The organism is Paenibacillus amylolyticus (assembly GCF_047302515.1).
GTDB classification, from domain to species: domain Bacteria; phylum Bacillota; class Bacilli; order Paenibacillales; family Paenibacillaceae; genus Paenibacillus; species Paenibacillus amylolyticus_G.
Window position 1 is genome coordinate 1,326,439 of the sequence record NZ_CP168019.1, and the last position, 57,671, is coordinate 1,384,109.

At 44.7% G+C, this 57,671-nt stretch carries 53 protein-coding genes (2 of these 53 only partly in view); 37 read left to right on the forward strand and 16 right to left on the reverse strand.

Annotated elements, in window-relative coordinates; genetic code table 11:
• Positions 1–164: the 3' end of a hypothetical protein gene (locus ACDJ59_RS05800; RefSeq protein ID WP_413407949.1), read on the forward strand. 325 nt of this gene lie to the left of the window's left edge; 164 of the gene's 489 nt are visible here — the last part of the coding sequence; its start codon lies beyond the left edge, outside the window; it ends in the stop codon at positions 162–164.
• Between the two features lie 356 nt (positions 165–520).
• Here ACDJ59_RS05800 and ACDJ59_RS05805 read toward each other — a convergent pair whose 3' ends face one another.
• Positions 521–1,036: a GNAT family N-acetyltransferase gene (locus ACDJ59_RS05805; protein WP_413407950.1), complete on the reverse strand. Its 516-nt coding sequence runs from the start codon at positions 1,034–1,036 to the stop codon at positions 521–523.
• 191 nt (positions 1,037–1,227) lie between these two features.
• Between ACDJ59_RS05805 and ACDJ59_RS05810 the strand changes: the two genes are divergently transcribed.
• Together ACDJ59_RS05810 and ACDJ59_RS05815 are read left to right on the forward strand one after the other, a co-directional pair.
• Complete coding sequence (locus ACDJ59_RS05810) at positions 1,228–1,590, forward strand: hypothetical protein (protein ID WP_340398802.1); 363 nt, start codon at positions 1,228–1,230, stop codon at positions 1,588–1,590.
• Positions 1,591–1,713: 123 nt separating this feature from the next.
• Positions 1,714–1,962: a hypothetical protein gene (locus tag ACDJ59_RS05815; RefSeq protein WP_413407951.1), complete on the forward strand. Its 249-nt coding sequence runs from the start codon at positions 1,714–1,716 to the stop codon at positions 1,960–1,962.
• A gap of 44 nt (positions 1,963–2,006) precedes the next feature.
• Here ACDJ59_RS05815 and ACDJ59_RS05820 read toward each other — a convergent pair whose 3' ends face one another.
• The gene (locus tag ACDJ59_RS05820) at positions 2,007–3,779 is read right to left on the reverse strand and encodes an ATP-dependent nuclease (protein WP_413407952.1); all 1,773 of its coding nucleotides are present in this window, start codon (positions 3,777–3,779) and stop codon (positions 2,007–2,009) included.
• A gap of 295 nt (positions 3,780–4,074) precedes the next feature.
• Here ACDJ59_RS05820 and ACDJ59_RS05825 point away from each other — a divergent pair, with 295 nt between their 5' ends.
• The gene (locus tag ACDJ59_RS05825; RefSeq protein WP_340398799.1) at positions 4,075–4,338 is read left to right on the forward strand and encodes a hypothetical protein; all 264 of its coding nucleotides are present in this window, start codon (positions 4,075–4,077) and stop codon (positions 4,336–4,338) included.
• On the opposite strand, the gene ACDJ59_RS05830 is transcribed toward ACDJ59_RS05825, so the two are convergent.
• Positions 4,310–4,558 carry a hypothetical protein gene (locus ACDJ59_RS05830; protein ID WP_340398798.1) on the reverse strand — a complete coding sequence of 83 codons (249 nt, stop codon included), beginning with the start codon at positions 4,556–4,558 and terminating at the stop codon, positions 4,310–4,312. The genes ACDJ59_RS05825 and ACDJ59_RS05830 overlap by 29 nt on opposite strands.
• 531 nt (positions 4,559–5,089) lie before the next feature.
• On the opposite strand from ACDJ59_RS05830, the gene ACDJ59_RS05835 reads away from it, so the two are divergent.
• The 3 genes from ACDJ59_RS05835 (at position 5,090) to ACDJ59_RS05845 (ending at position 6,994) form a co-directional block, all read left to right on the forward strand.
• On the forward strand, positions 5,090–5,557 hold the full coding sequence (locus ACDJ59_RS05835; RefSeq protein ID WP_340398797.1) for a hypothetical protein: 468 nt from the start codon (positions 5,090–5,092) through the stop codon (positions 5,555–5,557).
• Positions 5,558–5,803: 246 nt separating this feature from the next.
• A complete protein-coding gene (locus tag ACDJ59_RS05840; RefSeq protein ID WP_413407953.1) occupies positions 5,804–6,040 on the forward strand; it encodes a hypothetical protein in 237 nt (78 codons plus the stop codon).
• A gap of 114 nt (positions 6,041–6,154) precedes the next feature.
• Positions 6,155–6,994, forward strand: a complete 840-nt coding sequence (locus tag ACDJ59_RS05845; protein WP_340398795.1) for a putative phage abortive infection protein — start codon at positions 6,155–6,157, stop codon at positions 6,992–6,994.
• Positions 6,995–7,213: 219 nt separating this feature from the next.
• Here the strand turns inward: ACDJ59_RS05845 and ACDJ59_RS05850 are convergent, their stop codons facing one another.
• Positions 7,214–7,804, reverse strand: coding sequence for a hypothetical protein (locus ACDJ59_RS05850; protein ID WP_413407954.1), 591 nt, complete (start codon positions 7,802–7,804; stop codon positions 7,214–7,216).
• A 99-nt stretch (positions 7,805–7,903) separates the two neighbouring features.
• On the opposite strand from ACDJ59_RS05850, the gene ACDJ59_RS05855 reads away from it, so the two are divergent.
• On the forward strand, positions 7,904–8,173 hold the full coding sequence (locus ACDJ59_RS05855) for a hypothetical protein (protein ID WP_340398793.1): 270 nt from the start codon (positions 7,904–7,906) through the stop codon (positions 8,171–8,173).
• 187 nt (positions 8,174–8,360) lie between these two features.
• Positions 8,361–8,699 carry a hypothetical protein gene (locus tag ACDJ59_RS05860; protein WP_405117949.1) on the forward strand — a complete coding sequence of 113 codons (339 nt, stop codon included), beginning with the start codon at positions 8,361–8,363 and terminating at the stop codon, positions 8,697–8,699.
• A 431-nt stretch (positions 8,700–9,130) separates the two neighbouring features.
• On the opposite strand, the gene ACDJ59_RS05865 is transcribed toward ACDJ59_RS05860, so the two are convergent.
• Positions 9,131–9,349 carry a helix-turn-helix transcriptional regulator gene (locus tag ACDJ59_RS05865; protein WP_315372765.1) on the reverse strand — a complete coding sequence of 73 codons (219 nt, stop codon included), beginning with the start codon at positions 9,347–9,349 and terminating at the stop codon, positions 9,131–9,133.
• Positions 9,350–9,462: 113 nt separating this feature from the next.
• Here ACDJ59_RS05865 and ACDJ59_RS05870 point away from each other — a divergent pair, with 113 nt between their 5' ends.
• Entirely contained in the window at positions 9,463–9,732 is a 270-nt protein-coding gene (locus ACDJ59_RS05870) for a DUF6809 family protein (protein ID WP_413407955.1), read from the forward strand.
• A 137-nt stretch (positions 9,733–9,869) separates the two neighbouring features.
• Here the strand turns inward: ACDJ59_RS05870 and ACDJ59_RS05875 are convergent, their stop codons facing one another.
• Positions 9,870–11,246: a right-handed parallel beta-helix repeat-containing protein gene (locus tag ACDJ59_RS05875; protein ID WP_413407956.1), complete on the reverse strand. Its 1,377-nt coding sequence runs from the start codon at positions 11,244–11,246 to the stop codon at positions 9,870–9,872.
• A gap of 556 nt (positions 11,247–11,802) precedes the next feature.
• On the reverse strand, positions 11,803–13,395 hold the full coding sequence (locus ACDJ59_RS05880) for a catalase (protein ID WP_413407957.1): 1,593 nt from the start codon (positions 13,393–13,395) through the stop codon (positions 11,803–11,805).
• Positions 13,396–13,582: 187 nt separating this feature from the next.
• On the opposite strand from ACDJ59_RS05880, the gene ACDJ59_RS05885 reads away from it, so the two are divergent.
• Positions 13,583–15,565, forward strand: a complete 1,983-nt coding sequence (locus ACDJ59_RS05885; protein ID WP_413407958.1) for an ATP-dependent DNA helicase — start codon at positions 13,583–13,585, stop codon at positions 15,563–15,565.
• Between the two features lie 490 nt (positions 15,566–16,055).
• Here the strand turns inward: ACDJ59_RS05885 and cysK are convergent, their stop codons facing one another.
• From cysK to ACDJ59_RS05905, 4 genes are all read right to left on the reverse strand, one after another.
• Complete coding sequence (gene cysK / locus ACDJ59_RS05890; RefSeq protein ID WP_413407959.1) at positions 16,056–17,012, reverse strand: cysteine synthase A; 957 nt, start codon at positions 17,010–17,012, stop codon at positions 16,056–16,058.
• 163 nt (positions 17,013–17,175) lie between these two features.
• Positions 17,176–17,559: a hypothetical protein gene (locus ACDJ59_RS05895; RefSeq protein ID WP_413407960.1), complete on the reverse strand. Its 384-nt coding sequence runs from the start codon at positions 17,557–17,559 to the stop codon at positions 17,176–17,178.
• Between the two features lie 468 nt (positions 17,560–18,027).
• Positions 18,028–18,261: a hypothetical protein gene (locus ACDJ59_RS05900; protein ID WP_017687536.1), complete on the reverse strand. Its 234-nt coding sequence runs from the start codon at positions 18,259–18,261 to the stop codon at positions 18,028–18,030.
• Entirely contained in the window at positions 18,258–19,295 is a 1,038-nt protein-coding gene (locus ACDJ59_RS05905; protein WP_413407961.1) for a nucleotide-binding protein, read from the reverse strand. Before ACDJ59_RS05905 ends, ACDJ59_RS05900 begins: the two co-directional genes overlap by 4 nt.
• A gap of 950 nt (positions 19,296–20,245) precedes the next feature.
• On the opposite strand from ACDJ59_RS05905, the gene ACDJ59_RS05910 reads away from it, so the two are divergent.
• Positions 20,246–20,980, forward strand: coding sequence for a YitT family protein (locus ACDJ59_RS05910; RefSeq protein WP_338587800.1), 735 nt, complete (start codon positions 20,246–20,248; stop codon positions 20,978–20,980).
• Between the two features lie 125 nt (positions 20,981–21,105).
• Here the strand turns inward: ACDJ59_RS05910 and ACDJ59_RS05915 are convergent, their stop codons facing one another.
• Positions 21,106–21,576, reverse strand: coding sequence for a DUF2188 domain-containing protein (locus ACDJ59_RS05915; RefSeq protein WP_413407962.1), 471 nt, complete (start codon positions 21,574–21,576; stop codon positions 21,106–21,108).
• Positions 21,577–21,967: 391 nt separating this feature from the next.
• Here ACDJ59_RS05915 and ACDJ59_RS05920 point away from each other — a divergent pair, with 391 nt between their 5' ends.
• The 3 genes from ACDJ59_RS05920 to ACDJ59_RS05930 all read left to right on the forward strand — a co-directional run bounded on the left by ACDJ59_RS05920 (position 21,968) and on the right by ACDJ59_RS05930 (position 24,829).
• Positions 21,968–22,768, forward strand: coding sequence for a lipid II flippase Amj family protein (locus ACDJ59_RS05920; protein ID WP_413407963.1), 801 nt, complete (start codon positions 21,968–21,970; stop codon positions 22,766–22,768).
• Between the two features lie 136 nt (positions 22,769–22,904).
• Positions 22,905–23,513 (forward strand): TetR family transcriptional regulator C-terminal domain-containing protein, encoded by a 609-nt coding sequence (locus tag ACDJ59_RS05925; protein WP_413407964.1) that lies wholly within the window; start codon positions 22,905–22,907, stop codon positions 23,511–23,513.
• Between the two features lie 80 nt (positions 23,514–23,593).
• Positions 23,594–24,829, forward strand: a complete 1,236-nt coding sequence (locus ACDJ59_RS05930) for an MFS transporter (RefSeq protein ID WP_413407965.1) — start codon at positions 23,594–23,596, stop codon at positions 24,827–24,829.
• Positions 24,830–24,932: 103 nt separating this feature from the next.
• Here the strand turns inward: ACDJ59_RS05930 and msrA are convergent, their stop codons facing one another.
• Both msrA and ACDJ59_RS05940 read right to left on the reverse strand, forming a co-directional pair.
• Positions 24,933–25,895, reverse strand: coding sequence for a peptide-methionine (S)-S-oxide reductase MsrA (msrA, locus tag ACDJ59_RS05935; RefSeq protein WP_036614455.1), 963 nt, complete (start codon positions 25,893–25,895; stop codon positions 24,933–24,935).
• Positions 25,896–26,076: 181 nt separating this feature from the next.
• Positions 26,077–26,688 (reverse strand): TVP38/TMEM64 family protein, encoded by a 612-nt coding sequence (locus ACDJ59_RS05940; protein ID WP_413407966.1) that lies wholly within the window; start codon positions 26,686–26,688, stop codon positions 26,077–26,079.
• A gap of 199 nt (positions 26,689–26,887) precedes the next feature.
• Between ACDJ59_RS05940 and ACDJ59_RS05945 the strand changes: the two genes are divergently transcribed.
• Both ACDJ59_RS05945 and ACDJ59_RS05950 read left to right on the forward strand, forming a co-directional pair.
• Positions 26,888–27,826, forward strand: coding sequence for a Gfo/Idh/MocA family protein (locus ACDJ59_RS05945; RefSeq protein WP_413407967.1), 939 nt, complete (start codon positions 26,888–26,890; stop codon positions 27,824–27,826).
• A gap of 32 nt (positions 27,827–27,858) precedes the next feature.
• On the forward strand, positions 27,859–28,173 hold the full coding sequence (locus ACDJ59_RS05950) for a hypothetical protein (RefSeq protein ID WP_127545610.1): 315 nt from the start codon (positions 27,859–27,861) through the stop codon (positions 28,171–28,173).
• 25 nt (positions 28,174–28,198) lie between these two features.
• Here the strand turns inward: ACDJ59_RS05950 and ACDJ59_RS05955 are convergent, their stop codons facing one another.
• Positions 28,199–29,017 (reverse strand): AraC family transcriptional regulator, encoded by an 819-nt coding sequence (locus ACDJ59_RS05955; protein ID WP_017687546.1) that lies wholly within the window; start codon positions 29,015–29,017, stop codon positions 28,199–28,201.
• 189 nt (positions 29,018–29,206) lie between these two features.
• Here ACDJ59_RS05955 and ACDJ59_RS05960 point away from each other — a divergent pair, with 189 nt between their 5' ends.
• The 6 genes from ACDJ59_RS05960 (at position 29,207) to ACDJ59_RS05985 (ending at position 34,699) form a co-directional block, all read left to right on the forward strand.
• Entirely contained in the window at positions 29,207–30,319 is a 1,113-nt protein-coding gene (locus ACDJ59_RS05960) for a Gfo/Idh/MocA family protein (RefSeq protein WP_413409731.1), read from the forward strand.
• A 201-nt stretch (positions 30,320–30,520) separates the two neighbouring features.
• Positions 30,521–31,489 (forward strand): sugar phosphate isomerase/epimerase family protein, encoded by a 969-nt coding sequence (locus ACDJ59_RS05965; protein WP_413407970.1) that lies wholly within the window; start codon positions 30,521–30,523, stop codon positions 31,487–31,489.
• Between the two features lie 24 nt (positions 31,490–31,513).
• Positions 31,514–32,242 carry a ThuA domain-containing protein gene (locus ACDJ59_RS05970; protein ID WP_017687549.1) on the forward strand — a complete coding sequence of 243 codons (729 nt, stop codon included), beginning with the start codon at positions 31,514–31,516 and terminating at the stop codon, positions 32,240–32,242.
• Between the two features lie 326 nt (positions 32,243–32,568).
• Complete coding sequence (locus ACDJ59_RS05975) at positions 32,569–32,865, forward strand: winged helix-turn-helix transcriptional regulator (RefSeq protein ID WP_074096966.1); 297 nt, start codon at positions 32,569–32,571, stop codon at positions 32,863–32,865.
• Positions 32,866–33,056: 191 nt separating this feature from the next.
• Complete coding sequence (locus tag ACDJ59_RS05980; RefSeq protein ID WP_413407971.1) at positions 33,057–33,788, forward strand: hypothetical protein; 732 nt, start codon at positions 33,057–33,059, stop codon at positions 33,786–33,788.
• A gap of 197 nt (positions 33,789–33,985) precedes the next feature.
• Positions 33,986–34,699 carry a hypothetical protein gene (locus tag ACDJ59_RS05985; protein ID WP_017687552.1) on the forward strand — a complete coding sequence of 238 codons (714 nt, stop codon included), beginning with the start codon at positions 33,986–33,988 and terminating at the stop codon, positions 34,697–34,699.
• Between the two features lie 87 nt (positions 34,700–34,786).
• On the opposite strand, the gene ACDJ59_RS05990 is transcribed toward ACDJ59_RS05985, so the two are convergent.
• The gene (locus ACDJ59_RS05990; RefSeq protein WP_413407972.1) at positions 34,787–35,503 is read right to left on the reverse strand and encodes a Crp/Fnr family transcriptional regulator; all 717 of its coding nucleotides are present in this window, start codon (positions 35,501–35,503) and stop codon (positions 34,787–34,789) included.
• Between the two features lie 430 nt (positions 35,504–35,933).
• On the opposite strand from ACDJ59_RS05990, the gene adhE reads away from it, so the two are divergent.
• The 14 genes from adhE to ACDJ59_RS06060 all read left to right on the forward strand — a co-directional run.
• The gene (adhE, locus tag ACDJ59_RS05995) at positions 35,934–38,546 is read left to right on the forward strand and encodes a bifunctional acetaldehyde-CoA/alcohol dehydrogenase (RefSeq protein ID WP_211085307.1); all 2,613 of its coding nucleotides are present in this window, start codon (positions 35,934–35,936) and stop codon (positions 38,544–38,546) included.
• 1,098 nt (positions 38,547–39,644) lie between these two features.
• Complete coding sequence (pflB, locus tag ACDJ59_RS06000; RefSeq protein WP_413407973.1) at positions 39,645–41,903, forward strand: formate C-acetyltransferase; 2,259 nt, start codon at positions 39,645–39,647, stop codon at positions 41,901–41,903.
• Between the two features lie 89 nt (positions 41,904–41,992).
• Entirely contained in the window at positions 41,993–42,745 is a 753-nt protein-coding gene (pflA, locus tag ACDJ59_RS06005) for a pyruvate formate-lyase-activating protein (protein ID WP_036614436.1), read from the forward strand.
• A gap of 221 nt (positions 42,746–42,966) precedes the next feature.
• Positions 42,967–44,334, forward strand: a complete 1,368-nt coding sequence (locus ACDJ59_RS06010) for an ABC transporter substrate-binding protein (RefSeq protein WP_413407974.1) — start codon at positions 42,967–42,969, stop codon at positions 44,332–44,334.
• Between the two features lie 51 nt (positions 44,335–44,385).
• Entirely contained in the window at positions 44,386–45,270 is an 885-nt protein-coding gene (locus ACDJ59_RS06015; RefSeq protein WP_127551294.1) for a carbohydrate ABC transporter permease, read from the forward strand.
• The gene (locus tag ACDJ59_RS06020; RefSeq protein WP_413407975.1) at positions 45,270–46,100 is read left to right on the forward strand and encodes a carbohydrate ABC transporter permease; all 831 of its coding nucleotides are present in this window, start codon (positions 45,270–45,272) and stop codon (positions 46,098–46,100) included. The genes ACDJ59_RS06015 and ACDJ59_RS06020 overlap by 1 nt, the downstream gene beginning before the upstream one ends.
• Before the next feature lie 32 nt (positions 46,101–46,132).
• Positions 46,133–47,968 carry a cache domain-containing sensor histidine kinase gene (locus ACDJ59_RS06025; RefSeq protein WP_413407976.1) on the forward strand — a complete coding sequence of 612 codons (1,836 nt, stop codon included), beginning with the start codon at positions 46,133–46,135 and terminating at the stop codon, positions 47,966–47,968.
• A complete protein-coding gene (locus ACDJ59_RS06030; protein ID WP_413407977.1) occupies positions 47,965–49,596 on the forward strand; it encodes a response regulator transcription factor in 1,632 nt (543 codons plus the stop codon). The genes ACDJ59_RS06025 and ACDJ59_RS06030 overlap by 4 nt, the downstream gene beginning before the upstream one ends.
• Before the next feature lie 28 nt (positions 49,597–49,624).
• Positions 49,625–51,262 (forward strand): beta-N-acetylhexosaminidase, encoded by a 1,638-nt coding sequence (gene nagZ, locus ACDJ59_RS06035; protein ID WP_413407978.1) that lies wholly within the window; start codon positions 49,625–49,627, stop codon positions 51,260–51,262.
• Positions 51,263–51,536: 274 nt separating this feature from the next.
• Positions 51,537–53,789, forward strand: coding sequence for a stalk domain-containing protein (locus ACDJ59_RS06040; protein ID WP_413407979.1), 2,253 nt, complete (start codon positions 51,537–51,539; stop codon positions 53,787–53,789).
• Positions 53,790–54,127: 338 nt separating this feature from the next.
• Positions 54,128–54,592: a Fur family transcriptional regulator gene (locus ACDJ59_RS06045; protein WP_074095707.1), complete on the forward strand. Its 465-nt coding sequence runs from the start codon at positions 54,128–54,130 to the stop codon at positions 54,590–54,592.
• 2 nt (positions 54,593–54,594) lie between these two features.
• The gene (yidD, locus tag ACDJ59_RS06050; RefSeq protein ID WP_413407980.1) at positions 54,595–54,846 is read left to right on the forward strand and encodes a membrane protein insertion efficiency factor YidD; all 252 of its coding nucleotides are present in this window, start codon (positions 54,595–54,597) and stop codon (positions 54,844–54,846) included.
• 500 nt (positions 54,847–55,346) lie between these two features.
• On the forward strand, positions 55,347–57,371 hold the full coding sequence (gene metG, locus ACDJ59_RS06055; RefSeq protein ID WP_413407981.1) for a methionine--tRNA ligase: 2,025 nt from the start codon (positions 55,347–55,349) through the stop codon (positions 57,369–57,371).
• A 243-nt stretch (positions 57,372–57,614) separates the two neighbouring features.
• On the forward strand, positions 57,615–57,671 hold the 5' end (the start) of the coding sequence (locus tag ACDJ59_RS06060; protein ID WP_413407982.1) for a metal ABC transporter solute-binding protein, Zn/Mn family. Its footprint extends 1,002 nt past the window's final position; the window shows 57 of its 1,059 coding nt (coding positions 1–57); the start codon lies at positions 57,615–57,617; its stop codon lies off the right edge, out of view.

Sequence of the window (57,671 nt, forward strand, 5' to 3'; positions counted from 1 at the left end):
TATTGTTATGGGCAAAAGAGAACTTTCAGTATAAAAGCCAGCGAGGCGTTATCTTGAAAGAAGAAGGGCAAGTAGCATTAGAGTGGTTAAACGAAAAATATATTGAAGTTTTAGTTTTGGGTCAAAAGATCGAGCGTATCAACAATTTGAAATTGATTGAATGAATGGTATGAACAATAGATCTGTAATATTTTGCGGAGAAAAGTGAAACTTTTCATTGCTCAAAAGTTACTGCAGTATAGCGAATTCGGAAAAACGTGTGCGAGTCAACGGTTAATACTATATCAAGTAAGTAATTAATAGATCCATTACATATACCTAGTTTGTTTCACTCAATGCGCGTAAGAACCAATTCATCTGCAATACTCAATGAGTTTCCCAATGGAATAACATCAAGAACGCGAAATTCACAATATAAGGAATATTAAAAGACAAAAAAGCCTAACCCCTCAGTATCTTGAACGAGGAATTTGGCTTATGATCTTCAGCTTAAACAGCCGCGTCCGAATAGTGATTAAAGTTATGATTTATTTGTCCATGTATAAGTAATGAATTTTAACACTTGCCCATTCATTTCAAATTCATTATCACTAGTTTCTGTATGATCGAATCCGTTTTGCTCTAAAACTTTTTGAGATGCTACATTGTTGGTAGTTGTTTTTGCCTTAACTTCTTTAATATCTAAATCAACTATTGTATTGAGTAATAATTTTAATGCTTTTTTAGCAACACCTTTTCCAGTGTGGATTTGTCCCACTCTATAGCCGAGAAATCCTATTTTATCTGAATCATCAATATCAACTAAATTTATTCTTCCAAGAATCGAGTTATTTTCGTCTTTTATTAAATAAAAAAAGGAGAGTCCTTTGACTTGTTCATCAAGCAGAGATTCATTCCTTACTTTAAAAACCTCAGATATGTAATAATCATCTCCTCGAGACGGTACCATTTCCTCGAAAAAAATTCTGTTTTCAATTTCGAATTCATACAAGTCTTCAATATCTGTATCTTTTAACTTCTCAATTATTATATTCATGAACCCTTTCCTCCAATCAACTTGAATGCTAAATACTACGAATCTGCTTATGTAAACTATAATTTGTACTACGATAGTTTGTTCTAGTTCCGTATTTTGGATATGTTGAATAAATACTGAATTTATTGCAATTAAGTTTTTGTACAGCAAGTATAACATCCTATTTCGTTATTCAACATTATGGGCGATTAATGGATATTCAAATCCCTAGTAAATTTGAGCAATCTTTAGATGAACATTATGGAAACTTAGGCTCGAAGATGTGGGCGTATATTATGGGGCTTTTTGAACACATGAGCAATTATATGAACAATGACCCTGCGGTCTTACAATTACCCGATGACGATGTACTTACTTCCCAATTGACCGCAAGAAAATGGTCAATGACCAGTAAGGGGAAGATCCTCCTTGAAAGTAAGAAGGACATGAAGAAGCGTGGATTAAAGTCACCTGACCGAGCTGACGCATATGTTCTCACATTCGGTGAATATTTGATGGGAACCCCTCAGTCTATTATGCTTCCAACAATAGGAGGTGTATCAATAAAAAGATAACAAGAAACTTTGAAATCATATTAAGAGGGAGGGTGATTATAAAGTAACTTGAATCTTCAATAAAACTGATCTGCTGCGGGCAAGACGGCAAACGCTACGATTCTTATAGAGAAACAGCGCTGGGTGTACAAAAGATATGACTTCTATACACACCAGTTGGAAAGGGCGCAGCGGCTAATCAAAGACGAAGAAGCCCGTAAAGCCGTTGATTACAGATACATTCAAGGTTATTCACGCAAAGAAACGATACTCTTCTTCCGGCGCGCTCTCAGTGATAGTACAATCAAGCGCAAGATCGATGAGGGGCTGGAGAGTGTCGCAAATACCTTGAAGCTAATCGGCTTTTTTGAGCAAGATGATGCAGAATACTAAAAGAGAAGCTGACGATTAATCGTCAGCTTCTCTTTTTTGCACTGTTATCCTTTAATGAAATCTTGCAGTTCGCTCTTAAAGAATTCCAATTTTTCTGGAGTGTTGTTTAACACTAATTCAGTCAGTTCCATTCCATGAACTATTTTATTGTAGTGTAAAGAGTAGCTTTCAAATAAGCGTTCTAACACTTCACTTCCAACGACATCTTTTAATACATTTGTAGAACCTTTTTTAGGGAATAATTTATTGTCATCGATTGATAATAATAAATGGTCGATTTTGCTCTTTATTAGATCTGGATCTGCAGCAGCTATTGATGAATTTCGATTAATGATTTCAGAAAGCTCATGATAACAGTCTAAAAAGTAGTTCTCGTACTCTCGTCGTCCCAAGATAATTATACTATCTCCATAGCTTTCTCTTAATGTGAGAAGTTTTTCGTCGGTTTTGTTATCTGCATCAATAATTATTTTATAAGGTATTGGACTCTCTGATATGCCACTTAGAATTAAGTCAAGTTTGCCTTTATACGCTCGCATAGAAGAATTCTTATTAAAATAATTACCAGTTCCCTTCATATTTAATATTCTGTAATTATAACCAATCTGTTTTAAGCCGAAATGAGTGAGGATCATCGGAATTACAAGTTCCTCAGTTTGTCCTTCTACAAATATTACTTTATCAGATAAAGCAAAGTCACTATTACTAACACCTATATCAGACAACACTTCTTGAATATGTTCTAACTGTGTGAAGGAACTTATCCCATTCAACTTACTTACATGAATTAAATATTTATCAGATGGATAATTAATTAAAATAGGGGAATGCGTAGTGAATACAAACTGGTGTTCATTGCTATCGCTTACTAAATCATAGATGGCCTTCTCGGCAGAAGGATGTAAGAATACTTGTGGCTCATCAAATAGAACTATACTGTTTTCTTTTGTATAGAGTACACACAATAGTAATAAAACGTGAGTATAGCCACTTCCGCAATCTGATAAGGGAATTGGCGTATCTAAGCCTTCGAAGGATACACTTATAAAAGTCTGGTTACCTTCATCAATAGGAGTCCTAATAGTTATAACGTCAGTAAATATTTGTTTAAACGTTTCCACAATTTTATCAAAAGTTTCTTCTTCATTATTGTGCATAGAGTAAAGAAACCCATTAAGATTTGTCCCATCAATTTTTAAGTAATTGTTTAAAGTTGAAGTCTCAGTCGAAGGTACATGTCTAGAACCAGTTATATAAACAATTTTCTTGTTTAAAAGGTTCATGAAATTAGAAATAAATGTACTATTGGGGACTAATACGCTGTCTTCTTGATCGGGTATCACGAACATATATTTTGGAGCTACTCCAACTTTATGATAATTACTGTTAATGTAAACATCTTGAAAATGATCGTTGTAGTATCCTTGTACTTTATTAAAAACTGTCACATTATGACTATTGAAATATCTTAAAAAAAGTCTGAACTTTTCCGAATACTGGATTGTAAATCCTGGAGGTACATTATCATTTAGATAATTTACTTCTTCGTCTGACAAGGATAATTCTAATTCAATTTCGGTTGATTGAGTATCTAAGGCCGGGGAGTTTAGCATACCTTGTAGAACTTTATACAACGCTTCAATGAAAGCTGATTTACCTGTATTATTTTTACCTGCTAAAACATTCATTTTATTATGTAATTTAATCTCTCCTGAATCATCGATACTTTTGTGATTTTTAATACGAACGTTAAGAATTATCATTATCTCTACCTCTATTCTTTTTCTATTAAACACAACAATACCATTATAGTCCATCTTAGTATGTAATTAAGAGAGGGAATTATTGACCCAAATGAGAACCCTACATGACCTCGTTTAGAGATCATGTTGAACCCCACATGACTATTTTCCCGTGATACATTAGGAACATAGAAAAAGGCGCGAATGAAATGCACAGCCGCACATACGGCATATGACTGGGACGTTCCTATTCTCGCCTTTTCTATTTTCAGGATTATCATTCCGTGAGCTTCAACGATATGATCATGTCGAGGTAATGCTCGGTATGATATGTAGCAAGAAGATGTTCCATTGAGAGAGGAGAAAGATAATGGATTCAACTATTAATGAGGAATTACAAGAAACAGCAATTGCATTTCTAAAGTGGGCTAGAAACACGCTTGAGAATGAGCCAGCTAATTTCGAAACAATGAATTTGGTCCCTCAAGTTTCAGAAGTAGCTTGCACTATAATTACTCGCTTAAGAGATCAGGGAGCTGGAGAGAGCCCTGAACATTATGTTCAAAAGCTCCAGCAACCACAAATAAAAGAATTAATATGTAAGACTATTTCTGAGTCTCTAAATAAGCTGTAAGTTCTTTGTGATATTGTTTTAGAACTTTGTTTGTCAATGAAGCTGATGCAGCTAATGTAATAGACGAAAGCATAATTAGTTCGGCGCGATCACCTACAAGTGATTGTAAATTTGCATAATTAGGTCCTTTTATCGCTTCGTTAAGATTGTCTACAATAGCATCAGTTAATTCGGAAACCAATTCCTTTGTAACTCTATCAAAATCAAATTCAAAACTCATGTTTAATCTCTCCTTAAATAAAGTGTTGTGTGCAAATTACATTTTAGCAGAAAGAGGAAATAGCATGTTGGACTAATTACGAATTAGCAAGCAATCCGTAGTAAATGACGGGTTTGTTCCAGCTCATCGGGACTCACCCGTTTTCTGTTCCTTGACCTGCATTTGGTAGCTTCAGTAAAATGGTCTTGTTCTTCCTCTAAAGTTACATAGTACGTATGCATTTAAAGCAAAGAGCGTAGCGTTTTTGCGGCGACCGTTTCGGGCGCATGCTTTTAAGACGTATCACCAACATAATACATATCATTTTAAAGTCGTTCCTTATGGATCGGCTTTTTTTATTGGAGGAATTGAAGTGATCAGCAGCAGAAGACGGAAGAAGCAACGCATCCGTCTCAACAAGTAGCCTGAGAAATGTAAAGGTTGTGTTTGGGGTAGATGGGATGAAGTGCAGCAGTTTTGTAGTAGACCTAAATGCACTAAGGAGGGAAAACCTTCTTAATTGTCGAATGATGTTGACAGGAGGGGGAGGACATGAATTATATAGATTTAGCTTCAAATATTTCGATTGGATTAGTAACAGGACTTGTTTCAGGTTTATTCGTAACAATATATTTTCGCAGAAGGGACAAGGCACAAGAAGCAAGGAGACTGATTAGAGAAGAAAAACAAGCAATGAGTACTTATATCACTACAATTAGGTTTGAATTAAAAGAAATCCGGGAAAATTCAGATAGTTATACGGCGGGAGATATTCGTGAATTGAGAAAATCCTTAAATTTAATCCCAAAGTTCTATTCCTATGATTTTTTTGAATCAGTTCCAGAAGAGACGAGTAAGTATACTTCAAAAATTTATAATCTTAACAGGGAGTTAGAATTGTATTTAGAAAGCGAAGAGATAGACTCGCATAAAATACTCCTTTTTAGTTCCGAATTAATGAGAGCCCAGTTCGATCTGCTAAAATATTTTAGATTTAGTTCAATGGGGAAACTGAAGTAGTTTCAAGTAAGCACCTTCTATGGTGCTTTTTCTTTTGCCTTCGTATAACTAAATGTGAGCCATTCTAAGCTTGTTTGTATGAGAACGTCGTTTGCAGGGATCAATCCATTGAAGAGCGGAGAACAGCATCTGAGTGAGCCTACGAATGTATATGATGGTCCCCAAACATTGAAACCAACTCAACACAATTCCCTTTTGTTTAACTTCCAGAATTTGAGTATGATAGTTCTGGGAGGAGGTGGCAGGATGCAGCCTATGAATAATAAAACATTGAAGTTGGAAGGTAGTGACCTTCAAGAAATACAAGATTATTTAAAAACAAGCAATTTTGATTACTTTCAAGCATTGAGCACTTTAGCACATGTAACCTATGGAGGATCTGTGCAAGAGTTCGTAAATATTGAAACGGATGAAGTAACCAAAGGACAGTACAGTGATTTAATAGAACGCTTAGAAGATGCACTAAGAAGACACAATAGCTAAATACAATCAACGAGGACGAGCTAGGACGCTTGTCCTTTTTTATATCTTGACCGACCTTATTTATTGTCTGATACTGGAAGATGTTGTATCAGATATAGAATAGGAGTGGTCGTAATGAATAAAAAACATATCGCACTCATTGTGTGTGGGGTTTTTGTAGTGTGGGCCGGTTCTGGAATTGCTATAAACGGATTGATTAATGCCAGTTATCGGGGAACATTCGGTGATATGTTTGGAGCGGTGAACGCGTTGTTCTCTGGTCTTGCATTTGGGGGATTAATATACACAATTTTTCTGCAAATGGCAGAGAACAGACGCCAACAACAAGAAGCTAAAGATATGAATGAGAAGATGATGGAGCAGGTTAGACTCTCAAATGTTCAGCGTTTTGAAAGTACGCTTTTCTTAACCGTTCAAATGCATCACGATATAGTGAAGAACATTAATATCAAAGGTACGTCAGGAAGAGGTGCCTTTTTTACTTTCTATAATTTGTTAATAAAAGAATATATGTTAGTTCTAGATGAGGAATATGGTATTAAAACAATCGATTTTCCGGCAGACATCAATAGAGAGTTGGACGATGATTATATTAAAGAATCTATTCTTCACGAACAGAAGGTTAACTATAGCTTAACGCATGCAATTCAAAGAGCTATTTTATTAAATGAACAGGCGTTAGGAACGTATGTTAGAAACTTAACAAATATTTATAGAATGATTGACGCAAATGCCTCTCTTAGTACAGATGAAAGAAATGAATATATAAAGCTGGTTAATGCTCAATTGTCTCTATACGAATATATAATGCTTTTTTACTACTGTTTCTTACTTACTTCCAGAGAGTTTAAAAGTTACGCTGACAAATATCATATATTTGACGTTGGCAACATGAATCCAGGTTATTTAATTAATATTAAGCATTGGTTTATGTATGACAAGTTAAGATGGTAACTATTATTATCAAGACTATTGATTTTAACTTTCGAGCAGAATTATTCTGCTCTTTTTTGTGGAGGCAGAGAACATGAACATCATAATCGTGCCGATCGATCAGATTAATGCAGCAGCCTGCAGGTTCGTGACCCACAGGCTGGAAATATAAAGATGCAGACCGTTCAGGATCTGGAACGTCTCATCGAATTGGATATCAAGCTTCAGCAGGACGAGTTGTTATGATGATGATGCGATTCCTGCGTTGTCTTGATTAAGATTTTCAGGAGTAATATCATTTATAACTAACTCTGAATCTGATGTTATTTCGTCAGAAGCTACAATATGAATGTTGATTAACTCTGTAGATCGATTTGTAGAAAATTTGAATATGTAAGAAATAAATATCACACTACTAACGATGAGCATCAACAAAAGTACTATTTCGGATATAGGTTTTATAATAGATAACAGTTCAATAGTTTCTTTGGGGATTTTCAGAGTTGTTGTGATCATTAATCCAACAAGCGTTATAAAGATGGTGATTAGTTTAATAATATCCTCAAAGGGGCTATTATCAGATTGTTTTTCTTTTAGAATCTTCAGATGAATGCGCGCTACTTTTAACTTCTGACTATCATTAGTTTGTAGTGTTCTATAAGCTCTTAGTAACAATTTAATATCTTCTTGTGAAACAACGTTGGATTTCAAGGCCCCACTTGGTAAATTTTTCTCAATATTTAATTTTAAAACTTTAAATCTTTGGATTTCAACTAGAATAGTAATAACAATCAGCAAAATCAAAACCCCTATTATAAGAAATGAATTCATCTAACTACCTCCAAATTCTGTTTTAAGATATATCGGAAGTATTTAGATAATTATTAATTTTGAGTAATATCGAAGATATAATAACGATGGAGGGATGAAATGTCCGTTAAAAGCTATCAGAAGATCATTCCGGCTACGGCCATTCAGTTCGAGGGAAACAGCTCGACACATGCAGATGAGACCTTCGTTTTTGTTCAGGTGCCAATCTCGATTGACCTTGCGGGTAGCACTGTAAAGCTTCGAGTGATCGTCGATCCATTGAATCCATTGGTGGTACCTGTCGGGGATTACATTGTTAAGGACGCAACCGGGACACTGAAACATATGAAGCAGGCTGAATTCGAAGCTGAATACACTGTAGTGAAATAGGGGCTGTGACGAGTGTCTGTCACGGTCCTTCTTTGTTGGGGGTGGTGATGAATGTATGGTATTGCTGAATAAATCCGTAGTAACGCTATAGTAACTCGATGATATTATAAATCCATAGAAGTATTAAGAAATGTAGAAGGTAAGGAAACTTTTCCTGCCTTCTATTTTTATGTCTGGAGGTGAAACATTGAAATGGTATCATAAAGCCATTTTTTCATTTGCGAATTCGGTTCTTCCGGCTGCTGTAAAGCGACAGATGATGGGTTTTGGCAGGATGACATCACCAAGATCATCAAACGGATGGGATATATTCAATTGGCTCCCGAAAAAGTACCAGAGTGTTCATAATATTGATCTGACCAAACTACAGAATCATACAGCAGAAGAATTGCTTGAGATTCTTGTGTCTGTTCATCCCGATATTTCGCATGCGCTCTACAATTTTTTACGTATGGGTGACACTCCACTTACATTTACAGCTAAGAAGCAGAGTGGTAGTGACGTCAAGAACGGGCAGCATCGTTAGATGCAATCAAGAACTTACTGGACCCTCCACTTCCGTCACCTGGTTATCAGCATGGAAGGTACAAGCTTGATACGATTCAGCGGATGATGATCATGGTACGTGTGGTTTGTTCTGGTGAAATAGTTCTGAATCAGCGTTATAACATCTGTTTGATATCGTGCCTGTTTGGTTCAGGAGAGAAGAGGATATGAATCGACTTGTTCCTTGGAAATACATCAAAAAATCCACGTCCCCGTGCTTTTAAGGAATGGTTGGTCAATAGAAAAAGATTAATACGCCGATATTCATCTATAGAGAGTTCGATCTTATGGTTGATGATCCTTACGGACGAACGCCCATAGCAAGTTTGAAAGGGTGAATACATTACCAGGGTACTAGTTTGGCGTTGCTTTCAACATGAGAGGACTTATTTATGTAAAACTCAAGCCGAATCACTTTGATGGATATGGTCTTCTTACATCCGTCCGATTCAAAAGATAATCTGTACTGGTCTGGTGATAGTCGGCCAGTTTTATCAATATAGCGGTTGGAATGTCCAACTCGCCACGTTCATAGTTGCTATAAACACGTTGGCTACAGCCAAGATAGGTGGCCATCTGTGTTTGGGATAAGTCTTTGTCTTCACGCAAATTGCGTATACGAGCGTACATTATCATCACCTCACCAATATCATACTTTAGCGTGTTATCCGCTATTGATTTTTAGCGGAAAATCCGCTAAAGTATAGTGAGAATAGTTGGTAAAAAGACTAGGTGGGGATAACATGTCAAACCTGATCGAAGATTTGTTTCACGGGAACCTGGGGTTGGACGAGTCGATTCATCCTGAGCAGGCCGAGTATCAGGAGATCAATCGCCAGATATCGGACCTGATGCAGGACTACAAAACACAGCTTACCGAGAACGAATACGATGCTCTGGAACAACTGATAGACTTGATCGGACAGTCCACGTCCATGTATGTGGAAGCGGCGTTTGAGCAAGGTTTTCGCACAGGCGGCAGGCTCATGATTGAGGTTTTAGCCAAACCTTGAATATCTATATACCTTATAAGGTAGCGGCAGACAATACAAAGCAATTTAAAAATCCCCTCCTCCATAACCACCTATCAGGCTGGCATGGGGGAGGGGATTTTGCTTTTAAATTATTCTTTTATTTTATTACCTACCACTTACCGCGCACCAATATTCTTACCCGCTGGTGTACCCGAGCCAATCAGATCACTACCACCCGCAAGCTTGAGGAAATTGCCCAGGACAGGCGTTCCGTCTGCGCTACGTGTTACCGAAGGCACGAGGGAGACAAAGTCGGCTGCGCTGGCGAGCAGGCCTTTGGCGTTCTCGCTTTTTTTGTTCTTCCACCAGACGTTAGTGCTGCTGACGTCGGTTCCGCTTGTTTTGTCACTGGCGCCGCCTTGGAAGGACAGGTTGTTGGTGAAGATGTGGGTGCCAACATCAAAGGCAAAGTTGCTTTGCCCATTGTTCCAGGAGGTGTTATTTTTCATCTGGATCGAACCGGGATTGCTGTTGTAGGTGAAGCCGTGCTTTTTATTGTTAAACGCAATGCTGTTCTCAACGATATGATTCACTGCAATCTTCTCGCCGCCGAGCTTGAAGCCGTTGCCATCACTGTTGGAGGTAGAAGTACCGTCTGATGTTGCACCGTTCGCGTAGGCGATGCTGTTGCGGATCGTAACCGCGCCGATGGCGCCTGTGTCCGTTTTGCTATACAGATCCCAGCCATCGTCCACGTTATAGGCGGCAATACAACCGTCGAAGACATTACCTGGGCCAACGGTCAGTTTGGCCGCAAAACCGTCTGCATCCTCGCCGTCATCCGGGTCATAGTTGTTGTGGGAGTAGGAACGAATCACTTCATTATATGCAGGCCATTCACTCTTGGCGGCTGTGGAAGCATAACGTCCCATTTGAATACCCGTATCCCGGTTGTGATGAGCTTCGATCTGCTCCAGACGGTTGTAACTGCCTCCGATGAAGATGCCGTTGTCGCCCGCACCCTTCACCTCAAGCCCTTTGACGAACCAGTAGTCTCCGAACATTTGCAGTCCACGATTGGTGGAAGCGAAGGCCTGGGCTGAGAAATCAAAGACCGGTTTTTCCGATCCATACGCCACCAGGTTTTTACGTTGGCTCGATGTGCCGCTGTTGCCACGTTCAATGGTAATGGTCTGGGAGAAGGTGTAGTTGCCGCCGCGTAGATAGATGGTCTTGCCTGGGGCGATCTGGGTCAATGCGTTAGCCAGTGACGTTGGACTGTTCAGTGTTCCCGGATTGCTGGCTGAGCCGCCAGGAGACACATACAGATCACCAGCAGCAAGTGCGATATTCGAAGTCGCCACCGATTCAGAGGGATTTTGCAAGCTGCTCTCGATCAGTTCCTCAGCACCGGCCGATCCACCACCAATTAATAATAGAGGGAACGCGGCACTCAGACAGATATGGGCCATTTTGGATTTGAGGGAGCGTTCCTTCAGAGAACGTGCAGATCGTGCAGATACATGAGTGGATGTGGATGGGAATAATTTCATTACGCAAACCTCCTTGGTTAATTGGGAATAGAATGAAGAGCATGTGGTAGCCGTGTACCAGGCCGTTACCTATGAGATAGATCATGCCGGCTGGTGGTTAGATGTAATCTCTAGGACACAGCTTTATGGTAAATGTTGTAAGCGTTATCATCAATAATCATCTGATCAGATGGAGGTACATGCAGGCAGGTCAGGCCTGCAAGCTTCCAATGCCTGTAATATCACGTGAATTATGTAATCTTTCCATTGGGTGATAGCTCTCATTTAACGAAGGATCATCTGAAATGAACGTAGAGAAGTACGCTTTTCCATCCCCCGAGCACAAGTCTTACCTTCGATCCACTCATATGAACTTCATTTAATTTAAAATACATAGCTGCATGTATCCTGAAGTGGAGATTACACTCCAGCTAGTCATGAAAAAGCCCTGATAGCAGCTGCAACTGGCAACTTGACGATCAGGGCTATGTTTAATTCAGAACGTAATCTGCTTACTCAAAATACTCGAATGTACTAAGAGTGTCAGACTTATCAGTCTAAAAGCTGTTCAGCTGCTTTAATATCCGTCCGTCTCGCGACTGCGTTTCTCTGCTTGCTCGACACTTGGTTCATGTTTCGGTTGGACCGTTGCACTATCATCGGTTGGCACAGAGGCCAACCCTTCAGAGACGCGACGACCGTAATCCGCATCCGCTTGGGTGAAATAAGAGATCATGCGATCCCGGATATCCGGTTTGCATTGTGCCAATGCGCCGACCATATTGCTGATCAGTTCATCCCTCTCCCAATCCTCGAATGCCCGGTACGTATCTCCTGCCTGACCAAAGTCATTTGTACGCTCAATCTTCTCACGAACAAGTCGGCCTTCCACCAGTGGTTCATGTTCCTTGCCACGTGGGGCTGCTTCTTTTAACCCACCAAGGGAGGAGGGTTCATAGTTCACATGCGGATTCTGACCCGGTGCACGATCCACTTGATATTGCATCTGTCCGCCGCTCTGATTCGTGGCTACCCGATTTTTCGGTGCATTTACAGGCAGTTGCAGATAGTTCGCACCCACCCGGTGACGCTGGGTATCCGAATAGGAGAAGGTCCGTCCTTGCAGCAGTTTGTCATCTGAGAAATCCAGCCCGTCTACCAATACACCTGTGCCAAACGCTGCTTGCTCCACTTCATTGAAATAATCCTCGGGATTACGATTCAACGTCATTTTGCCCACAGGTAGAAAAGGGAACTGATCTTGCGGCCATAGCTTGGTTGGGTCCAGCGGGTCGAAATCCAACTCCGGATGCTCGCCGTCTTCCATCACTTGAACGCACAGCTCCCATTCGGGATAGTCCCCTTGTTCAATGGCGTGATACAGATCCAATGTCGCATGATTGAAATTCTGTCCCTGAATCTCGCTCGCGTCTTTTTGCAGCAGGTTGCGTATCCCTTGATTGAGCGGTTCCCAGTGGTATTTGATGAGTACGCCCGTGCCTTCCTGATTGACCCATTTGTATGTATTAACACCCGACCCTTGCATCTGCCGATAATTCGCTGGAATGCCCCATGGAGAGAAGAGGAATGTCACCATATGGGTAGCTTCAGGACTTAGCGATACAAAATCGAAAAACCGCTCCATATCCTGTGCATTGGTCAACGGGTCTGGCTTGAAGGCATGTACCATATCCGGGAATTTGAGCGGGTCGCGAATGAAAAAAATTTTCAGATTGTTACCCACCAGATCCCAGTTGCCGTCTTCGGTATAGAATTTTACAGCAAATCCGCGCGGGTCCCGCAGTGTCTCCGGTGAATGTCCGCCATGTATAACGGTAGAGAAGCGAACGAAAACGGGCGTTTGTTTGCCTTTTTCCTGAAATAGGCGTGCACGTGTGTACTTCGATACTGGTTCACTCCCGGCTGTTCCATACGCTTCAAATATGCCATGAGCGCCAGCACCGCGGGCATGGACCACACGTTCCGGAATACGTTCGCGGTCGAAGTGAGTAATCTTTTCGAGAAAATGATAGTTCTCCAGCGTAGTCGGTCCCCGGCTGCCAACGGTTCGTACATTCTGATTGTCCGTAATGGGATGCCCTTGTCGATCCGTTAATGTCTCAGCTGATTTGTCTGAGGAATGCTCTGGTTGTGAAGACTGATGATTCATGGAGTGGAGCACCGCCTTTCCTTAAAGTGGATTCCTGTATATATTTTCCCTGAAAATTGGTTCTATACATTAAACCTCGCAAATAATCTCGTAAAAAAAGCTTGTCACCCGCTTCATCGCGTGAGATAATTAACTTTTGCCCTGCGGCCTTTTTTGAACGGAAAATGAAAGAGGACCGCGTCTAAGAATGGAGGCTGACCTAGGATTGTCTACACAACGTTATCCTTTTGCATATGATCCGGCTGAACCTTTTGTATCCCGTCTCGGGGAATGGGTTGCCGATGTTTTTTACGATATTTTGCCAGAGTTCGGCTTCGAGGTACGGGATGAACAGATTTTTATGGCGTACCAGCTCGAACGGGCCTATGGAGATAAAAAGACCATTATGGCGGAGGCCGGTGTCGGAACAGGCAAGACGTTAGTCTATCTGCTCTACGCGGTCTGTTACGCACGTTATACGGGCAAACCGGCAGTGATCGCCTGTGCCGATGAGTCCTTGATTGAACAGCTCGTGAAGCCCGGCGGAGATATTGCGAAGCTGGCTGCACACTTGGATTTGGAAGTGGATGCACGTCTTGGTAAATCACCGGACCAATACGTCTGTCTGAACAAATTAAGTGCGGTGCGGTTCGCAGATGAGGATGCGCCTGTCATTGAAGAAGTGCATGAGAGTCTGCCGGATTTTGTGAATACGCCGGGTACACTTCAGGCTTTCCATCCGTATGGTGACCGTAAACAGTATCCACATCTGAACGATCGTCAGTGGAACAAAATCAACTGGGACCCGTTCCAGGATTGTTTTGTTTGTCCAAAAAGACAACGCTGTGGCCTGACGCTGTCGCGTGACCATTACCGTCGTTCCAAAGACATCATCATCTGTTCCCATGATTACTACATGGAGCATGTGTGGACCTATGATGCGCGTAAACGCGAGGGACAATTGCCATTGCTGCCTGATCACAGCTCGGTTGTATTTGATGAAGGACATTTGCTGGAAGAAGCAGCCCTGAACGCACTGAGCTACAAGCTGAAACACCGTATTTTTGAGGAACTCGTCACTCGCCTGTTAGAAGGAGAGATTCGTGAATCCCTCGCGGAGTGTGTGGATGAAGCGATTGAGAGCAGTGAGCGACTGTTTGCGTTGCTGGATACGTATACGGTGGCGATCCCTGGTTCGGAACGGAAAGAAGTTCGGGTAGAGCCGCCACTGCTGCGTGAGATTGAACGTCTGACGAGTGTGCTGGATGCAATCGGCGAAGAATTGGTATTTGAGAGCGGATTGTTCTCGCTGGATGGTTACCAGATGCGTGTCGTGGAAGAACATCTCGATATGATTCAGTCTGCGCTTGCCTTGTTCCGCAAGGAAGATGGTTACATCTGTTGGGCGGAAGAGAGCGAGGATGAGACGACCTTATCGATCATGCCGCGCACCGTGAAGGAAATGCTGAACGAGCGTGTGTTCAACACAGGTATTCCAATCGTGTTCTCCTCCGCCACGTTATCTGTGGACAGTTCATTCCGTTATGTGGCGGACAGCCTGGGCATTGATGATTTTGTATCGTTCTCGGTGGCTTCCCCTTATGATTATGCGGACAAAATGAAGATGAAAATTACCGATGAAGCTATACCGGGTCACCCGGAGAACGAAAATCGCATGCGTGATGCGGTGTCGTTACTTCAGGAGAGCGGGGGACGTGCGCTGGTTCTGTTCCGTACGATGGAAGAGCTACGTGCGTTCAAGCAGGACATCGTTCATGTACCTGAAGCAGAAGGTTTGCGCTTTATGTATGAGGGGGACCGGGAGATCAGTGATCTGATCGCGGCGTTCCAGCAGGATGAGGAGAGTGTGCTGTGTTCCGTTAATCTGTGGGAAGGACTGGACGTTCCAGGTCCGTCATTATCCAACGTGATGATCTGGTCGCTTCCGTATCCACCACAGGACCCTGTCTTCAATGCAAAACGTAGTGCGTCGGCAGCACCATACGAAGAGATCGATCTTCCGTATATGCTCCTGCGTGTGAAGCAAGGTCTTGGACGTCTGATTCGGACAAGCACGGATTCCGGTTCTGCGGTCATTCTCGATGAATCACTGTATACCAAAAAGGAAGCCAAAGACCGCATTGCGGCCCTGCTTCCCGAAGGTGTGGAATGGACAACTCTGACACACTAACCAGCTTACGTTAAATGTTCTTGCTTTGTTTTTGATGATAAAGTTTCTTACCAAAATAAGTTCTTGTTCTCTGCGGATTCACCATCCGTAAGTGAGCAAGGGCTTTTTTTTGTTTTGATGGTTCCTTCAATGTACTTCTCTTCCCTTTTTTTCGAGGGATTTTCCCTCGCTCCTCGCTACCAATCGCTCCAACATTCTAACGAACCTACCGCACCTTATTAGGGTGATAATGAAGTGATGTAAATTCTAACGAATCTCAGTAACGTTATCCCGTCGACAATAGCTTTTAAGCCTGTAAATCGACCGAATTTGGAGGAATAACGTCGCTGTGATTCGTTACACGTCAGACCTGCGCAAATAGGAGCGAATAGCGTGTGTCAGTTTCATTAGAACCAATGACCAATGAGCGCTAATAAGGGAGGGCCTCTGTCATGCTCATGACTTATGGGATATGGAAGCCCCTTTTTGATGTGTACAGATTTTTGCTGTGTTAAAAAATACCCATGCTCAGATACCGTTCCCCGGTATCCGGCGCAATGCAGAGCACCCGGTGTCCCGGCCCCAGTTCCTTCGCGATGCGAAGGGAGGCCCACACCGAAGCCCCAGAGGAAGGGCCGAGCAACAGCCCTTCCCGGGCAGCAAGCTGCCGCATCGTATCCAGTGCGTCCTCATCGGACACCTGGATGATGGCATCCCACACGTCGGTATTCAGGATGTCCGGAATGAACCCCGGACTTGTACCGACGAGCTTGTGTGGTCCGGGCTCGCCACCGGACAACACCGGAGAACCTTTGGGCTCCACCGCATAGATGCGGATATCGGGCAACTGCTTGCGCAGTTCTTCTCCCGTTCCGGTAATCGTGCCGCCGGTCCCCGCCGTAGCGATGAAGGCGTCCAGCCTGCCATCCATCTGCTGCATAATCTCGGGAGCCGTGGTGATCCGGTGAATGTCCGGGTTCGCCTGATTTTCGAATTGCTGCGGAATGAAACTTCCTGGAATGTCTGCTTGAAGTTCTTTCGCTTTGCGAATCGCACCAGGCATCCGCTCCGCAGCAGGGGTGAGCACCACATCTGCGCCGTAGGCTTTCAGAATGTTGATGCGTTCCTTGGACATATTGTCCGGCATGATCAGAATGGCTTTATATCCTTTGGCGGCGGCATTCATCGCAAGACCAATCCCGGTATTGCCGCTCGTCGGTTCAATAATGGTAGCACCAGGGAGCAAGTGTCCCGCAAGTTCAGCCTGAACGATCAGATTGTAGGCGGCACGATCTTTGACGCTGCCACTTGGGTTGAAGTATTCCAGTTTCACGTATACGTCAGCGGAGTCGCTGTCTGTGAGTCTGTTCAGTTTGACGGCAGGTGTCTGGCCGATCAGTTTGGTTACATCTGCGGCAATGCCTGTATGTGCGGGTGTTCGTTTAATCGAATGTGTATTCAAATCCATGAAGTAACAACTCCTTGATTGATAAGACGTTGAGCGTATATCCGGTTGAAATCAATTCATGCCTTATTGGAATGGTTGGATATCTCTATTCCATCTTAATGAACGTAACCTTCCGTGGTCAACTTGTTTTGCTGGGGATGGGTTCAATATTGTCAGAGTTGTATCAAGTCTGCGCCAAGTCCATCTGCAGATGCCGACTGAGTTCTTTTTTGACTTCATTGCGTGCGAATGTCCACAGCATATAGAACCGTTGCCAGTAGCCCCTGCACATATACAGGGTTTCGATACCCTCGGCTTCCCGTTTCTCTTCCAGTACTTTGACACCACGGGTTCTCATCTGTTTACGAAGGGCCAACATCTCCTTGAGCACATTGTTCTGAATGCGGGTCAGCGACAGAATGTAGACTTCGGGCATCTTCAGCAGCAGCGTATCCAGTGTGCGAATATCTCGTTCAAGTACATCCAGCAATAGCGTGCGCACAACCAGACCTTTAATCAGACGATGGTCTTCATCCGCAGGGGATGGGGCGAAAGTTGAGGATGTCATATGTTCACTTCCTTAACCTTTAATTGGAATTTTATATTTACAGAACATGTGTTCTTATATTATAATCAATATATGTAATGGAGATACACAATACAACCGAGAAATATTGGAAGCACACATTACCGCATTTTCCTAAAGGTACAGATAATGAATGAAGCTAGGGATTTAGGGACAAGCCTGCTCCAAAATAAGGTATAATTTATGGGTTTTGCAGGAAACCTAAGGCCATAAACCAAATAAGCCTTATGCAGTGCAGTTTGCTACAGAAGTGATTACAAGCAATGAATTACTACAATGAATTGCGATCATGATTCAGGGATGTCTTGCCTTAACAAGATGGCACCGGTTCAATGAGTAGAAGCAGTTTTATTTTAGCGGAAATTGAGCAACAAAAAAGCCCCTGCCTTGGGCGGCGGGGCCTATGAAATACTGCCGATTCAGCGGCAGGTTTGATGATGTGTTCAGAAATTAAGCAAGATATTGAGGCTTTTCGTAGAACGCCTCTTTTTCAAGGATGACCTTATAAGGTCTTTCCTTGCCCTTCAGGGAGGGCCCAATGGTAGTTAGCGGTACGGCCGGCTTGTGGAAACGATCTTCTTCCTTGGGTTCCGGAACCGGTCGTGATGATTCGGGCGCAGAACTGAGGCGTACCTTTTTTTCGCTGCCCCAGCGCTTGCTTATTTTTTTCGTTTCCGGTTTCATTCCGGTTCGCCTCCTAACAAATCGTTGATGGCGTTGAACAGTTGACGATTCTGTAGGTCAATCTGCTGAAATACCGCCTCATCCGCTTCAATATGTCCAATAATGTGAACGGTGATTACATACTTCTTGGCTACAGGATAGCATAGCAGATACTCTTTCTCAAGGTAATCATCATACAGGTTGATCTTGATTTTATTCTCCCGGTAAGAATCAATAACCAGGATGCGCTTGGGATCATCCGGTTGTTTGTCGTCATTAGCGGACAAGTCATACTTTCTCCCCGGTTCTCCAACATTACCACATAATTGCTCGATATAACCACTGTCATCTGTACGGTATATGGCTGTGCCACGTACAGCGAATGGAGGATGAGAGACAAAGGCAGTACGCAGGGCATCGCTCATTCGCTCGAGCATCTTCGCATCTGCTTTGCGGGTACGCAGCAATTCCCTAAAGAACCGCAGCAACTTAAGCAGTTGTAACCTTGCTTCTCCCTCAGTGCGTTTATGCTTCTCAATGATGTTCTCCAATTCTGGATCACTCCAGCGTCCTTGTTCCTCAATACTGTCTGCGATTTTGGAACATGCCACGGACACGGCTGGTGCCCACTTTCCGTCAGAACGGATTTCATATACGAGTGGATTTAATCCCAGCAGATCTGTGGGCATACGCAATCCTTCAACCTTGGTTGTGTCCTTAATGTCTGTAATATCCTCAGGAAGAATGAAAAAAATACGTTTTCGTCCCAGACGACCCATAAACAGACCCATTTCCAGCATTGTATTATCCCGGACCGACGCGTAGTACTTCCCGCGGATTTTGGATATATCATCCGGATGAAAAATAAAAATGGCAAAGTCAGTCGTACGGACCTCTACTTCCAGATCGTCCATGGTATAGCTGCTTGGATTAAAAACCCCGGAATACCAAGGGGTAACTTCGGCTGAAAAACGTAAGTTTTCGTGTACTGCGGCTGCAATCGGCTTCGCTTCCAGCGAGCAGCCAATAAAGACTCTTGGCTTTAACGTTTTCATCAATCCGCCTCGCTTAAACGGTAGTGGGATTCAATTGTTATATTATACCATAAACAGCAGAGTAAGTCTGGAAACGTCTGAACTGGACAAAGAATAAGCCGATTACGTTTGCTATAGTGTATGTGTGAAAGGAAAATGATTCCTTTAAAAAGCGCAAGAAAATAAAAAAAGGCCCCAATTTGTAACAGTTGGGTGACTGACAGTTATTTTTGGAAGCTTTGGTCATAGAATAAAGGAGCAGGTTGCACCATTAGCAAGCATTGCTTATCCTGGTGTTGCTGTATGACTGCTGGAGCAGTCCAAAGGCTGCTTTATGCCTGTTTTTGAGGGGTCTGCTGTTTAGACCCGGTCACGTTGGTGTTATATAATAGAAGAACAAGCAAGTTAGCTTTGGTGTTTAAACTGAATGAACTTGCAACTGCTGTAAGTTGGATTTACAATTTACACAGGAACGAAGAGTGCAGAACCCATCTGTAGAAGCGAAGCGTTCGCCTGAAAGCTTTTTGAATGAAAGCAGCTTCGGAAGCATAAGCTGTCATCGGATTTTCCCCAGAGGGAAAATGGAATTCCAAAAATCCGGGGATAACCGCGATCAAAAGAGGGTACTGTAATCCAAGTGTAAGTGTACAATTAAATGTTCAAGCTTATGCATTGTAGTTATTTTTCAGTTTAACTGAGCACAGCTAACCACAACAGAACAGAAAGGATCAGGATACCATGAGTTCCCGAAGGACAATCTCCCCAAGGACGATCTGGAAACGTTACGATCTCTCATACACATAGCGCCCCTTGTAGAGTACACCAACCGGTTTCAAAAAAACGGCTGACTCTGCGAAAGAGGGGATTGGAATGAATATTCGAAGGACGTACACGATGATTTCTTCCAGGCTTACCTTTTGCAGGGTACGGTCGGTCTAAAAAACCAACCTACAAACTGCGAGGGAACCTGAATGAAGAGAACATCGTTAACCTTACAACACGTTAAAACAGAGGCGATCAAATTCGCCATTATGCTACTCGGTACATTTATTTTAGCTTTTGCTTATTATCACATTAACTTTCAGAATCATTTATCGGAGGGCGGATTTGTTGGTCTGGCCCTGCTCGGAAAATACGCAACAGGCTTATCACCTGCTATCGGTATGTTGTTACTGGACATTCCGGTCATGATCCTGGCTTGGTTCCTCAAAGGCTGGAAATTCATGATTCAGGCATTGCTTGGCGTCGGTGCATTTTCCCTATTCTATGACGGCTTTGAACGATACTCCACACTGGTATTGTCGTTTAACGGAAATCTGTGGATTCCGGCAGTTCTATCCGGTATATTGACAGGGGTAGGCGCTGGGGTCGTGCTTCGATTCGGTGGAGCGACAGGCGGAGACGATATTCTCGCCGTGCTGGTTAGCCGCTGGAAGGGATGGAAGCTGGGAACAGTTTTCTTTGTCAGCGATGCTTTTGTATTGGGATTGTCGCTTTTCTTTCTTCCGGTAAAAGAAACTTTATATACGATTCTGGCCGTATGGATTGCCAGTAAAGTCATCACGTACGTCGTTAGTGTTCCGGCTCGCGGAACCGTGGTTACAACTTCGGCTGTGAAATTGCCGATGCCATCGGCTGCAGCCAAGGCAGTTAACGCTGCTGCTATTTCACAACGGACTACGGTGGCTAGAGGGGTATCCAATTAACCATACGTTTCAGAACAACCATAACCTGTATGCATCATATTCAGGTCTTGATAGTTAAAGTTCATACAAAATCCCTTTTGACTGCTCTTCAGCAGCAAAAGGGATTTTGTTGTTTTCCGATTCATTCAGGGCTTGATCGAAGAAGCAATCTGACCATCCTGATTATGGATAATCGCTCGAATATTTTGTTTGCTACTCAGTTCTTTGGCCTTATCTACAGCTTCTGCCTTAGTATCAAATGTCGACAGGTAGGTAGACTTTCCTTCTTCCTTGATCGCCCATCCAGAGTTGGTAGGCACGACATGGATGTTATCATGACTTTTGGACGAAGAAACGGGCTCGGAATGACGACGATCCGTGGAAGACGACTTTTTAGGGTTGGAATTATCGGAAGAAGACGTGGAGTCCGATTTCGAACTTTCCGGTGCGGGATGATTTTCATCCCATTCTTCCGCCTTAGCTGTCGCTATGGCAATCGAGCGTCCTTCCTCATACCCGTCATCGAGCAGAGCATTGGCAATCTCAATTGCTTTATGTCTGACACGTGGTTCCAGGTTCTTCATGGATACCGGATAATCCTGTTTGTTCCAAGGCATATGAACCCCTCCTGTACAATAATGGATTAGTTGTATATTACCCTCTGAGGGGAGGGATAAACGATAAACATCCGAGGTCGTAGGTGCATTTACCGATGATCTATATAAATTGAAATAAACATTTACACGAAACGGAGAGGACAGAAAAAACCTGAAGAAACGAAGTGTTCGCCTTTATCCCCGGATTTATCCCTTTATAAAAGGAATCAAAAAAATCTGGGGATAACAGCGATCGGAAGGTTGTTCTGTCATCGGAGTGTCCAGTGTAAATATTCTTTATTTCAACTTATATAAAAGGATCTCGTTCCTATACTTTTGCAAGCCAGAGGAGTATAATGCTGTCCATGTAAGAAATAAGTTCAATAACAGGGATATAAAGGAGTACATACATATGTTTAGTCTTAGCCTGGCAATCCCTATGCTGTTCACCATGCTGATTCATGGCGCAGACAGCTTGTCATACGCGCTCCGCCTTGGTGGATTACGTACCCGCAGAATCGCGCTGGCCATTTCTTTGGCGGGTATCTTGCTGTTGGTTTCTCGAACCTCGAATATGGCCCAGGGTCCAATGGTAGGTAATCTGGTGGATACTGCAACACGTGGAGCCAATCCACACTTTGCAGCGCAGCTGCACTGGTTAATGGGTGCGGCAACGATTGGAACGGCATTAGCCATATTGTGTTTTCCAACCATGGTGAAGCTCTCGTCGAGAATGGTTGTACATTTTGAAGCAGCCGGTTCTATCCCTGCGATGGTTCGCGGTATGCTGAAGCGAAGCAAGATTAGAAATGCAACGTATTACATTACACCGCCATCCTGGAAGATGGCCAAACGATTAGTACAACATGGGATGCCAAGACGGTTAATGATGCTGAATGTAGTGGTAACTGCAATCTACACCACAGGTGTCCTGTCCAGCTTGTACGCAGCTTATCTTTACCCAGGGCAGGCTGTAGCTGCATCCCAATCGACTGGGCTAATTAATGGAATAGCGACTATTTTGTTAACCATCCTGATTGATCCGCGGATTTCTCTGCTCAGTGACAAATCATTACGTGGCGAGATCCGTTTGGATCGCATGAATCAGATCTATGGCTGCATGCTCGTATCTCGTTTATTTGGTACTCTATTGGCACAGTTGTTATTAATTCCATTTGCGTATTGGATCGGTTGGATTGTAAGTATGATGTGACGACTTCTTTCCTGAATTGTAGCCAGGCATTCTCTTGTACATTTTTTGAAACAGCAAATGAGAGGGTGCCTGTGCAAATTGAATTGACGGGGTATTTGTGCTGTGATACTATTAGACCGAATAGTCGGTTTATTTTATGGAGGTTTTTCCAATCGAAGTCAAACGAAGAAAAGATGTTGCCCAGATAAAGAAAGACATTGCGCGTAATACCAAGGAACTGTTTGCCCAAAAGGGATATAGTGCAACTTCCATGGAAGACATATGTACGATTAACAATCGGAGTAAAGGAAGCATCTATTATCATTTCAAAAGCAAAGAAGAGTTATTCATGTATCTAATCAAGCTTAACAATGAAGATTGGATGGATGCTTGGCTGGACAAAGAATCCGGGTATGAGACTGCTATAGACAAACTGTACGGACTTGCTGATCATTACGTGGATGATTTGGCTAACCCTCTGAATCACGCCATTAACGAGTTTGTCTCGGGTCAGGTCGTTAGTCAGGAGATGCTCGATGAGATGCTTTCCCTGATCCGAATTCCGTATGGGACATACGAGTCCATTATTACTAAAGGGATGGAGGATGGGGAGTTAAAACAGGATGACCCACAGGATGTAATGCACATTATCTACGGTCTGTTTAGCGGATTGACTACTCTCTATTATGAGAAGGACCTGACGGATATTCGTCGTATTTACCACAAAGGCATGGCCGGTCTGCTGGCAGGAATTCAACAACGTTAACCATGAAAAGCTGATGTAACGTCAGTTTTTCTTTTTAAATATTAATAAACCGGACAGTCGGTTTAAAAAGGAGATGGAGAATGAACACACTGTTCAGAAACAAAGCTTTTTTAATCGTGACAGGGTCTGATCTGCTGCAAAATCTGGCGATATGGATCCGAAATATGGCGATCCTCTATTATGTGATGGATCGAACTCAGGGAAGTCCAATAGCCGTCTCGCTGATTACCGTACTTGAATATGCCCCGATTTTTGTTTTCTCCATCATTGGCGGTGCACTTGCTGATCGCTGGAATCCCAAACGTACGATGATACTGGGGGATATTCTGAGTGCGTTGTCTATTGTCATGATTATTGGCGTTTTATCTTCCGGGTATTGGCAGATTCTATACGTAGCCACGTTTGTATCCTCTATCGTTAGCCAGTTTTCTCAACCATCCTCTCTAAAGATTGTGAGGCGAAATGTAAAGGGAGAACATTTGCATTCTGCAATTGCTATTACACAGAGTGGTCAATCGTTGTTTTTAATTCTGGGACCGATCGTCGGAACTTTTATATACACTGCAATGGGCATTCAGGCATCCATGTACGCATTACTCATTCTATTCCTCACCTCTGCGCTTCTACTCACATTTCTGCCTAAAGACGCCACGCAGCGGGAAACAAACACCTCATTATTAGCGGATATCAGAGAGGGCTGGCAATATGTTGCTCGATCTCAATCGTTAAAAATGCTTAGTCTGGTATTCATCTGTATAGGGCTTTCTGCGGGTCTCATCAGCCCACTTGGAATATTTCTGATCACCGAACGTTTGGGACTTGAAGCAACGTCGTTACAGTTCCTCTCTGGTGCATCTGGAATAGGTTTATTGATTGGAGGAGGTATTGCGGCTGCTGTAAGTGCCAAGCTGAATCAGACCTTAACTCTGCTTGTAGGTGTGCTGTGTCTGGCTGTAGCCACGATGGGGGAAGTGTTATCCAGTTGGTTCTGGCTGACCCTTTTGATCAGCTTCTTGAGCTCCATTAGTTTGGCATTTATCAACGTCATCATCTCCACGTACTTGGTCACCCGGATCGATGAGCATTTGATCGGGAGAGTGAATGGCACCATCACACCTTTATTCATAGGAAGTATGCTTCTTGGATCTTCCATGGCAGGTGTACTGATGAACAGCACATCCATTTTTATCGTCTACGCAATCTCGGTTACCGTGATGATCATGGGTATTGTTCCAGCGATGCGAATTCAATTTCGTAATGATCAGACGGCTTCTGCCAGCCAATTGAATTCGGAAATCTCTTCGAGCCAAACCTAATCAAATGCATTCTTGTGCAACAATAGTTCGTCTATTAAAACAAGAACGTACAACAAAAAAGCAGCGGGATCATCCCACTGCTCTTTTTGTATTTTATTATAACTTATTGGAAAAGGACGGCGTACTCACCGTATCCTTCTTTTTGCAAGTCTTCTTTGGGTACAAAACGAAGTGCCGCAGAGTTGATGCAATAACGCATTCCACCTGCTTCGGCAGGACCATCGTTGAACAGGTGACCCAGATGGGAATCACCCTCACGACTTCTCACTTCGGTACGAATCATGAAATGGCTGAGATCGGTTTTTTCCTTCACGTTGTGGTCACGCAATGGACGTGTGAAGCTCGGCCAGCCGCAGCCGGAGTCGTATTTGTCAGTAGAACTGAACAATGGCTCGCCAGATACGATGTCCACATAGATACCATCACCGTGGTGATCCCAGAATTCGTTATGGAATGCAGGCTCGGTCGCGCTGTTCTGCGTAACTTCATATTGAAGCGGCGTCAAACGCTCTTTCAGCCCGTCTTTATCCACGTTACCGGTCCAGTTGCGTTCGATGAAATCTACACGTCCAGAACCTTTGCTGTAGCGTTTGTAATGGGCAGGGTTCTTCCGGTGATAATTTTGGTGATGTTCTTCCGCTTCATAGAATGGTTTGGCTGGCAAAATGGGTGTAAAGATTGGTTTGTCAAAACGTCCGCTTTGTCCCAGCTCCGCTTTGGAAGCTTCCGCAATCTGGCGCTGTTCTTCGCTGTGATAGAAGATGGCCGTCTGATAGGAAGATCCACGGTCATGGAATTGCCCGCCTGTATCCGTAGGATCAATCTGCTGCCAGAACAGTTCAACCAGTTTCTTATAAGGGAAGATGGCAGGGTCAAACGTAATTTGCACAGCCTCTACATGTCCTGTTGTCTCCGAGCAGACCTCTTCATATGTTGGATTCTCGGTATGTCCTCCTGTATAACCCGATACGATCTTATGAATACCGGGCAGTTCTTCAAAGGGGGATACCATACACCAGAAGCATCCGCCTGCAAAAGTTGCTAACTCACTTGAATGTTGTTCCATGCTATAGTCACTCCATTTCTGATGAAGATTTAGCGCTCGTGTTCGAGCTCCAGCAATCTACCGTTTTATTAAAACTTATTACACAAGCATTAGGCTTGCTCTTCTATTATATCCTGAATTGGCAAGCCAACCAAGCCGGAATGAAAACAAGCTGAATCTGAACGGTTTGCGAATTCTGAATTCAGGCTTTGTTGCGTGACCGAAAGCGAAATAAGAGTAATATAATGGCCATGAACACCAGATATCCGGCAAGGATGGCCAGGCTCAGCCAGATTGAGGTTTCAGCTTGTGCACCTGCATAGGCAAATACAAAAATCGCTGGCATTTTCCCAATGGCCGTGGCAAGCATGAAGACCCAGAATGGCGTGTACGTTATACCTGCGTAGATATTAACGGCCATCTGAGGCACGATCGGCAACAGTCGCATCGACATGACACCCATGAACGGATGTGCTTCCATCCATGTGGTAAAACGGTTCAGACCCCGAATTCGTTCGAGGTACGATCTTGCCTGATGTCTAAAGATGGTTCTTGCTCCGCCATACACGAGCATGGCTGCAAGTGTGGTACCAAGCCAGCATATCCAGGCTGCCGTGGTGGTACCGTAACTGTAACCAAAGGCGATAATAACAAACTTAAAAGGAATTACAGGCACAAGAGCAAACAATGTTGCCATGGCGAGTAACAGCGGAATGGACTGATGGAGATCGGTCCAGGCCAGCAGTTCATATCTGTAAATAAACGTGACTCCTGCAAGTAAAACATATAACAGAAGCCATAACCATTTTCGCAAAATCCCAAACGCTCCTTTCAGATCAGGCAGGTCTGGTTGTGTCCCGATCTGTACTGCTGTTCCTTATAAGTTTACCACGTTCGCCCATTGTCTGAACAATTCGTGCGAAGTGTGCTGCAATCACTGGCAAGTTGCTGTCCGAAGGGTTACACTATAGGACGTGGAAATATAGAACCGAACTGAAGGTGGAATGATCATCATGGAAACAACCCAACGTAAACGAGTTGCAATTATCGGCCTCGGCGATATTGCACGTAAAGTATATTTGCCGCTGTTAACAGCTCATCCGAACGTGGAGATTGTAGGCATTATGAACCGATCTCCGGAGCCGGTCAAAGCCGTTCAGGAGGCGTATCGATTAGAACGGGGAACAACGGATCTGAAAGAACTGTTGTCCTGGGACTTGGATGCGGTGTTTGTACATACAGCAACGGAAGCGCACTTTGACATTGTCATGCAATGTCTGGAACAGGGATTAGCCGTGTACGTAGACAAACCGTTATCCTATACGATTCGGGAGTCGGAAGAGATGACTGCTTTTGCCGAGGCACAAGGGCTGTTGCTGGCAGTGGGCTTCAACCGCAGATTCGCACCGATGTACCAAAAAGCGAAAGAATGGATGCAGGGTGGAAAAGGTTTTGAATCCTTGACAGTGACCAAACATCGTACAGGCATTCAGGATCGTCCTGCGGCAGAAACCATCTATGATGATTTCATCCATATGCTGGATCTGATGTTGTGGTACTCGGATCATAATGTGGAGTTGCTTCATCAATGGATTCGGAAGAATGATCTGGACAGACTGCTGCATGTAACCGGAACGGCCAAGCTGGGCAGAACAGCCTACGGTCGATTTGATATGGTGCGTGAAGCTGGGGCAGATCTGGAGAAGATCGAATTGCATGGTGGTGGACGATCTGTTGAAGTGGTGAACATGGACACGATCAGCTACATGGAACAGGGGAGTCTGGAAACCAAAGAAACGTTCGGGAGCTGGGACACCGTGTTAGCACGTAGAGGTTTTAGCGGAGCAGTTGATAATTTCCTGGCTTGTCTGGACTTACCTGATGATTGCCTGATCAGTGCAAGTCATGTCATGGACAGTCATGAACTGGCGGAACAATTGATTCGCAAATAATTGCAGAATACACATACGGAGGAATACAAGTCATGGATGAATATGAAAAGGAACGTAATAAACAGATCGAGGAAGCTGTTGTAGAAACCTATAAACAGGAAGAAGAGATGATGATCCTCGTATTTGCCCAGTGGTGTGTCAATCATGGTTTGGACCCGGAGGAGATGTACCGGCAAGCCTACCCGAATCAGCAGAGCAACGAGCGTTTGCAGCAGGTGCAGAAGCTGATTGTATCCAAGGAGGAAGCCGGTGAAATCCCGGATGATACGGTACTTGGCGTGTTGTCCATGTTTGGAAATGAAGATCTGGCGATGGTTGTATCCGAGGCCATAGCCGCGCGCAAATAAGTTCAACTTACGTATACTGGTATGATTACATCTGTTCCCGGTGAATGACGCGGAATTCCTTCGGAGACATGCCGAACCGGGAACGGAATACCCGATGAAAATAGGTATAGTTGTTAAAGCCAGAAGACTCAGACACTTGCTCCAGGGTCATTGGACTGAAAATAATTCGTTCCCTGGCCATATTCAGCCGTACGTCAAGCGTGTATTGCATGATGCTTTTGCCAAACGCTTCTTTGAAGAGATGTACACCCCGTGAGACACTAATGCCAATATGTGTTGCCACATCATCGAGCTTGAATAAAGAGGAAGCGTTTTCTTCAATGTAGTTTTTGATCTCATAAGCCACATAATTGGTGTTGGTTATCGTTGGATGCTCCGCGAGCAGACGATCCACTTCGAGACATAAAATTCGCATATAATAACTTGAAATTTCCGGATAAGGATTGGAGATGCGGCGCTGCTCCAGTACGAGCTGTCGAAACAGGACCAAAAGACTTTCCGTCAGTTCGACTTTGATCCGGGTCGGCCGTTTGTGACGTTTCCACCACTCATCCACCCAGGAACCATTAAAGAAGATGTGATAGTCACCACTCTCCACCAGTCGTTCTCCCATCGGATTGGTTTCATTGTCTATTCTCAGCTCATAGGGTTCATCAGGATCAAAAAGAAGCAGATCGCCCGCATCCACCAGGGACATGTCCCCGTCTATGCGTGCACGGCAACGTCCGTCTGTTTGCAGTCTTAACAGGTAGTTCTTCACCCCTTCAGGCTGCACCATAGCGTAGGGTTTACGATGAAATGAAAAGCCTGCTGTAAGAACTTGGCAGGATTGATCTGTCGGCATGGGCATACTCCTTGCAATTTGAAAATTATGACCAGATAGTTCATGTTTCAATCATATTATTCATTTTAATTGAAGCTGAAACGGAATACCATAGTATTAGATTTAAGGAACAGGAACATCCAACAAAACATATGTATCTCAACCATTCAAACGCAGATTTTCACCATGCGTAAGGAGATGAACGTCACAGTGGAGAAAATGAAAGCAGGCATCATCGGGTGTGGTAACATCAGCGCCATCTACTTGGAAAATCTCAAAAACAACCCGGTCATTGAAGTCGTGGCTGTTGCGGATTTGATTCGTGAACGCGCTCAGGAACGGGCAGATGAATTTAATATCGCAAACGTTTACAATGTAGATGAGTTGCTGCAAAATAACGAAATTGAACTTGTGTTGAACCTTACGGTTCCTGGCAGTCACGCCATGACCGATCTGGCTGCACTCGAAGCAGGCAAACATGTGTATGCCGAGAAGCCGCTGGCAATTTCTCTTGAGGATGGTCGCAAGGTTGTTGAGTTGGCTGAGGAAAAGGGATTGTATGTTGGTTCTGCACCGGATACCTTCCTTGGTTCAGGCATACAGACAGCTCGTAAAGCCATTGAGGATGGGCTGATTGGCAAGCCTGTTGCAGCGACTTCATTCTTCATGGGTGGAGGACCAGAAGCTTGGCATCCTAATCCGGAGTTCTTTTATGTTGCAGGTGGCGGACCGATGTTTGATATGGGACCTTACTACCTGACCGCTCTGATTACGCTGCTTGGACCGATACGCAGAATCAGCGCCTCGGCAGGCATACAGATTGCAGATCGCAAGATTGGCTCTGGGCCGAAGGAAGGTACAGCGCTTCAAGTAGAGACGCCTACCCACTTGGCAGGAACCATTGATTTTGCAGAAGGTGCCATTGCAACCATGATTACCAGTTTCGATATTCGCGGAGCTTCGGATCTGCCACGCATTGAAATCTATGGTACAGAAGGTACGCTTAGTGTACCGGACCCCAATTATTTTAACGGGGAAGTGAAGGTTCGCAGATACGGTCAAGACACTTGGGAGACGGTCAAACAAGTCTTCGAAAGTGGACAAAACGAACGAGGCATCGGCGTAACGGAAATGGTTGAATCCATTCGTGCCGGACGGGAACACAAAGCCAGTGGCAAGCTTGCTTATCACGTACTGGAAGCCATGCATTCATTCCAGCGTTCTTCACTTGAAGGCAAGCACGTACATCTGGAGAGCAGCTATGATTCTTTTGCAGTAACTCGTACAGTTCAAACTGAGATTGAAACCGTGGAATCCCACTAGTCGGAGTAAAAAGTGTTCGAAGCTTGATGCTCTTTCGAGTGAAGCAGAATAACCAGTATTCTTACGTTCAATTTCAGGATAGAAACACTCTCGATTTTCCACACTAATCAAACAGGCATGTGATCTGAACGGTAATTGTATACAGTTCAATATTCATGAATTCAGCAATCATACGATATCTATTCCAGGGAGGAATCGCACTTGAAACTCGGCGTATTTTTGGTACTATTCGGAGGACGTAAATTGGAGGATGCTCTTGATTATGTAGCATCTAAGGGATTAAAAGCAGTAGAGATCGGAACAGGCGGACATCCAGGCAATGCACATTGTAAGCCAGATGAGTTGTTAAGCAATTCTACAGCATTGAAAAATTTCAAAAATGCAGTGGAATCACGTGGTTTGACGATCAGTGCACTTAGCTGTCACGGTAACCCGCTACATCCGCAAAAGGATATTGCCAAAGGATTTCACGATGATTTTGTTAAATCGGTAGAACTGGCTGAGAAGCTGGAAGTACCTGTAGTGAATACATTCTCCGGTTGTCCGGGAGACCATGAGGATGCCAAGTATCCGAACTGGCCTGTTGCACCATGGCCAAATGACTTCCAGGAGATCCTGAAGTGGCAGTGGGAGAACAAAGTTATTCCGTACTGGACAGAGTGGGGTAAATTTGCAGCAGATCGTAACGTAAAAGTTGGATTGGAGCTGCACGGTGGATTCTCCGTTCATACTCCAGCAACCCTGCTGAGACTGCGTGAAGCAGCAGGTGAAGTGATCGGAGCCAATCTGGACCCAAGTCACATGTGGTGGCAAGGTATTGATCCGGTTCAGGCAATTCACATCTTGGGACGTGAAGGAGCCATCCATCACTTCCATGCAAAAGATACAACGATTGATCCGGTAAACGTGAACAAACACGGTGTAACGGATATGCAGGACTATACCAATATGCTGGATCGGGCTTGGCAGTTCCGCTCGGTTGGTTATGGACATGATAACAAGACTTGGGCAGATATTATGAGTGCCTTGCGTCTGGTCGGATATGATTATGTAGTAAGTATTGAGCACGAAGACGGTCTGATGTCGGTTGAAGAAGGATTCTCTAAAGCCGTGCAAAATCTCCAGCAAGTATTGATCGAAGAACCGCTGGGCGATATGTGGTGGGTTTAGAGCTACACTAGGGGGAAATTGAATATGATCAACGTCACCATTTGGAATGAATTTGTCCATGAGAAAATTCACGATGAAGTAAGGGAAGTCTACCCGGATGGTCTGCATCGAGCACTGGCTGACGGACTTGGCGGCGAAGGCTTTGCTATTCGTACGGCTACATTGGATCAGCCTGAACACGGATTAAGTGATGAAGTGCTGAATTCCACAGATGTGCTCATATGGTGGGGACATATGGCACATGATCGCGTAAGCGATGAGATCTCACAGAAGGTTGCGCAGCGAGTGCTGAACGGAATGGGAATGATTGTGCTCCATTCAGGTCATTTCTCCAAACCATTCAAAGCGCTGATGGGAACCAGCTGCGATCTGAAATGGCGTGTAGCTGACGAGCAGGAAATTGTATGGTGTGTTAACCCATCTCATCCGATTGCGGATGGCATCGAGGGCAAGATTGTATTGGAAAAAGAAGAAATGTACGGCGAATTCTTCGATATTCCAGTACCAGATGAACTGGTGTTTGTAAGTAACTTCCAGGGTGGGGAAGTATTCCGGAGCGGATGTACGTTCCGGCGTGGTGAAGGTAAAATCTTTTATTTCCGACCAGGTCATGAGACATATCCGACCTATTACAAACCGGAAATATTAAGAGTGATCAGCAACGCTGTGAAATGGGCATATCCTGCCCGCAGCTTTAAGCCGGAATTTGGCAAGAGCGAACCTGTAAGACCATTTGGGGGCGTACTGGTCTAATTCACTAACTCAATCGTGTAATGGAAATTATAAGTTATATTCAAAAAGAACCCTTCTCCGAGTCAATGATGACTGTGGCAGTTGGGTTCTTTTTGGGTAAGATAGTACTATGGGGAAGTTATACGGTATTTCCCATGGTTACGACGCAGCGTGTAATGTATACTGGGATGTATGATCCATTTTGGATGTTATGCTTCTAAAATTTAAACTTTTTAGTTGCAGGCGTTTTCTTTGAAGCTTAAATATGTTATTATGAAATATACTAACAAAATGTAAGTTGAGTGATCTCTAAAGAGGTGATTAATGTGGAAGGTCAAGACTTGCGGATGTGTCCGCGTTTTGAGACGGCGTTTTCTTTTTTGGGCAAGCGCTGGAATGGTTTAATTATTCAAACGTTGATGAGTGGTTCGAAGCGATTCAAGGATATCTCCAATCTGATTCCATCCATGAGTGATAAGATGTTATCCGAACGGATGAAAGATCTGGAGAGTGAAGGTATTCTGGTTCGTCACGTCTATCCCGAGACGCCAGTTCGTATTGAATATGAACTGACGGATAAAGGTAGAGCGCTCCAGCCTGTCATGAATCAAATTCAAGACTGGGCTGAGCAGTGGGTTGACTAACGTATAAGCATCACCCACTTTCGTTGCATGAGTGACATAGACTCCTGATTTCCGTGGAAATCAGGGGTTTTTGTCTTAAGTATTATGTTGATCGGCGTTTTTCTCTTGGGCTATGCACATGTTGTCATGAGTTGTAGTATAATCTATAGAAAATGGCCACAGACGGCCGGAGCGAAGGAGGCCCACTTGTCATGAGAGAAGAAAGCTTATCCCGTGAAGTACGCTACGGCAAAAAAGATATTGCAGAACTTGAGAGCGCATCCATTCAGGTCCATCTAATTTACAAAAAAGCTGCAGAGTTGTTTAAGCGCACAGCATATTCCCGTTCAGTTAAGGATGATCTTGCCGAAGTGAATACGCATTCTGTGAACAGCGATGGTCCGAAATTAGCTCCGGCAGTGCTGCAAAAATGGATTCAAACGTCCAGGGGCTGGAAGTGTATCGGATGTGAGCTGGGACAACCTGATTCAACGATGTCTCAGATGGAAGAAACTATCCATGGTAAGCAATTGGTTTTAGATGTGGGAGAAGGTCGGCTGGTTCAGGCAGAAATGCTGATTCAGGCGGTTGTCTGGTCTCAATATGAGAAGATTCGAATGTTTGCACCATGGCTCGGGGATGAACCCTTTTATAGCTTACAGGAGCTGGATGTCATTGCTCGTTACATTGTGCCTACCTATTTCTCGGAACGGCCTCTGCATGAGCAAGGCAAGGTATTTAAGGTCCATCAACAATATGGGCAGATTCCGTTGTATCAGGAGTATGTAGATGCACCTTCATGCTGCGTACAGGTGGATGGTGGATTACTTGAAGGGCGATTGCTGACAGGGGTATATGTGTCTGAGGAGCAGTTCTTCGGGCTTAATCCATATCTGAAAGATGGAGATGGAGGACGGACATACATGCAGGCTTGTGTCCAATGATAACGTAACCAATGAGAACGTAAAAATGATTTAGATTGGAGAGCCTGTGTGCAGGCTCTCTTTCTTGTACAAGCCTTATTTGCACGCGGTACCCTATAAAAGTAACGGCTTTGACACTTTTTTTTGCCGAAAGTTGTGCCATAATAGAGGTTATGGACAACAGGGTGAATGATTTTACGCAGGGTGGTGTTACCTACATGATGAAGAAAATCCCCGGTTACATAGGTGTATGTTTGCTCCTACTGGCGATCTTGGCTGGTTGTAGTGAGACACAGCCTTCTGAGCAGCCAATTGTCAAAGAGACAGAAACAGCGAATACGATCACAGTGGCTGTAGATGGCAGTACGTTTTTGCCTGATGCAACAAAGTCCATTAAGCGAGATTTTAGTGAGGGTTTGACACTCAAAAAAGCATTACTCAATAGCGGACTGGTTGATTTTACGGCAGATGGCAAGCGGATTCAATCCGTGGGTGAAGTTTCTCTGGATTCTTCGCTGAGCTGGGCTGTCAAATTAAACGGCAAGGATATTGAACAGGAAGATTGGGACATGGAGCTTCATGCCAAAGATGAAGTGATCATTTACGTGAAAGCCGCTGACAGTGGCGGGGATGGCGTTGCATATCAGACAACGTTACTCAAGGTTAGCGGTGGAAACATTATGCCAACTCTTAATCGTCAATATGCTGGCGTCTACGTTCAAGAGTGCACAGTTCGCGATGTGTTGAAGTCCAGCGGCATTGTAAGAATGTCGGAGAACAACAAATTTGTCGTCTCGGTCGAGAATGTCACGCCTCGTATGAATGAGCGGTGGGTCATTATGGTGAATGACAAAGAATTAATGGAAAATGGTCTGGACATGAAATTGAATCCACGTGATGCGGTAAAGCTTGAATTGACCAATGCATCCTAAGTATACCAAGAAGCCCAATCTCTTTTTTAGAGAACTGGGCTTTTTTTCATTAAATATATAAGCAATTTCCGATTGCATAGTCAAATATTAAATACGACAGATCTCGTTCGGGCAAAGCTCACAGTGACAGATCCCTTGCAGCATCTTCAGATCTTTGATGACAATCATGCCATTGTCATATTCAATCCCGTCTTTCTTACGCAGATCGCTTAACATGCGGTTTACACTTTCACGAGTGGCTCCAATCATATTGGACAGGTCCGTGTGGGTAATTTTTTTGTGAATAATGACATGCTCTCCATGAGGCTCACCATACGAATTCGACAACCGAATGAGGGTGGAGCAAAGTGCACCCGATTTGCCATATAACATGAGATCCCGGAACTTGGTCTGTGTCAACCGGTGGTGGATGCCCATCCATTTCATGAAGTCGATCGCAAAGTCACAATGCTGGCAGATTAACATCTCCAAGTCTTTATGTTCCAGTACACCGATCTCACTGTCCTCTAATACTTCCGCTGAGAAGCTGTGTTTAGAGCCAAAGAAGGGATCAGCCTGCCCAATCATATCACCGGATTGATACATGTACATGATCAGTTCCTTGCCTTCATCCGTGGATTTGGTGATCTGGGCACGGCCCCGTTTCATATAATAAAGTTTGTCAGAGATGTCGCCTTCCCAGTACAGATGTGTACCTTCCGGATAGGTTCTATCTTTCATGGTAACCAGCAGATGGTTGAAATTTGATTCCGAGAAACAGTTAGTATTACCCCGCTTTTCCAGTACAGTTGTTAGTTCTCTCATAAGTCTATCTCCCCTTTATGTCCATCGGACGACCTTCTGTAGTAAGCAGTAGCCTCCGAGGTTCGCCGCAAACCGTTGCCGTCCTGATCAGGGTCATCTCGGCCGGGAGGAAGGACGGTACAAATTGCGGTGGTTCAATTTTTAAGTTCAGTATATACCTAATCTTACCGTTTGAGGGGGAAGGAAAGGCGGCAAAAATGACGAAATTTCAAACATTGTGATAAAATTCACTTTTAATGGAGAGGATGAATTTTACAGCCCTATATTTTAAATAGGAAGTGAAAATGGTCGTATGAAGGACACTACAAAACTTAAATTAAATTTGTTATACTTTGTGAAAAAAATCACATAATTAAGTTTATTGTCATGTTACGATGTGAATGTAAACGAGAGAGACAAACTAATACGAACCTTTAGGAGGATGAGGGAGATGGCTGTAAAGAACGAAGTCGCCCCAGCAAAAGAACCGACAGCAGGTCAGTATATTCAAACGTTAATCGACAAAGCGAATAAAGCACACGCCGCATTCATGAAGATGGACCAGAAACAGATTGACCGGATTGTGCAAGCGATGGCGCTTGCGGGTCTGGATAAACACATGATGCTCGCTAAGATGGCCGTAGAAGAAACAGGCCGCGGAGTGTATGAGGATAAAATCACTAAAAATATATTTGCAACAGAATATGTGTACCACAGCATCAAGTATGACAAAACCGTAGGTGTGATTGAAGATAACGAATATGAGAGCTTCCAGAAAATTGCGGAGCCGGTCGGCATCATCATGGGTATTACACCAGTTACCAATCCAACATCAACGACGATGTTTAAAGCATTGATTTCCATCAAGACGCGTAACCCGATCATCTTTGGTTTCCACCCATCTGCACAGAATTGTAGCCGGGAAGCTGCCAAAATCCTGCTGGAAGCGGCTGTGAAACATGGTGCACCAGCAGATTGTATTCAATGGATTGATGATCCTTCCATGGATCGTACAAACGAACTGATGAATCACAATGATGTGGCTCTCATTCTGGCAACAGGCGGATCAGGCATGGTACGTGCAGCGTATAGCTGTGGTAAACCTGCACTGGGCGTAGGACCGGGTAACGTTCCTTGCTTTATCGAGAAAAGTGCTGATATCAATCAGGCAGTGACGGATTTGATCCTGTCCAAATCTTTCGATAACGGCATGATCTGTGCTTCCGAACAAGCGGTCATCATTGAAGAACCGATCTTTGATCAAGTGAAGAAAAAAATGATCGCAAACGGCTGTTACTTTGTTAACAAAGATGAAGCAGCAAAATTGACAGCAGGTGCGATTAATGCCGAGAAATGTGCGGTGAATCCGGCGATTGTTGGTCAATCTGCGGTGAGCATTGCGAAATTGTGCGGAATTGAAGTTCCAGCAGGCACCAAAATTCTCGTGGCCGAGATTGAAGGGGTAGGTACCAAATTCCCATTGTCGGCTGAGAAATTAAGCCCGGTACTGGCTTGTTACAAAGTTAAAACGGCAGCAGAGGGAATTGAACGTGCAGCAGAAGTGGTTGCTTTTGGCGGCATGGGTCACTCCTCGGTTATTCACTCCACAAATGAAGAAGTGATCGGCAAATTCGCAGATCGTCTGCAAACCGGACGGATTATTGTGAACTCACCATCCACACACGGTGCCATCGGGGATATCTACAACACAAACATGCCGTCATTGACACTGGGATGCGGATCATACGGACGTAACTCGACTTCTTCCAACGTAACCGCTGTGAACTTAATCAATGTGAAAAGGGTGGCTCGCCGTACCGTGAATATGCAATGGTTCAAAGTGCCGAACAAAGTCTACTTCGAAAAAGGGGCAACACAGTATCTTGCCAAAATGCCTGACATCACACGTGTGGCCATTATTACGGATGCCATGATGGTGAAGCTTGGATATGTTGAAAAGGTAGAACACTATCTGCGGCAACGCCAAATGCCGGTAGCAATCGAAGTGTTCTCCGATGTAGAACCCGATCCATCGACAACAACGGTAGACCGCGGAACCGAGATGATGCGCCGCTTCCAACCGGACTGCATTATCGCACTCGGCGGTGGATCACCGATGGATGCTGCCAAAGCCATGTGGTTGTTCTATGAATATCCGGACACGGACTTCAACGATCTGAAACAAAAATTCATGGATATCCGCAAACGGATCTACAAATATCCACGTCTCGGCGTAAAAGCGAAATTTGTAGCGATTCCAACCACATCCGGTACAGGTTCTGAAGTGACATCGTTCGCGGTTATCACAGATAAAAATCAAGGTAACACCAAATATCCATTGGCCGACTATGAGCTGACACCAGACGTAGCGATTGTTGATCCGGAGTTTGTATACTCCCTGCCTAAAACAGCGGTTGCAGATACAGGTATGGACGTCCTGACGCATGCGATTGAAGCTTATGTATCTGTTATGGCAAATGATTACACGGATGGACTTGCGATCAAAGCAATCCAACTGGTGTTCCAATACCTGGAGCAATCTGCGCTGCAAGGCGATAAACTGGCACGTGAAAAAATGCATAATGCTTCCACGATTGCAGGTATGGCGTTTGCCAACGCATTCCTGGGCATTAACCACAGCTTGGCGCACAAATGGGGCGGTCAGTATCACACCGCACACGGACGCACCAATGCAATCCTGATGCCACACGTCATTCGTTACAACGCAAAAAAACCGACCAAATTTGCATCGTTCCCGAAATATTCACACTTTGTAGCGGATGAGCGGTATGCCGAAATCGCCCGCATCTTGGGATTGCCTGCTCGCACGACAGAAGAAGGGGTAACCAGTCTCATCAATGCCATCCGTAACCTGAACAAAATCTTGGGTATTGAAGAATCGTTCCAAGAAATCGGATTTGATGCCAAAGATTTTGAAGCACATGTAGATTATCTGGCAGACCGTGCCTTCGAAGACCAATGTACAACCGCCAATCCGAAGTTGCCACTGGTAACTGAACTGGCTGATGTGTACCGCAACGCTTTCTACGGAAAGTTTGAATAAACGAATTTAGAACGAAGCGTGCCTTACGGCAAGAAGATCAGGGTTCCCCGAGAGGGGAGCCCCGATTGCCGTCTTTCACACAATAACGAGAGGGCAGAAAAACAGAAGAGCGAAGCACCTGTTTTTCAGGATTTATTCTAAGTTTTGTTTTGCTCCGAGCATAGAGGAGCAATGGTTCGGTTCTATAGAGGTTACACGGAATTCGTGATGTGGCTGTTTGAGCCAGATGTTCACACAATAACGGAGTGGGCAGAAAAACAGAAGAGCGAGCATCTGTTTTTCAGGATTTATTCTAAGATTTGAATTGCTCCGAGCATAGAGGAGCAAAGGGTTCTATAGAGGTTACACGTAATCCGTGCTGTGGCTGTTTGAGCCAGATGTTCACACAATAACGGAGTGGGCAGAAAAACAGAAGAGCGAGCATCTGTTTTTCAGGATTTATTCTAAGATTTGAATTGCTCCGAGCATAGAGGAGCAAAGGGTTCTATAGAGGTTACACGTAATCCGTGCTGTGGCTGTTTGAGCCAGATGTTCACACAATAACGGAGAGGGCAGAAAAACAGAAGAGCGAAGCACCTGTTTTTCAGGATTTATTCTAAGTTTTGTTTTGCTCCGAGCATAGAGGAGCAATGGTTCGGTTCTATAGAGGTTACACGGAATCCGTGATGTGGCCGTTTGAACGGACCTTTTACACGACAACGGAGGGGCAGAAATAACCTGAAAAAGCGAAGCGTTCGCCTTTATCCCCGGATTTTCCCTTTTCAAAAGGGAATCAAAAAAATCTGGGGATAACAGCGATTGGAAGGTTGTTCTGCCACGCAGTGGTCCTGTGTAAAGTTTCAATTTCAATGGGACACAGCGCAGTTGGAGTGAGTTAGTTCACTGGCTTTGTGACAAAAATCACAGATGATGAAAGTGCCAAGTCGTATACTGAAAATGTAAGAAAAACATTCATCCCGCGGTTCCGGTTCCCAAGTAGAGAGAACATGTTCCGGTTTATGTGAAACAATTCACATTAATCGCGGCTCTGGGCACACAATGCTACGAATGAAGCAAGAGGTTATGTGTCCAGAAATCCAAATTAGTGGAGGGATTACGATGTCGGTGATTGAAAAAGATGTCAAACAACAAACAGGCTGGAGAAACTTTACCAAAGGAACATGGACCAAATCCGTAGATGTGAATGATTTTCTGGCACACAACTTGTCTCCTTATTACGGTGACGAAGCATTTCTCGCAGGTGCAACCCAGAATACCAAAGAATTGTGGGAGATCGTATCTGATCTGACCAAAAAAGAACGGGATAACGGCGGTGTCCTTGACGTTGACGTGAACACACCAGGTACTATTATTTCTCACCAACCCGGTTATCTGGATCAAACCAAGGAACAGATTGTCGGCGTTCAGACCGATGCTCCGTTCAAACGTTCCATTCAACCAACAGGCGGAATTCGCATGATGATTGACGCATGTGAGGCATATGGCTTTGAAATGCCACAGGGCGTCATTGATATATTTACAAACATTCGCAAAACACACAACCAGGGTGTATTCGATGCTTATACTTCCGACATGCGTGCAGCGCGTAAAGCTGGAATTATTACAGGTCTGCCAGATGCTTACGGCCGTGGCCGGATCATCGGTGACTATCGTCGTGTAGCTTTGTACGGGGTAGACTTCCTGATTCGTAACAAAAAAGGTGAACTGAATGCACTCGAAGTTGATGTTATTGATGAAGATGTCATTCGTCTGCGGGAAGAATTGTCTGAACAGATTCGTGCATTGCAAGAATTGAAACAATTGGGCGATATGCACGGGTTCGATATTTCCTTGCCAGCGACAACAGCAAAAGAAGCGTTCCAATGGTTGTACTTCGGTTATCTCGCTGCGATCAAAGAACAGAACGGTGCTGCGATGTCACTCGGACGTGTATCTTCTTTCCTGGATATCTACATTGAGCGTGACCTGCAAGAAGGCATTCTGTCCGAAGAACAGGCTCAGGAATTGGTTGACCATTTTGTAATGAAACTGCGGATTGTCAAATTCCTGCGTACACCGGATTACAACGAACTGTTCAGTGGAGATCCAACATGGGTGACTGAGTCCATCGGTGGTATGTCCGTGAATGGTGAAACACGCGTAACCAAAAACAGCTTCCGTTTCCTGCATACACTGCACAACCTGGGTCCTGCACCAGAACCGAACCTGACTGTTCTCTGGTCAACGAAACTTCCAGAAGCTTTCAAAGATTATTGCAGTAAAGTATCCATCGAAACCAGCTCAATCCAGTATGAAAATGATGATCTGATGCGTCCAATCTACGGTGACGATTACGGTATTGCTTGCTGTGTGTCGGCTATGAAGATCGGGAAACAAATGCAATTCTTCGGCGCTCGTGCCAACCTGGCAAAAGCTCTTCTGTATGCGATCAACGGTGGTCGTGACGAGAAATCCGGAGCACAAGTTGGACCTGAGTATCCTGCCATTACTAGCGAAGTGCTGGATTACAATGAGGTTATGAAACGCTTCAAACCAATGATGGAGTGGCTGGCTAAGCTGTATATGAACACCCTCAACGTCATTCACTACATGCACGATAAATACAGCTATGAGCGTATCGAAATGGCATTACATGACCGTGATATTGTACGTACGATGGCTTGTGGTATCGCCGGTCTATCGGTTACAGCAGATTCACTGAGTGCAATCAAATATGCCAAAGTAAAACCAATTCGTAACGAGCAAGGCATCGCTGTTGATTTCGAAATCGAAGGAGACTTCCCTTGTTACGGTAACAATGAAGACAGCGTAGACAGCATTGCTGTTGAACTGGTCGAGAACTTCATGGGCATGATTCGCAAACACAAAGCATACCGTAACGCAGTGCCAACGCAATCCGTTCTGACGATCACTTCCAACGTGGTATATGGTAAGAAAACAGGGACTACACCGGATGGTCGTAAAGCAGGTGAACCATTTGCTCCAGGTGCGAACCCAATGCATGGTCGTGATAAAAAAGGTGCACTGGCATCCCTTGGCTCTGTAGCCAAATTGCCTTATGAACACAGTCTTGACGGGATTTCCAATACCTTCTCTATCGTGCCAAAAGCACTGGGTAAAGAGGAGACTACACGTAAATCCAATCTGACTGCGATGATGGATGGTTACTTCGGTCAAAACGCTCATCACCTGAACGTTAACGTATTTGATCGTCAGCAACTGATTGATGCGATGGATCACCCGGAAAACTATCCACAACTGACTATACGGGTATCCGGATATGCCGTTAACTTCATTAAATTGACTCGTGAACAACAGTTGGATGTCATCAACCGTACGTTCCATGGCTCGATGTAAGTAATTTGCAAGTAGAAGACCGCTAGAGCAAGGCATTCCAAATCATATTAAACGCACAGCGGATGCGGATACAGAAAGGAAGAGGCAGCATGGTTAACGGACATATTCATTCACTCGAAACTTTCGGGACGGTTGATGGCCCAGGCATCCGCTTTGTGCTTTTTATGCAAGGATGTCTACTCAAGTGTCAATATTGCCACAACCCTGATACATGGGCGCTGGATGGCGGAAAAGAAATGACGCTTGAGGAGGTACTGGCTGAAATTGAGCCTTACCTGTCTTACTACCGCAGCTCCGGAGGCGGGCTCACGATATCTGGTGGAGAACCAACGTTACAGGCTCACTTTGTAGCCGAAATCTTCAAGGAAGTGAAGCGGCGCTGGGGATTGCATACGACACTGGACAGCAACGGATTTAACGAACCGGAACGGATTCACGATCTGTTGGATCACACAGACCTGGTTCTGCTGGACCTCAAGCATATTGATGATGAGAAACACATCAAGTTGACAGGCAAATCCAACGAGAGAACGTTGAAAACGGCCAAGTGGTTATCGGAGCAAGGTCGGAAAATGTGGATACGCCACGTGTATGTTCCTGGCATTCATAACGAGGAAGAGGATCTGCTTAACCTCGGACGGTTTATTGGAACATTAAATGGCGTCGAAAAGTTCGAAATTCTTCCATACCATCAGATGGGGATCTACAAATGGGAGGCGCTTGGCAAAGTATATCCACTGGATGGAGTTCCTTCACCAAGTGAAGAAGAAGTGGAGCGGGCGTATCGCCTAATCGAACAAGGTCGCCAGGAAACGGCTGGCATGGCTTGTTCCGGTAAGTGATCTAACCTTTATATAGTAAAAACAATCAACCAAGCAGTCCTTGCGAACATGTTTCGCAGGGGCTGTTTTTTTGCTGTCATCCATTCTAAATGCAAGATTATGGGTCCAGTGAAGGATTTTATCCCTCCATTGATGAATTGTCATCCTTACGATGTAAGCTCCGGCTTTTTATAATCAGAGTGTAAAGCCAAATGCTCAATATCTTGAGGAGGGTCAACCAGATGAAAAAAAGAATGACATTACTGCTTTCATTATTGCTTATCACTTCATGGACTTTGGCGGGATGTGCAAGCTCAAGTAACGAGCCACAGCAAGGCGCAGGCAATACACCTGTAGAGGAAACAAGTAAGGAACCGGTTGAAATGCTTCTGCGCCACACACAGGTGGGAGCCGACAAACAGAAAAGACTGGCCATTCTGCAGGATGTTGTGGACAAAGTTGAGGGTGAGATACCCAATCTGACCTTTACGCTGGATGGTGTCGAATCCGATGTGAATCGCAAGGAAAAGCTTCGCGGAGAGATGGCGGCAGGCAACCCGCCGGATATATTTGAACTGTTCGGTAGCCCGGATTCCAAAGTTTATGCCAAGGAAGGTATGCTGCTTGATCTGACTCCGATCCTGCAAGAGCTGGGCATTCAGGACCAGTTTACATCCCTTGAACCGTTTACGTATGAAGGAAAAGTATATGGACTGCCGATTGGGGGTTCGGGCGAAGGTTTTTTCTATAATAAAGAGTACTTTGAACAAAAAGGGTGGAAAGCCCCAACCACCATGGCTGAGTTGGATCATATACTGGCCGAGATTAAGGCCGATGGCAAATTGCCGCTTGCTTCCGCGTCCAAGGCAGGCTGGGTTCCGCTTATGTTAACCAACCACCTGTGGTCCCGATATGCCGGGCCGGAGATTACCGCAAAGTTTGCAACAGGTGAAGCGAAGTGGACCGACCCAGGTGTCGTGCAAGGTTTTGCCAAACATAAGGAATGGGTGGATAAGGGTTATTTCAAAAAAGGTGAACTGGGCTTTGAGTATGCCGAATATACCACGCAATTTACGAGCGGTGAAGCGGTGTTAATGTATGACGGAACATGGAAATCATCTGTATTCAAGGAAGGCCAGAGCGGTGAATCGCTCATTGGCAAGGTTGGATTCTTCAATATGCCTCCGGTAGAGAACGGAGCAGGAGATCAGACGTCTTTGATGAGAGATGTGAACAATGGATACGGATTCTCGGCAGCAGTGGCGGATGACCCGCAGAAGCTGGAAGCAGTGAAAGCCTTTATCAAAAATTTTTACAATGAAGATATGCAGATCCGCGGTCTTGTGGAAGATGGTGTGTTGCCTGCCATGAAGCTGGACGAGAAAGTGCTGACCGATAGCATTACCGATGATCTGATGAAAGAAATTGTGGCTGTGCTTAATGCGTCCAAGACGTCGTTCCCGGCATTTGATGCACTCGTTCAGGCCGATGTGACGACAGAGATCAGCAATCTGCAAATCCAGAAGTTGATTGGTGGGCAGACCACCCCAGAGAAAATGGCAGAAGAGTTGCAAAAGGTGCAAGAGGAAGCAAACGCCTCAGTGGAATAAATCAATTCAAGTTGAAACTGCGATCGTTGAAGTGACTGAAGGAGGCTGACCATGAATACTTCACTCCGCAGCCCGTTAATCTATACGCTATTTGTAATGCCAGCCCTAATTCTGTTTGTAATGTTCTTTCTATACCCTATTGGTAGCTCCCTGTATTACAGTCTGACGAGTTGGAATGGGGTATCGGCTGAGCCACGTTTTGTGGGTTTATCCAACTATATGAAGGCACTGACCGATGAACGTTTTTGGATTTCCACACGGAATAACGGCTTTTTCATCGGGTTTTCGGTACTGATTCAGGTACCCCTGATCGTCCTATTCTCGCTTCTGATTGCCAATGTGAAAAGGCTGAAAGGTCTGTATAAAACAGCTGTTTTTTTACCATCCATCATGTCAACAGCCGTTATCGGTATCTTATGGGGATTCATCTATGAGCCCAATATCGGACTATTAAACAAAATGCTTCATGTGCTGGGCATCGATCCCATCTACTGGTTATCGGATAACCGATTTGCCATGTTGTCCATCTTGGTGACCAATGCCTGGCAGTGGACGGGATTTTACATTGTCATGGTGCTGGCGGCCATACTGGCGATTCCCCGTGATCTGGATGAAGCGGCTGCAATTGATGGGGCAACGGCGGTACAACGTGCAATGCGAATTACGTTGCCGCTGATTCGGCCGATCATTTCGGTGGTGATCATGTTGTCCATTGCAGGTGCCATGAAAGCAGCCGACATCGTGATTGTCATGACCAAAGGTGGGCCCGCTGGGTCCACCGAGGTTCTGGCGACATACATGATCAAATATGCGATTACCAACTTCAAATATGGCTATGGCAATACCATTGCAGTGCTGATCTTTGCTCTGACGCTTGTGCTCACTGCGGTGTATCAACTGCTGGTAGCGAGGCGGAGCGAGAAGGTGGAATATTGATGGCAAAAAGCATAAAAAGCAGTATACCTCATGTGTTGTTAATGTTGTATTTAATCGCGATTTTGTTTCCCTTTTTATTTGTAATCTTCTCTTCATTTAAGCAAGATAACAATGAAATCGCCCTGAATCCATTCGGTTTGCCTACAACATGGGAGTTTAACAATTACGTGGAGGCTTGGGTGAATGCAAAGATTGGCACGTATTTCTGGAATAGCCTGTACATTTCGGTTCTATCCTCGGCGTGTACGATTGTGCTCGGTGCCATGTTTGCTTTTGCCGTAACCCGGATGAGACACCGGAAATGGAGCCTGTTTCTGTACAGTCTGATTCTGGCGGGTATGCTTATTCCCAACAATGCACTCATGCTGCCGATCTATCTGCTTGTACGCAAAATGGGCATATTGGACACACATCTGGCATTGATCGTGCCCTATGTGGCCAATGCGATCCCCTTTACAATTATTATCCTAGCGGCTTTTATGCGTTCTCTGCCTGGAGAAATTGAGGAGGCTGCTGTCATGGATGGCTTGAGGGCCCCGGGTATCTTTGCTAAAATAGTGATACCTCTTACAGTTCCAGCCATCGTTACGGTTTTTATCGTTAATTTCCTCGGCAACTGGAACGAATTTTTACTCGCCAACTATTTCTTATCCACCGATAAATTGCGTACGCTGCCAGTGGGCATGGTCCAGTTTCGGGATCAATATCAGATGAACTATGCCCAGATGTCGGCAGGTATTGTATACAGCGTTGTACCTGTACTTGTGATCTACGCTATACTCCAGGAGAAAATTATAGAAGGAGTAACTGCAGGTGGTGTCAAAGGTTAATACCATGAACCAGTTAATAGGGAGAACGGGATATGAACTTGCGAATGAAGCTGGCCTTGGCATTTATGCTGCTGATCATTGTACCGATGTGTGCGCTGGGCATTGGCATGTTTCTGGTCACATCACATACGATTGAGAAAAAGTACAATCAACAGGCTGAATATGCGCTTCAGGCCATTAGTTACAATATCGAGAATGTATTTCAGCAGATTAATAATGTGACCGATAACGGGATAGCGACATCGGTTTTTCAAATGGCATTGAACGCCAAAGATCCGACCAAGCAGGATCTGGGAACCGGTAATCAATTATCCCTGAATGCCAGCCAGCGTAATTTCCGTTCTCTTCTATATAATTATCCGTTCATTAGTTATGCCTTTTTATATGATTTGCGTTCGTCCGAGAACAACCAGATTGTCTCCATTTTCACCAAAGAAAACTTTCAAGCCCTTCCTTTTCAGCAATTTAAAGTGCATCCCTTATTCAACGAAATTCAGCAACTTAATGGCGTGCCTAAATGGCTCGCACCTCTGGAATATCCCGAATTAACCGGGGTAGAGCCTGTCTTCACCCAGATCAGACTGGTCAAAGAACTCAGTTATTTTCAAAATATCGGCGTGCTTGTTGTTCAGATCAAAAAAGGAGAGATCGACCGGATCTTCCGTCACCTGCAAATCAGCGATTCAGCACAGGATACGTCGTTCCTGTTAATTAATGAAGAAGGGCTGATCGTCTATGATCCTGCAGGTATTTATAACGGTGAGAACATGCAAAATCTTGGTGCTGAATCCGGCAGTTACGGTCCTGGCTTTAGCAGTGTCAGAACGGTCTTTGACGGCAAGGAGAGCATCATTTCGCAATATCATCTGAAGAACTATAACTGGAGTCTCGTCAGTGTGACTTCATGGGAAGCCTTATCTGCGGAAACCAATGCCTTTGCAGGCTGGTCAGTCATCATTATTCTTTTATGCCTGCTCGCAGCGATGATCTTTAATCTTTTTTTCATGAATCGCATTACGGGTAACATTGCTGTACTTGTAAGGTTTATGCGTCGTGTGGATGATGGTGATTTTAATGCGAGGGTGGAAGGAAAAGGATTCGATGAAATGCAGCTGCTTGCGCAAGGGTTCAATGAACTATTGGATCGGATCGGGGGATTATTCCGTCGTGTCCGGGCAGAGCAAGAGCAGAAGGCCCAAGCGGAACTGCGTGTACTACAGGCCCAGATCAAACCTCATTTTCTGTTTAACACATTGGAATCCATTAATGGATTAGCGCTGCGTGGGGAGGGCCGTAAAGTAAGCGAGATGGTGACCAGACTAGGCAATATGCTTCGTATCAGCATTCAGGATCAGGAGGAGATTCCGCTGAGTGAGGAAATCAGGCATTTGCAGAGTTATCTGGAGATTCAACAGTACAGATTCAGTGATTTGTTCACCTATGAGATTGACATTCCACCCCATCTATACAGCTCAATTCTGCTTAAGCTTACCCTTCAGCCTCTGGTGGAAAATAGCATTCAACACGGGTTTGAGGGGATCACCTACCCAGGTGTACTGCGGATAAGCGCATATGCGGAACGGGGTCATCTGGTGTTATGTGTTGAGGATAATGGGATCGGTATTCCCCAGGAAATGCTCGCACGATTTGAGTATATGGCAGAAGATCTACCGGAAGATATGCTCACGGAAGGGGCGGAATCATTATCGTCCATAACGGAGCGAAGGGGATTGGGATTACGAAGTGTGGCAGATCGAATTCGTATTCAATACGGGGCCGGGTATGGCATATTTATATGTTCAGCACCGGGGTATGGCACAGTTATTCGATGCATCATTCCATTATATGAGCAGGAGGAAGCCGGATGAATCTGACTGCAATGCTGGTTGACGATGAGCTGCCGATTCTGGAGAATCTGAACTTCATTTTACCCTGGGAAGAGATGGGTATTGAAATCACAGGTACAGCGAGAAGTGGTGTAGAAGCACTGGGTAAAGTGACAGAATGTCATCCAGACATTCTCTTGTGCGATATTCGGATGCCGTCTATGGATGGATTGGAACTTATTCGTTTACTGCGAGAGCAGGGTGAAACGTGTGAGATTATTTTGCTGACCGGTTATCAGCAGTTTGAATATGCTCGAACCGCTATCAAGTATAACGTACATGAATACATATGTAAGCCAATTGATTATTTGAATCTGGAACATAAACTGCGTGAACTTGCCGGGCAGATCCAGAAGAGACGTCTGGAAAACGAATCGCAACGTTATCGCAGTCAAGAGATGGAAAGCTGGATCAGACACAAACAGTTGATTGACCTTTTGCGAGGAGAAGCACCGTTGAAGGTTGCCTATCCTGCCTCTGTTCCTGAATTCATAACAACTGCTACACCGTATACGTTGCTGCTGGTGGATGCGGTCGGTTATTTTCGCCATTCTATCGGCTGGTCCGAGCTTCAGCATCAACGATGGCATGAGACCATAAGTTCCAGACTTAAGGAAGTGGCAGAGAGAATTACGGAGGATTGTCAGATTCTTTCGACCCGCAAAGGGGAGTGGTGCATCCTGCTGGAGGCATCAGGTGAGTGGAAACGTCGCTCAGAGGAACTGGCCCATCAACTGTGTCTCGAATTAAATGCGATATTGTCCTTGGATTCAAGTGTGAAGGTCAGGGTTGTTCAGGATGATGTGCCCGTGAACCTCGAAAGTAAAATTCTGGAGCGATACCGGCATTGTCAAAAAATACTGATGTTCCATTCGGAGAGTGAAGACAGGGTGCTGAAGGCAAGTTGTCCCGAAACGACCTTATCGTATGATCATATGGTCTCCAAAGGGGCTAACTCATGGATTACAAGAGAAGATCTGGAGTTTGTTACTCGGTGGATTCGTCAAGGGAACAAGCAGGGGTTACGTGATGTATTAGATCGGCTTAAACAGCAAATGGGGAATTCAGGACAATCCTTCAACAGGATAGATGAAACCAATCTTCGGTTTATGCTTGTACACATGCTTCGGGAACTGCGTGAAGTACAGGCCCTCGCTGAAGAGCACGAAGTGAATTTTTGGAATGCACTGCAAGGGGCCGTATCCATGAGGGAACTTCTCGAACTTGCAGAGGTTGTTACCCATGCCTCTCAGGGCAAACAAACGCAACTACGTCCTTCTGTATCGGAACTGATCCTCTCTGCATGTGAGTATATGGACGCACGGCTGCAACAGGACTTGGGAATAGATGAAGTCTCAGATTGGCTTGGAATCAGCCCGGGATACTTTTGCCAGCTATTTAAAACTCAAATGGGTGTTACTTTTGTAGAATACATGACGCAGAAACGGATGGAAAGTGCCGCTTTATTGTTGAGTACAACCGAATGGAGCATAACAGCGATTGGGGAAGCAACAGGTTTCAAGGAGCGCCGTTACTTCTCCAAGGTGTTTCATAAACACTTCCATATGAAACCCTCGGAGTACAGGCAGAGTAAACAATTGGGTTCGTAGTGGCAAGGGAAACGGGAGGAGAGGTCAAATGAAACCCTTAAATGATCTGACATTGGAGCAAAAGGTAGGACAATTGTTGATGTGTGGATTTCACAGTCAGCACGCAGATGAACAGATTACTCGCTTAATCCGTGACTATCACGTCGGCGGCGTCATTTATTTCCGGCGTAATGTCGAAAGTGTAGATCAATTGACACGATTGTCCGCCGAACTGCAAGATATGGCTGCTGAAGCGGGGGCCCTACCACTCATGATTTCGGTGGACCAGGAAGGTGGCATGGTTGCACGGATTGATAAAGAGGGAATGACCCAAGTGCCGGGTAATATGGCACTTGGTGCGACAGGCAATCCGGAATATACACTGGAGTGTGCTCAAATTCTGGGTCGTGAGTTAAAAAACATCGGTATTGATATGAACCTTGCGCCAGTGGTCGACGTGAATAACAACCCGCTTAACCCGGTTATCGGTGTGCGTTCGTATGGTGAACATGCTGAAAGTGTGGCCACTCATGGCGTAGCAGCCATCACCGGATATCAATCACAGGGCATAGCTGCTACTGCCAAACATTTTCCGGGACATGGAGATACCGCCGTAGATTCTCATCTTGGTATGGTTACAGTACCTCATAATCGAAACAGACTGGAACAGATGGAGTTGTTACCGTTCCGCAAGGCGATTGAGGCCGGAGTTGATGCTATTATGACGGCTCATGTGATGTTCCCTTCGATTGAACCCGAGCCCATTCCGGCTACGTTGTCACATAAGGTGTTAACGGGTCTGCTACGTGAGGAAATGGGTTTTGAAGGCATTATTATTACAGACTGTCTTGAAATGCATGCAATATCCAAGCCATATGGGGTAGCTGAAGCTGCCATTCGTGCTGTGGAAGCTGGAGCAGATTTGATTCTGGTGAGTCATACCTTGCAAGATCAGGTTACTGCGCTGGAAGCCATTGTGGAAGCAGTTCGAACGGGCCGCATCTCGGAAGAGGTTATTCATCAGGCGGTGGAACGCATTATGACATGGAAAAGAAAGCGCTGCGGGCAGCAGAATGATCATCTTGTTTCGCCGAAAGCGAGTGAAACGGTCGAAGCAACCGATGTCGAACCGGTTGATTGCACTGAATCTACTAAACCCACTGAGCCCAACGAATCGACGTTGTTCAAGATTGCTTCAAGCAGTATTACCATCGTTCATAATGATGGGCTGCTGCCGTTGGACCCAGAGAAGGACGTATATGTCATCTGGCCTGAGGTTGTGCAACGGACAGAGGTGGATGAGCCATGGTCCCATACAGAATCGTTGGGTATGGCGCTATCGCAGCTGCGAGGCAGAGTTCGTGAGCACAAAATTACTACTCAGCCCACTTATGATGAAGCAGATCGGATATTGGCTGATGTGTCGGATAGTGAACAAGTTATCGTATGTACGTACACATCGGCAGGTCATCTTCCGAAAGGGCAACAGTATTTGGTTGAAAAGCTTAGTAAGAATCATTCGCTGATTGTAATTGCTCTGCGCAATCCATACGACCTGCTGGAGATTTCGAGGCCGAGAAGTTATGTGTGTACGTATGAGAATACACCTGCAGTTGTTCGGGCCCTGTCCCATGTGTTAACCGGTGGACTGCAGCCAACAGGAAGTCTGCCTGTCCGTTTGTGCTAGGCCTATTCAATCCTCAAATCTCTCTGCGATATGGTGCTGAATGACCACATCGGAGAGAGATTTTTTGTTGAAATTTTCTATTGGTTAATTTTGGGATACGAATGCCAAAAAGATAATTAATAGATAACTATTTTCATAGTATTTTCCTTCTATTAAAAGTTTACAATTCTCCTCTTAACTTTTTAGCAACTTTTCCCGGTTCCAAGCGTCTAATAATATGACTTTTTGAGGGGGATATTTATAAAATGGGAGCAGAAGGAGCCAAAGACAAAGAATGAATTTGAAGAAGAAATTGTCCATACTTACCGCTTTTGCTGTGTTTCAGGCGTTTGCAGTGATTCCTGCCAATGCACAATCAGCAGATCAGAGCGATACTACATCAGTGAATACAGCCAAAGTTAAATCCGTGGAGGTTGTGAAGAAAGAACAAACCATCGCGGAATCCGAAGTGAAATCCGGAACAAACACTCCAACATCAAATAATGAAACAACTGAAGAAGTAAACCCTGAGACAGATGTTCCTACTGGAACAGACGCGACTCCTGTTGAGCCGGTAATTGAACCTACGGACGAAGAAGGTACAGCTGAGGAAACACCAGCACCTGCACCAGTAGAAGTGGAGCAACCATCTACAGGCGGTTCATCTGTTGCTGGAGGCGGGGGTGGAGACCTCACTCTTTATATGAACAGTAATAAAATGATGCAAGATGGCAAGACGTATCTTGCTGGACAGCCGATGGCTGTTAAAAATGGTGTATCCTATGTAGCGATCCGTGCTCTCGTTGATCGGGTTGGCTATAATGTCAAATATGATAACACAACGAAAGAAACGATCATTATTAGTGGTGAAGATGAGCTGCGTTTCAAAACAAACAGCAAGATCTATACCGTTAATGGTGTGTCCAGAACGATGAAGGGCGCGGCTTATCAACAAAAAAATACGTTCATGGTGCCGTTGACTTCAATTACACAGGCTCTGGACATTACTTATAAAGTAAATCAATCTGCCAAAACGGTTGTATTGAATCTGAGTACCAAACCGGTGGCAAGCTTCACGGTACAAAAAGAGGTCTTTGCCGGAGATCAGGTAACCTACACAACCAGATCCAGCTCTCCCAAGGGACTCAGCATTGTAGATGAGCGTTGGACAGGCCGTCAGGATTCATTCGACCAACCAGGTGTATACACAGTAACCTATGCGGTCCAGGATTCAAGTGGTCAATGGAGCGATCCGTATTCGGTTACGATTAAGGTTGAAAGACCGAATCTGCCACCTGTCGCAATGTTTACGACAGATAAAGAAGAATACAAAATGGGTGAGAAAATCACTTATATTGATCAAAGTACAGATGATGAGAACGCAATTGTTAAAACCGAATGGGATAACAATGCACTTGCATTCTTTGTTCCAGGACCGAAGACCGTAACGATTACAGTTACCGATAAACATGGTGCTAGCAATAGCTATACCAAGATGATCAATATTACGGGAGAAACACTTTATAGTGTGACTGACTTCAATCAATTGTTCACACCAGTAGGTGAGAAGTTCACTTTTGACGGTGGTGGAGTACCAGCATTGGAGAAAGTACCTTTCACTTATTATGATGAACCAAGTCTGCTGATCCGCAGTAACAGCCCGGAAACCGTGAATACGGAAGGTATTGTGTACAAGGAATCTTCTTTTGGACAGACACGTTTCATGATTCACCATGTGAACAACACGGGCAAAAACGTGAAAATGTATGTTGTAGCGACAAACAACAATGCATACACGGCGTCCATTGACCAGCAAAACATGGGTTTTGCAGGACCGTCTCCTTTTGCAACGGTAGCTGGAAAGCTGTCGATTGACCGTTGGTTCCAGTCGATGCAGAATGGTACCGGACAAAAGAAAGTGTACATCCAGCCAGGAGAAAGCAAGCTGATTCTTAATGATCTGAGCGTTCTTCCGATGAAACAGGGACAAGTCATTTCCTTGTATTCGGATGTATTCAGTGACTATGAACTGGATTACAATATTATCATGATTGAAGAGAACAAGGACCCGATGGAAGTGTTGTCGAGCCTGCCGGTTCTGGATCGTGATGGGGTTCACAACCGTGGTACCTATCCAAATGCAACACGGATCATTACGTACGATCAAGAAGTAGGGTCGAAACCTGCACGTCTTCCACTTGGAGACAATGCAAGTGATCCAAACCTTGTGGGAACGGACCCTATGGCTTACACGGAAGCGTCCAACGCAGGTAACTTCGGTGTATTGTACAAAATTACATTGAATAATGTTGCTCCGCGCACGTTGATTTCATTCAACCCTCGTGGAGGTAGATACTCTGGTGTGGCACTTGTAAATGGACAGGTCGTTCAGATTTCCACAGGTAAATCTGTAACTGCACCTAATGAGCAAAGTGTTATGTATCGCACAGGTTCGTACGGCGAGAGTGTAACTATTCTCTTCTCGGCGGCACCAGGAAGTAACTTGCCTGTTAACCTGCTGTTCACGCCGCTTCCGGCTGAAAAGTAATAACATGAACATGCACGGACGGTTTGGAGTGAAAGCTTATATCATATATACCCGTTCACCCCAAAAGTCGCCCGAACGATTGATCATCTGAACCGTCAGGAAGGGACTCCATCAAAATGTAATGTCATTAGCTCAAGCTAGACTAATGGCAATGCATGTGCATGGAGTCCTTTTTATGTGATGTTGGAATGACCTAACCCGGTGTCTTCGTTGACTCTAATCGTAATTTGATGCATTATTAGAGGTATACAAGAAAGCAAAAGTTTTCGCTTTTGCCGAATAAACTGTCGCTCTATGAATGATGCAAAATGCTCGTATGACAGGAGGTGCTTTAGATCATGCTGTCGACAGAACAGATTATTTCGACCATGTCCTCACAGGGGCTTCGCATTACCGATCAGCGGAAAACACTGGCCCGGTTATTTGCCGAGTCTCCGGGGTATCTTACACCCAAGGACGTCTATGAATATATGGGTAAGACTTACAGCGGACTGAGTTTTGACACAGTATATCGTAATTTGCGGGTGATGCAGGAACTGGGTGTACTGGAACAGGTCATCTTCGAAGATGGCGTTAAATTCAAAGCGCACTGTAGTGAAGATCATCATCACCATCATATGATCTGTCTGAAGTGTCAGAAGACATATCCTATTATTTTTTGCCCGATGCAGCTTGCGGATGCGCCTGAGCAATTTCAGGTTGTAGACCACAAGTTCGAGGTATTTGGATATTGTAAGGACTGTGCAGAGCATGCTCCGGCCAAAGCGGCATCGGGACATCAACACGCTCATGGGAAGCACTGATCATGAAGTTATCGCGCAGAATTGCTCAGGTACCCATTCGGGTGTACCGCAACTATATCTCTCCATTAACACCGCCAACATGTCGGTTCTATCCGAGCTGTTCGGCTTACGCCATGGAGGCGATTGAAGTGCACGGTGCGCTCAAAGGTTCGTTGTTATCAGCGAAACGTATTGCCAAATGTCACCCGTTTCATCCAGGCGGTGTAGATCTGGTGCCACCAAAGGCGGAGAAATCCATGATGGTATCAGAGTAACGATGTAGCTTGAAGTATTCGGGTGGCCTGGAAGCAGGCCAGGATTGAACTTGAGGATGCTGTCCACTTGACAAAGGGGTCCGCATTTCAGTATATTTTCCTATATATGCGAGTTCAAAAAGTCTGGTTTTACTTTTTGAACAACTTCTATATGATTTCCAGTGAAGGGATAAGTACAGACACACCCCCAGTGCAGAGAGCCGGATGAGCTGAGAACCGGTCTGGGAGGAGGATGGAACATGGTCCCGGAGGAACCTCTTTCGAGCGTGCAGACAGTGATTTCAGAGCTGCTGTCGTAAGGCTGAGGCGTGATCCAGCGTTAATGGGCGGTCGAAGGACCGACAGAGCCTGTGTTTTGTGAAAAACATGGGGAATTTGGGTGGTAACACGTGAGAGCAACTCTCGTCCCATAGGGGCGGGAGTTTTTTGTGTTCTTTTTTAGTTGTTTTGGACGAAGGGATCACATGAAGAAGGAACATTTGAAGGAGGAGAAGTCATTCATGGCTGACCAAAAAACATTTTATCTGACAACCCCGATTTATTATCCGAGTGACAAATTGCATATTGGGCATGCGTATACAACTGTGGCGGGAGATGCGATGGTTCGTTACAAGCGTCTACGCGGTTACGATGCTCATTATCTGACAGGAACCGATGAACATGGCCAGAAGATTGAGCGCAAGGCACAAGAGAAAGGACAGACACCGCAAGCTTTTATCGACGATATCGTTGTGGGGATCAAGGAACTGTGGAACAAGTTGGACATTTCCAATGACGACTTTATCCGTACAACCGAAGAGCGTCACAAAACCATTGTTCAGGATATCTTTGACCGTTTGCTGAAACAGGGAGATATCTACAAAGGTGAGTACGAAGGCTGGTACAGTATTCCGGATGAGACGTATTATACAGAGACTCAACTGGTGGATGTAGAGAAAAATGAGAAGGGTGAGATTATCTCGGCCAAGAGCCCTGATAGCGGACACCCGGTTGAATTGGTCAAAGAAGAATCTTACTTCTTCCGTATGAGCAAATATGCAGATCGTTTGTTGAAATATTATGAAGATAACCCGGGTTTTATTCAGCCGGAATCCCGTAAGAACGAGATGATCAACAACTTCATCAAGCCAGGTCTTGAAGATTTGGCCGTATCGCGGACTACATTTGAATGGGGCGTCAAAGTTAAAGGCGATCCAAAACACGTGGTTTATGTGTGGATTGATGCGTTGTCCAACTATATTACAGCACTGGGCTACGGTTCATCCGATGCATCCCTGTATAACAAGTTCTGGCCTGCGGATGTTCATCTGGTAGGGAAAGAAATTGTTCGTTTCCATACGATCTACTGGCCAATTATGTTGATGGCGCTGGACTTGCCTTTGCCGAAGAAAGTGTTTGCACATGGCTGGTTGTTGATGAAGGATGGCAAGATGTCCAAATCAAAAGGTAATGTCGTTGATCCGGTTACCCTGATTGACCGTTACGGTCTCGATGCACTGCGTTATTACCTGCTGCGTGAAGTACCGTTTGGTTCCGATGGTACGTTTACACCGGAGAGCTTCGTAGAGCGTGTTAACTCCGACCTCGCGAACGATCTGGGTAACCTGTTGAACCGTACCGTTGCCATGGTAGACAAATATTTTGAAGGCAAAGCCCCGGCGTTTGCTTCGAATGTAACGGAATTTGATGCTTCGCTGGAAGAAGCAGGCCATGCTACAGTGGAAAAAGTGGAACAGGCGATGGAAAACCTGCAGTTTTCCGTAGCACTGACAGCGATCAGCCAGTTTGTCAGCCGCACCAACAAATATATTGATGAGACGCAGCCATGGGCGCTGGCTCGTGATGAAGCAAAACGCGATGAATTGGCATCCGTTATGGCTCACCTGATCGAAAGTTTGCGAATTGCTTCGATTCTGTTGCAACCGTTCCTGACACGTGCTCCTCTTAAAATCTGGGCACAGCTCGGCATTCAGGAAGGTGAACTTACGGCTTGGGATACAGCCAAGCAATGGGGTCTGGTTCCAACTGGAAACGCATTGCAAAAAGGCGATCCAATCTTCCCGCGTTTGGATTCCGAACAGGAAATTGCTTATATCTCCGAAGCAATGACTGGTGGCCAAAAAGCGGCACAGCCTGAAACAAGTCAAACAGATGCTGGAACTTCAGCAGCTGTTGAACCTGTAACAGCCCCTGAGGGCACGGAAGAAATCGGGATTGACGATTTTGCTAAAGTAGAACTGCGTGTCGCACAAGTCATTGCCTGCGAACCGGTCAAAAAAGCGGATAAGTTGCTGAAATTGCAGCTCGATCTGGGTTATGAGCAGCGCCAGGTCGTATCTGGAATTGCGAAGTTCTATTCCCCAGAAGAGATGGTTGGACGCAAAGTCATCTGTGTGACCAACCTCAAACCGGTGAAACTTCGTGGTGAACTGTCCCAGGGTATGATCCTTGCAGCATCCCATGGCGACCAGCTTACACTTGCTACAGTACCAGACAACATGCCTAATGGCGCACAAGTGAAATAAGAATTGAGTTATGAAATTGATTCAAAGTCTGTCATAAAAATGACACAAGGTGGCCCGATATAATTCGGGTCCCTTTTTTTGTTGATATAATTCGTATCTGACGGGAAGAGAACAAGCATATACTGTTATGAACTCCGTACTTCAGGAAAGAATGAATAGGACGGGATAACTTGACAAGTAGGTTCAGGTTACCTATAATTCTTTCAGTAATGTTTACGATTAAGAGATGCGGAGTGAATCATAATGACATTTTATAAAGTGCAACATCAAGTTGAGGATAACCAGACAGGCACGACGAGC

Coding starts and splice junctions, on each gene's coding strand:
- ACDJ59_RS05900 (WP_017687536.1), bottom strand. CDS start 18,261: ATGAAACCGGAAACGAAAAAAATAAGCAAGCGCTGGGGCAGCGAAAAA.
- ACDJ59_RS06015 (WP_127551294.1), top strand. CDS start 44,386: ATGAATACTTCACTCCGCAGCCCGTTAATCTATACGCTATTTGTAATG.
- ACDJ59_RS05955 (WP_017687546.1), bottom strand. CDS start 29,017: ATGCCGACAGATCAATCCTGCCAAGTTCTTACAGCAGGCTTTTCATTT.
- ACDJ59_RS05820 (WP_413407952.1), bottom strand. CDS start 3,779: ATGGACTATAATGGTATTGTTGTGTTTAATAGAAAAAGAATAGAGGTA.
- ACDJ59_RS06045 (WP_074095707.1), top strand. CDS start 54,128: ATGCTGTCGACAGAACAGATTATTTCGACCATGTCCTCACAGGGGCTT.
- ACDJ59_RS05810 (WP_340398802.1), top strand. CDS start 1,228: ATGGATATTCAAATCCCTAGTAAATTTGAGCAATCTTTAGATGAACAT.
- ACDJ59_RS05865 (WP_315372765.1), bottom strand. CDS start 9,349: ATGTACGCTCGTATACGCAATTTGCGTGAAGACAAAGACTTATCCCAA.
- metG (WP_413407981.1), top strand. CDS start 55,347: ATGGCTGACCAAAAAACATTTTATCTGACAACCCCGATTTATTATCCG.
- ACDJ59_RS05925 (WP_413407964.1), top strand. CDS start 22,905: ATGGAGGTTTTTCCAATCGAAGTCAAACGAAGAAAAGATGTTGCCCAG.
- adhE (WP_211085307.1), top strand. CDS start 35,934: ATGGCTGTAAAGAACGAAGTCGCCCCAGCAAAAGAACCGACAGCAGGT.
- pflB (WP_413407973.1), top strand. CDS start 39,645: ATGTCGGTGATTGAAAAAGATGTCAAACAACAAACAGGCTGGAGAAAC.
- ACDJ59_RS05870 (WP_413407955.1), top strand. CDS start 9,463: ATGTCAAACCTGATCGAAGATTTGTTTCACGGGAACCTGGGGTTGGAC.
- ACDJ59_RS05905 (WP_413407961.1), bottom strand. CDS start 19,295: ATGAAAACGTTAAAGCCAAGAGTCTTTATTGGCTGCTCGCTGGAAGCG.
- ACDJ59_RS05885 (WP_413407958.1), top strand. CDS start 13,583: ATGGAGGCTGACCTAGGATTGTCTACACAACGTTATCCTTTTGCATAT.
- ACDJ59_RS05990 (WP_413407972.1), bottom strand. CDS start 35,503: ATGAGAGAACTAACAACTGTACTGGAAAAGCGGGGTAATACTAACTGT.
- ACDJ59_RS05895 (WP_413407960.1), bottom strand. CDS start 17,559: ATGACATCCTCAACTTTCGCCCCATCCCCTGCGGATGAAGACCATCGT.
- nagZ (WP_413407978.1), top strand. CDS start 49,625: ATGAAACCCTTAAATGATCTGACATTGGAGCAAAAGGTAGGACAATTG.
- ACDJ59_RS05830 (WP_340398798.1), bottom strand. CDS start 4,558: ATGAGTTTTGAATTTGATTTTGATAGAGTTACAAAGGAATTGGTTTCC.
- ACDJ59_RS05950 (WP_127545610.1), top strand. CDS start 27,859: ATGGATGAATATGAAAAGGAACGTAATAAACAGATCGAGGAAGCTGTT.
- ACDJ59_RS05880 (WP_413407957.1), bottom strand. CDS start 13,395: ATGAATCATCAGTCTTCACAACCAGAGCATTCCTCAGACAAATCAGCT.
- ACDJ59_RS06025 (WP_413407976.1), top strand. CDS start 46,133: ATGAACTTGCGAATGAAGCTGGCCTTGGCATTTATGCTGCTGATCATT.
- ACDJ59_RS05915 (WP_413407962.1), bottom strand. CDS start 21,576: ATGCCTTGGAACAAACAGGATTATCCGGTATCCATGAAGAACCTGGAA.
- ACDJ59_RS05825 (WP_340398799.1), top strand. CDS start 4,075: ATGGATTCAACTATTAATGAGGAATTACAAGAAACAGCAATTGCATTT.
- ACDJ59_RS05875 (WP_413407956.1), bottom strand. CDS start 11,246: ATGAAATTATTCCCATCCACATCCACTCATGTATCTGCACGATCTGCA.
- ACDJ59_RS06030 (WP_413407977.1), top strand. CDS start 47,965: ATGAATCTGACTGCAATGCTGGTTGACGATGAGCTGCCGATTCTGGAG.
- ACDJ59_RS05985 (WP_017687552.1), top strand. CDS start 33,986: ATGATGAAGAAAATCCCCGGTTACATAGGTGTATGTTTGCTCCTACTG.
- ACDJ59_RS05920 (WP_413407963.1), top strand. CDS start 21,968: ATGTTTAGTCTTAGCCTGGCAATCCCTATGCTGTTCACCATGCTGATT.
- cysK (WP_413407959.1), bottom strand. CDS start 17,012: ATGGATTTGAATACACATTCGATTAAACGAACACCCGCACATACAGGC.
- pflA (WP_036614436.1), top strand. CDS start 41,993: ATGGTTAACGGACATATTCATTCACTCGAAACTTTCGGGACGGTTGAT.
- ACDJ59_RS06040 (WP_413407979.1), top strand. CDS start 51,537: ATGAATTTGAAGAAGAAATTGTCCATACTTACCGCTTTTGCTGTGTTT.
- yidD (WP_413407980.1), top strand. CDS start 54,595: ATGAAGTTATCGCGCAGAATTGCTCAGGTACCCATTCGGGTGTACCGC.
- ACDJ59_RS05840 (WP_413407953.1), top strand. CDS start 5,804: ATGCAGCCTATGAATAATAAAACATTGAAGTTGGAAGGTAGTGACCTT.
- ACDJ59_RS06020 (WP_413407975.1), top strand. CDS start 45,270: ATGGCAAAAAGCATAAAAAGCAGTATACCTCATGTGTTGTTAATGTTG.
- ACDJ59_RS05850 (WP_413407954.1), bottom strand. CDS start 7,804: ATGAATTCATTTCTTATAATAGGGGTTTTGATTTTGCTGATTGTTATT.
- ACDJ59_RS05945 (WP_413407967.1), top strand. CDS start 26,888: ATGGAAACAACCCAACGTAAACGAGTTGCAATTATCGGCCTCGGCGAT.
- ACDJ59_RS05910 (WP_338587800.1), top strand. CDS start 20,246: ATGAAGAGAACATCGTTAACCTTACAACACGTTAAAACAGAGGCGATC.
- ACDJ59_RS05845 (WP_340398795.1), top strand. CDS start 6,155: ATGAATAAAAAACATATCGCACTCATTGTGTGTGGGGTTTTTGTAGTG.
- ACDJ59_RS06010 (WP_413407974.1), top strand. CDS start 42,967: ATGAAAAAAAGAATGACATTACTGCTTTCATTATTGCTTATCACTTCA.
- ACDJ59_RS05970 (WP_017687549.1), top strand. CDS start 31,514: ATGATCAACGTCACCATTTGGAATGAATTTGTCCATGAGAAAATTCAC.
- ACDJ59_RS05930 (WP_413407965.1), top strand. CDS start 23,594: ATGAACACACTGTTCAGAAACAAAGCTTTTTTAATCGTGACAGGGTCT.
- msrA (WP_036614455.1), bottom strand. CDS start 25,895: ATGGAACAACATTCAAGTGAGTTAGCAACTTTTGCAGGCGGATGCTTC.
- ACDJ59_RS05975 (WP_074096966.1), top strand. CDS start 32,569: ATGTGTCCGCGTTTTGAGACGGCGTTTTCTTTTTTGGGCAAGCGCTGG.
- ACDJ59_RS05835 (WP_340398797.1), top strand. CDS start 5,090: ATGAATTATATAGATTTAGCTTCAAATATTTCGATTGGATTAGTAACA.
- ACDJ59_RS05805 (WP_413407950.1), bottom strand. CDS start 1,036: ATGAATATAATAATTGAGAAGTTAAAAGATACAGATATTGAAGACTTG.
- ACDJ59_RS05855 (WP_340398793.1), top strand. CDS start 7,904: ATGTCCGTTAAAAGCTATCAGAAGATCATTCCGGCTACGGCCATTCAG.
- ACDJ59_RS05980 (WP_413407971.1), top strand. CDS start 33,057: ATGAGAGAAGAAAGCTTATCCCGTGAAGTACGCTACGGCAAAAAAGAT.